Origin of the sequence: Nostoc sp., from assembly GCF_036917375.1 — a bacterium.
Classification (GTDB): Bacteria; Cyanobacteriota; Cyanobacteriia; order Cyanobacteriales; family Nostocaceae; genus Nostoc.
In genome coordinates, this window is sequence record NZ_JBALDN010000028.1 from 57672 (window position 1) to 115342 (window position 57671).

Below are 57671 nucleotides of genomic sequence, written 5' to 3' on the forward strand. Positions count from 1 at the left end.
GAAAATGATCTTGATCGGGTGCCCATTCGTAACTGTAGCCGGGAGAAATCATCATCCCGTCAGTATTTAGTGTTTCCAGAAAGTTAAAGAACTCTTGCATATCTTTAGGTTCAGTACCTTCAAAGATAGTGGTGTTAGTTGTAACACGAAAGCCTTTAGCTTTAGCGGCGCGAATGGCTTTGACAGCAATATCAAAAACACCTTTACGATCTACGCAGCGATCGTGTAATTCTCGCATTCCATCTAAATGCACGCTGAAAGTGAGGTAAGGGGAAGGTTGAAACTTATCCAGGCTCTTTTCTAATAACAAACCATTGGTACACAAGTAAATATATTTCTTGCGTTCAATTAATCCCTGGACAATCTCATCAATTTGAGGGTGTAGCAGAGGTTCTCCCCCAGGAATTGAGACAACTGGTGCGCCACACTCTTCCACAGCAGCAAAACACTGTTCTGGGGTGAGATTTTGCTTTAATATTTCCTTTGGATGTTGGATTTTACCACAACCAGTACAAGCGAGATTACACCGAAAAAGAGGTTCCAACATCAACACTAAGGGGAAGCGTTTGCGTCCTTTCAAACGCTGTGTAACAAGATACTTCCCAATATCCATAGCTTGTTGTAGATTAACTGCCATTGTTGCGATCGCTCCTCTTTTAAAGATAAATACACCACTGGAAAACATAAAACCTTTGTAGGGGTGCAAGGTCTTGCGCCCCTACTGTCTATTGCATCCACACGTAAATAGCTATATTTTTCATTTGACATATCCCTGAGCAACAAACCAATCCACAGCATCTTTGAGTGCGGCGTTCAGCGAAGATTGGGGTAGATCCAATTCTCGTACAGCCTTTGAAGCATTGTAATACATAGGTTGTTTCGCCATCCGAACGCCATCCAATGGTACTGAGGGCGATTTACCCAATGGTGCGAGAATCTTTTCATCAACCCAGGCAACACTTAGGGGCAACCAAGCGGGTACAGTTTGTTGAGGTGCGCTCAGACCAGTGATATCGGCGAGTTGTTCGAGTAGTTGCTTGAGACTGAGGTTTTGATGGCCTAAGATATAGCGATCGCCAGATTTACCTCGCTGCAAAGCCAGTAAATGCCCCCATGCCACATCCCGCACATCGATAAAATTTAGACCAGTATCCAAGTAAAAGGGCATTTGCCGTCGCAAAAACCGCAAGATTATATCACCTGTCGGGGTAGGTTTGATATCCAACGAGCCAATGGGACTGCTGGGATTGACAATAACTACCTCCTGACCTGTAGCAACGGCTTGCATAGCTTCTTGTTCAGCCAGAAACTTAGACTTTTTGTAGTCACCCACCAACTTTTCTAAAGGACTCTGATGTGTTTCATCCACAACTTCCCCTGACGCTCCTACCCCAATCGCTGCTACTGAACTTGTGTAGACAGTGCGTTCAATGTTAGCCTTGCGAGCTGCTGCCAACACATTGCGCGTACCCAGGACATTGTAACGGTGGAGTAATTCTCGGTCTGTCTGCCAGAGGGAATAATGAGCTGCTACATGAAATAGGTATTGACAACCTGCCATCTGTTGCCAGAGATTTGGATCGTTCAAATCGCCTTTGACAATTTCCACCTCTAAACCGCGTAGATTCTCCAAATTGCTGCTATGGCGTACCAGTGCTTTGACGGCATATCCTTGTTGCAGCAACAACCGTACCAAATGAGCGCCAATAAAACCCGTACCCCCCGTGACAAAAACCTGCATCAACTTCCCCCCTGCTCCCCTGCTCCCCGGTCACTGAGCGAAGCCGAAGTGCTGCTCCCCCTCTTCTTAAACCGGGGAAACCAATCATCCAAAATGGTGTAGACTACTGGCACAACAATCAAACTGAGAATAGTTGAAGTTACTAATCCACCTGCGATCGCTACAGCCATCGGCGATCGCAATTCGGAACCAGCACCCAAACCTAATGCGATCGGCAGCATCCCTAAAATAGTAGAGGCCGTGGTCATCATAATTGGTCTGAGGCGCACTAGTCCAGTCTTGAGGATCGCCTCGGTACGGTCTAAGCCAGCGTTACGTAACTGGTTGATGTAATCCACAAGCAAAATGGCATTTTTGTTTGCCAGCCCCAGCAAAAAGACGAAACCGATCAGTGAGATCATGCCAAAGTCGCTCTTGGTAATTAGTAGCGCTAACATCGCCCCCACTAGTGCTAAAGGTAAAGATACACCAATAACTAGAGGATCTACCCAGGTTTTGAATAACAAAATTAGTACTATGACAATGCACAAGGCAGATAGAGCCAGAGTAGTGCCGAAACTGCTAAACACTTCATTTTGATGAGCAGAGTCTCCCCCTAAATTTAAAGAAACATTAGAGGGTAACACTGCGTTTGCTTCAGCTACCACTTTGTCAGTGGCATCACCCAAAGACAGATCCTTGCCAAGATTAGCACTGATGTAGGCTACGCGCTGATTATTTAAACGCTCGATCTGAAAAACTGTGCCCTGCGGATTCGTTTCGCCTGTAACTGTGACATCAACAAATCCCGGTAGCCTCTGAATCCTTTCTTTAATTGCTTTGACTGCTTTGCTCAAAGCTTGGAGATTATCACCTTGTAATGCTATTTGCAGGGGTTTTTGACCGCCAGAATCGACAAATTGAATATCTTCAACACTAGTAGTCACCCCAGAAAGAACAGGTAATGAGGAGCGCAACTGGTCTTGTAATTCCGCAGTTGTGATTGTGCGATCGCCCTTTAACTTTACATATAGTATCCCTTTATTTGGTTCACCCTCACGAGAACCAACAGTCGTAAATACCGTTTCAACTGCCGGTGATTTTCTGACTACATTTTCTAGTTTTTTCGCAACCTCTAGAGAATCGTTCAAGGGATTGGGAATTTGAGACTGGAGACTAGGATTTATCCCCTGCTCCCCTGCTCCTCTGCTCCCCTGCCCCTCTGCCCCCCTGCCCCCCTGCCCCTCTCCTCCACTAGGAATACTCGGCAAAGGAGCCGTATAAGCAATATTAAATTCGCCGCGATCGAGTTTGGGAATAAATCCTTTGGGAATTAGTGGAATCAGTGCTATACCTGCGATGAAACTGAGTGCAGCTAACCCGATAACTATTTTCCGATGATTCAAAGACCAACTCAGCAAGTTTCTGTAAAATTGGGTAAACGCCACCCAGATTTTTGCTTCTCGACGCGGGGAGAGTGAGGATTTAGGTTTGAGCCAGTATATAGCCAGAACTGGAGATAAAGTCCGAGCAACTAGCATAGAAGCAAGCATCGCGGCTGAAACAGTGATGCCGAAAGGCTTGAAGAACTGACCGATGACGCCACCCATCAAACCTATGGGTAGAAAAACTGCTACTGCTGTTAAAGTGGCGGCGGTAACTGTCAACCCGATCTCATTTGTCGCTAAAAGCGCTGCTTGGCGAGGAGTTTCCCCATCTTCAACGTGTCGCATGATGTTTTCCACATCTACGATCGCATCATCAACAATGCTACCAATCACCAAAGCTAAAGCCAGCAGGGTGATTGTTTCCAGGTTGAAGCCGAAAATCGCCATGACGATAAACGTCGCCAACAAAGATGTAGGAATTGCCAAGGCAGAGATCAGAGTTGCCCGCCAATTCCATAAAAAAGGAAAAATTACTACGATAGACAATAAGACTGCTTCCAGCAAAGCATCGATTGTTGACTGGGTAGCTTGGCGGATGTATTCTGCTTGGGTGGCAGCTAAGGTGAGGTTAACATTCTTAAGAGTAGAGCGCAGCCTTTGAACTTCTTTCTCAACCTGACTCACAACTTCCAAGGTATTAGCACTACCGCGTTTAATTACCTGAAATGCGAGTGCATCTTGACCGTTAAACCTGACTAATGTCGCCCCACCTTGGGGAACCGTTGCACTTGCATTCGCTGGATTTACCGGAGGAGTTGCACTCGCAGCGCCTAGTAGTGAGACTTTTAATACTCCTGGTAATTTAGCGATCGCACTGACAATCTCATCTTGCGCCAACTTCGTCAAATCTTTGAGATTCCGTGTTGGACTCTCTATGGCATAACTAATGGCGGCTGACTCGTTTAGATTCAGGGGAATAATTTTAGAAGTCGCTCCTTGAGGTAGAGTCACCTGCTTGAGGGCAGTTTCAACCTTTTTGGTCGATGTTTCTAAATTCGTCCCAACGGCAAAAGAAAGGGCAACAGCTGCTTGACTAGGATAAGTTGATGAGCGAATATTCTCCAGTCCTTCTAGGGAGCGGAGGCGTTCTTCTACGGGTTTAGTGAGCTTCGCTTCTGTATCCAGGGCAGTTGTTAGGGGGGCTGTAGCATTTACAACCACCACTGGAAAGGTAATATCTGGAAACAAGGCATACTTAAGGGAACTGAAAGCCAGAATGCCAGCTACCGTTACGGCAATCCAAAAACTCACCGTCAGCCACGAAAATTGAATCGCCAATTTGGAAATATTGAAGAGTTCTCGTGCGGATTTGGAGTTATGAAGCTTTACCATCTTGGAAAATTATCGTGTGGATGACACAATTATTTAGTCATGCTACAGCAATCATCTTCGGTTTGCGAATTTTGGTTACTACTAAACGGCAATATTACTTCTTGTCACTCAGATATGACCCAATCTTTACTGCAAGCAGTAGTTAGTGGTTATGCAGCGAAGGTGAGCGATCCTATACCAACTGCGCAGGCGTAGCCCGCACTTCGGCTGCGCTCAGTGACCGTCGTAAACATCGCTCTCCAAGGTAAAGCAGAATCGCGCCACGCCCGCTACTCTAAACATGAATCGACCGTTAAAACTTCAAACTATCAAGACTAGTGCCTAATTTTTTGCCCATCAACACAATTTTGGTACCTCAAGGAGCAGAATATAAAGCTGTGTGTCGCGGATTAAGCGGCATTACTATCTCCATCCCAACAATAGTAGCCATACCTGTTGGGATGAAGCCTTTACTCAAATACCTGCAACAAGCACAATTTCTGACTCCAAAATCCAGAGTGCTAGTTATGGGTATATGCGGCAGCTTGAGCGATCGCTATACAGTTGGCGATATTGTGCTGTATCAAGATTGTATTTATCAGGAGAAGCAGCAAGAATGCGATCGCACTTTTACAGCACAATTGCACTCAGCACTCAGCACTCAGCACTCAGCACTAAATTTAGTCAACTCACTGACAAGCGATCGCGTGATTTGGTCTGCTGCCGAAAAACGCCATTTGGGTAAGACTTTGGCGGCTGATGTTGTTGATATGGAAGGATTTACCGCTTTAGAATTTTTTAATGCGGCTGAGGTGTCTGTGGCAATGCTGCGAATAGTCAGCGACGATTGTCAGCATAATATCCCCGATCTCACACCAGCAATTAACTCTGATGGCTCTCTAAACCCTTTTCCGTTAGCGATCGCAATGCTTCGACAACCTTTTGCCGCTACTCGGTTGATTCGAGGTTCATTAATAGCATTAAAGGTGTTAGAGCAAGTTACAAATCGGCTCTTTTCTGGCAATAGGCTGGAATAATTTGTTGCAGAATTGATGGCACACAGTTATTTGAGTTGAGCATTCAGCAAACTAGAAACAGCCTGTCTTTTTCGTTGCTGACCGCTTTAGGGACGCTTCAAATCTGCGCCATGCCCCCATCAACGAAGAGTTCGATGCCGTTGACAAAGCTGCTGTCATCGGATGCAAGGAAGACAACAGCTTTAGCAATCTCGTCTGGCGTACCCACCCGTCCAAGGGGGATATTGTCAGCCTGACTTGCGACAAATTCCTGCACCTGCTCCTCCGTCAGTCCCAGAAGATTGTAGGCAGGAGTAGGCACGACACCAGGGCTGATGGCATTGACACGAATCTTCCGCTCTTTGAGGTCGAGTGTCCAGTTGCGTGCAAACGAGCGCACAGCGGCTTTGGTAGCGCTGTAAACGCTGAACGCTGGAGTGCCTGTGATAGAAGTAATCGAAGCATTGAGGATAATTGAAGCTCCCTCTGGCAACAAAGGCAATGCCTTCTGCACAGTGAAAAGCAGACCTTTGACGTTGGTGTTAAAGGTTTTGTCAAAGTGTTCCTCAGTAATCGATCCGAGCGGGGCAAATTCCCCACCTCCAGCATTGGCGAAAATGATATCAAGGCGACCTTTTTCTTGCTCAATCGTGGTGTAAAGGCGATCGAGGTCTGCAAGAAGAGAGACATCGCTCTGAACGCCAGTGACGTTTTTACCGATCTCTTTGACGGCGGCATCAAGTTCATGCTGACGACGACCCGTGATGAAAACATATGCACCTTCGGCAACGAATCGCTTGGCTGTAGCAAGACCAATGCCGCTGGTGCCACCTGTAATGAGCGCAACTTTTTCTGAGAGCTTCTGTGACATAACGATGTTCTTTTGAATAAGGTTTAGTGATTGCGAGTCTGATTACATATCGTTCAAGCTGTAAAGCCACCATCAATCAAATGGCTGGCATCAGGTGCTTTACTGGGCATACTAGTTACCAAACAATGTTTATTTACCAATCGATACAAAAAGTATCCCTTGATTAAGTCTTGGTGTCAAGGAAGTTTTATACTTATAGGTATGAAAGTGGAAAAATCTAATTAAGTCGCAAGGACTTCCTCGCGCTTTCGATATTGACGAAGCCTTAGAGCAAGCTTTGCACATATTTTGGCGCACGGCCTATCTGGAAGCATCTTTTATGGAGCTAACTGAAAGGAAACCTTATTCCGCTTCTCTGATTTACTAAAATCTTCGTTGAGTGTCTTTCTAGTTTCGCATTTTTCGATTGTATTTATAACACTAATTGCATTGATAAATCGAATAAAATGTACTAACGCAAACACCAAAAAATTTAAATATTTATTATTTTCCCGCGTCTAAAATGAGAGAAAAACGAGATTCATAATTAGCTCAATAGAATTAATTTAAATAAAATTTAGCGCATCCTCTCAAATAAATCGTATTAGAAAGCCTTTTTCTTACAGCTTCATATTAAATTGATATAACTACTGACAGTGTAACAATCAAGAAAACTCTGATTGTGAAATTGCTTGTGGAATAAGTTTTACAGAAACTTTATCGTCATGCATATTAAGTAGAAGCCTATATTGGGAAACATAATATATAACCTTGTCAGGGTTAGATTCCATCAGAGCTAATTCTACTGGAATGTGAATTAAAAATACTTTTTGTCAGAATAGCTCGGAACTAATTTACCAACTATCAAACAGAATCTATGAAGCTCAATCACAAGCTCAATCTATACTCGTTCCTAGATAGTTTTCCATTACTCAAAAAAAGTTATACCTCTAAAATCATGTTGGTGGCATTTTTGGGTACTCACATACCACTTTTAAGCTTACTCTTGAGTTTCGTTATCTCAAACTCCTATTCTTTGGAGATGGCGATTCGAGTTATGCTTATTGCTCTGTTGGCTACCTTAGCGGGTACAGCCGCCACCCTTTATGCACTACACCACCTGCTCAAACCGGTTATTTTGACATCTGCAACATTGCAAAATTATCTAAACACCAAAACTTTACCTGAATTGCCCACAGATTTTGCTGATGAAGCCGGCACATTGATGGCGGATACCTCACAAACTCTTTACAAATTAGATGAATTAATTCATTACATCAGTAATTATGACGATCTAACTGGATTGCCCAATCGCGATTTATTTCGCGATCGCCTCCATCAGACTTTATCTCAACCTGAAAATAACCAGCGTTTTGTAGCTGTCTTTTTACTGGGTATTGATGATTTCACTGCTATGAGTCATGGTTTGGAGCATGAAACAACAAATTTGTTGTTAAGAGCAATTGCTCAGAGGTTATCACTCTGCATGACACAAACAGATATTGTTGCCCATTTGAGTGGAGATGAATTTGCCATTGCCCGCATAGACATTGTTTCTTTTGAAAGTGTGATTAAGCTATCTCAGATGCTTTTAAGTACCCTGAGCAAACCCTTTTCTATAGAAGGTAACTTGATTCATATCACCGCCAGTATCGGCATTACAATTAATGGAATAAATGAGCGTAATAGCGTAGATCAACTTTTGCAACAGGCTCATATCGCACTGTACCAGGCGAAGGAGCAAGGGCGTAGCAAATACCAATTCTATTCGCCGGAAATTAATGCTCAGTTGCAGGAGCGAATAAGTTTAGAAAATGAATTACGTGGAGCGCTTGAGCGCAATGAAATGCTGGTTTATTATCAACCTCTGATTGATTTACACAGCGGACAAATTACAGCTATGGAAGCGTTGGTTCGCTGGCAGCATCCTACATTAGGTTTGGTTTCTCCAGTAAAGTTTATTCCCATTGCTGAAGCCAATGGTTTGATTCTACCAATTGGTGAATGGGTCTTGCGAACTGCTTGTGCTCAAAACCGCGCTTGGCAGCTTGCTGGATTTAACCCAATTCGGATATCTGTAAATCTGTCAGCTCGACAGTTTGAACTACCGAATCTAGTTGAGATCGTCAGTCAAATTCTTGAGGAAACTGGACTCCAAGTATCTTACCTGGAATTGGAAGTGACAGAAAGCTTCTTGATGGCTGATATGGAGCGATCGATTAAAACCTTAAAACAATTACGAGAACTGGGTATATGCTTGGCTCTAGATGACTTCGGTACTGGTTATTCCTCCCTTAACTACTTGAAGCGTTTTCCTGTGAATATGCTCAAGATCGATCGCTCATTTGTACAGGATGTCACATCTAATCCTGATAGTGCCGCTGTCACTAATGCGATTATTGCCCTGGCAAAAAGCCTGCGGTTGAACATCACAGCAGAGGGTGTGGAAACCCAAGAACAGCTTGAATACCTGAAAATGCAGGGATGTGATGAAGGTCAGGGTTACTATTTCAGTTGTCCTGTGCCCGCTGATATAATTACCCCGATGTTACAGAAAACTTTTCAGCCGATGGAGAAAATTCCAGCATAAGTGGATGCCTAAGCCAGAAAATACACCCCTGATAACGTTTCACTTAAATTTTGCTAGAAATGCTTATCAGGGGGCAAGTTAAGGAGGCGGCTATGCTGAAGGAATCCCCATAAATAAATTTAGGCTTCCACCGTGAGCCTCAGCCGAACGTAGATTTTACAAGGACGCTGTATTTCTTGCGCCTACTTAATAAAATACATATTGTTTTGTTTTTCATAAATAAATTTAGTTGCTCTCAGACCATTTTGCCTCCAGAGAAAATTCTTTTCTAAAACCTCCTGCCTCCTGCCTTTCTCTGGTGACATAAGCAGAGAAATCCAGGATTAATGAGGCTAATAAAAGGTTATTTATTTTGAAGCTGTGGAAAGCTTTGCAACCATGTGAGCACGAGATGAAACCTCAAGCTTGCGAAACATCCTTTTTAAAGCTTGCTTGACAGAGTTTTCAGTAATCCAAAGTTCAGCACTAATTTCTGCATTGGTTTGTCCTTGAGCCACCAAGGAAGCAATTTGCATTTCACGAGGCGTTAAACGGTTTGTTTGTAATAGTGGTTGTTGCAATCGCGCCATTGCCACCCAAGTAGAAATGTGCAGACAAAGCGCACTCAAATCTGTAAGATTTTGTGAATCAAATGCAGGCATTCCTTGCTGACGTGTCAAACCTACCACACCCACTAATTCACCATTGCTGACAATTGGCCCTGCCATCACGTGCCAGTGATCGGCACGAGGACAAATCAACTTCCATGTCTTAGGTTCTACTACCAAAGCTTCATGAACAGGGGCATGGCGTTCTAGTAAGTAGCGGGCAACTGGATTGTGTTGAGGTGATAATGCAATTTGCAGTGCTTTTTGAATCTTGCTGTCAACTAAAGAAATTTGGGCAAAGAAAAACAGCCCACATCGTGTAGCTGAAAAATATTCACTCATTTCTGCGGATATGTGCGATCGCAAAGTCTGTTCATCTTCAGCTTGAGCAATTCCATGAAAGAGAGCTTGTAAGGCAACCATGATTTGCAAAGTGTACTCGTTCGAGGTCTAGGCGCAGTATCGCAACCAGACTTATCTTAGCTTTAGTCACACCAAACCGCTTCGCAAAGTCATTAGTTATTAGTCCTTAGTCCTTAGTTTTTTCGCCCACTCTATTGCAAGGTATGTACCAAAAAACTCTTTATTAATGACTAATGACTAATACTTTGACTACGCTCAGTACAAGTGACCAATGACTAATTTGTTTGGTTTTTGGGATTACTTTACCATGACTGTAAATTCTGGCATTGATGACACACAGATATCTGGGCGCTGGATTCAAATCAGTTTTTTGATCGCCACAGTGGTTTTCAATCTCTGTTTAATAATCCAAATATTCAGTGTTGGATTGGCTTACTTTTACAATTCTGATTGGTGGAACTTGCATATTTGGCTCGTGCGAGGATATGGCGGACTCTCACTAATTTTGTTGATATGGGTGTTTTTAATTCCCTTTCCTCGAAGAGTCCGAAACCTTACGGCAAGTATGCCAGTACTGCTAGGACTGCAATTTCTCACAATTCACTTGCATTATTTGCCTCTAGCAGTATTCCACCCACTCATCGGCTTTTCTTTATTCTCTATTTCCACAACCCTAGTGCATCGGACATCGCACATCGTATTTCCCAACCACAACCAAGACTAAATCGTTGAGGAAACACAACTTTCAATTCTTTTCGTGCTATTACAGGAAAAATACAAGTGTCTCAATACGCCGATCCATCTGTTCTCGTTGATACCCAATGGCTTGCAAATCATCTTAACGATCCAAACATCCGTATTATTGAAGTGGATATGAGTCCAGAGCCGTACAAAAATGCTCACATCCCTGGTGCTGTCTTCTGGAACATCTTTACAGACTTACTCTTGCCCGATTTGAAAATAAATCTGGATGCGATCGCTTTTGAAAAGCTGATGGCACGTTCAGGCATCACCAATGACACCACAGTAATTGCTTATGGCAGTTATCCGGGAACGGGAGCCTGGATTTTCTGGTTGTTGAAAGTCTTTGGACATGAGAATGTACGAGTTCTCAATGGCGGCTATCAAAAATGGAAATCAGAAGGTCGTCCACTAGCAACTCAATTATCTACGTTTGCTTCTACTGATTACCGTGCCAGAGGTATTGATGCTGATGTGCGAGTATTACATAATGAAGTTCAGGCATCGATAGGTAGAAGCAATCGCGTGTTGTTGGATGTCCGAACACTGCAAGAATACTCTGGTGAGTGGTTTTTTGATCGGCCACCAAAAGCAGACCAACCGACTGGACATATTCCCGGTGCAGTGCATCTGGAGCATATCTCAACTCTTAATGAGGATGGGACTTTTAAATCATTCAACGATTTGAAAAATCTTTATCACAGTAAGGGCATTACAGCTGATAAGGAAGTGTTTCCCTACTGTGCAATCGGTGGGCGTTCTGGATATACCTGGTTTGTCTTGAAGTATTTATTAGGCTATCCGAATGTTCGGAATTACGATGGCTCTTGGAATGAGTGGAGTCGCCTGCCTGATGTAGCGATCGAGAGGTAGTAAGGAGGCAGGGGGAAAGGAAAAAGGGGAAAGGGAAAAGGTTAAAGGGGAAAAACCTTATATACCGAGCTTTCTACTCCTTTTACCCTTATCCTTTTCCCTTTAACCGATTAGGGGTACAAGGTCTTGCGCCCCTACCGCGTGGTCTCTTTACTTGAAAATAGCTGTAAGCGTGGGTTTCTCCTGCCTCCTGAATTGAGATGTTCCTAATATCCCCAATAACCGCACCTTTACAGACGGACACCACTACCGCCATCAAGATTAAAATCTCTTAACCTTTCGTTACACTAGAGACATCGAGAAGGACGAAAGCAAACCTCTCGAAGCTGAAATCAAAGGTGAACGACATGAATGGCACAATTCGCGTTGGTAATCTCTTCGGAATTCCCTTCTATATCCATCCGTCATGGTTTTTAGTTCTAGGTTTAGTAACTTGGAGCTATAGCAGTGGACTGGCGGCGCAATTTCCTCAATTGTCTGCGGGATTAGCTTTGCTACTAGGATTGATGACAGCGCTAATGTTATTTGCCTCTGTCGTCGCCCATGAATTAGGCCACAGTTTTGTTGCGATTCGTCAGGGAATTGATGTCAAATCCATCACGCTGTTTATATTTGGCGGTTTGGCTAGCTTAGAAAAAGAGTCGAAAACCCCAAGTGAAGCTTTTTGGGTAGCGATCGCCGGGCCAATGGTAAGCTTACTATTGTGCGGTATCGTTACAGCTATTGGTGTTACTACTGCTGCATCAGGGCCGTTAGCTGCAATTCTTGGTGTTCTAGCTTCTGTTAACTTGGCATTAGCGCTATTTAACCTGATTCCTGGCTTACCCTTAGATGGCGGAAATATACTGAAAGCAATTGTTTGGAAAATTACAGGTAATCCTTATAAAGGTGTAACCTTTGCGAGTCGAGTTGGACAAATCTTTGGTTGGGTAGCAATTCTTTCTGGTGTAGTTCCCCTACTATTATTTGGCAACGGCGGTAACTTCTGGAACTTGTTAATTGGCTTCTTCTTATTGCAAAATGCTGGTAATTCGGCTCAATTTGCTAGAGTCCAAGAAAAACTCACAGGTTTGACAGCCGAAGATGCTGTAACTCATGACAGCCCGATTGTATCTGCTAATCTGACTCTGAGAGAGTTTGCTGATGAGCGAGTCATAAGTGGGCAAAACTGGCATCGGTTTTTAGTGACTGATGATGATGGACAATTAGTAGGTGCGATCGCAGTTGATAATTTAAGAACCATCCCTACAGGACTCTGGTCAGAAACTCAAGTTAAAGAAGTCATGCGACCAATTACCGAATCTACCACAGTCCAATCAGATCAACCTCTGCTGGAAGTCATGCAGTTACTCGAACAACAAAAGCTATCTGTGCTTCCCGTGATTCGCAAGAATGGCGTCCTAGTTGGAATCTTAGAAAAAGCTGCAATTATACAGCTACTTCAACACCGAACCCAACCTAACCCTGCATAAAGACGCAATTCATCGCGTCTATCAAAAAACGCTAAACCCTTGTAGAGACGCGACAAATCGTGTCTCTACATTTTTTTATCACCCAAATTTTTGATTGCGTGAAAAAACTCCGTACAACTTAAAGAGCTTTGTTTCCAGTTACCTCTTGCCTGTCCACGTAAATAAGTTCAAAAATCAAATCGGATTGTTATGTAGCACTCCTATTTAATTTTTGAATAAAACTCAGTATATATCTATTTTCTATTCCCTGTATTTTTTTTCCAAGAATTTTTACGAGATATCAGGTATATTCCTAGCAAGGATATACCCAACACTGGCGCAGGTTCGGGTATAGTTTTGATTTTGGCATAAATAGCTGTTGTAGTTGTAGCTTCTTCAAGAGCCTTAATACTTATCTGGCGACTGTCTGGATTAAAACCGGTTAACTCAAGGGTATATTTATTACTTCCAAAGGTGAAACTGCGATTACTCAAATTTGTGTCTAAAAATACTAAGTCTGCACTCTTTTCAGGATCTTTTGAGTCGTTAGGTGTATTTACTAAACGCAAGTTGAAATCAAAAACTTGACTGATTCCCACAGGAGGGCTGAAGGATACATTGAGATTTAAAGGTACAAATTCAATGCCTGTATCGGGGACTATCTTTCCATTGAAGTAAGTTAAATCAGCTATTTTGAATACAGAGTTAATGTCCGCAGAAAATGAAGTTCCATTAGAGGTTAGTTTATTTGGAAGTCCTGGCGACGAATTAGCTTGACCCCAAGTAAATGTGTTGCTTCCCACACCGGTATATATGGGATTTTTATCGGTGCTTCCTGGAGTAGGATTTCCCCATATCGCATTAGATATGCCAGAAAAAGTTAGAGCTTGTGCTTGACCAGAGAAACTAAATCCCGTAGTCAAACTCACAAAAAAACTAGATATAGCAGTAGCGAAAACAAAACTAAGTTTCATAATTCTAGGTTTTAATTAGCATTCTGGAGCTTCTTGCAAGTAGGTATTCAGTCTACCTTAGTAAATCTACGGAAAATCCGCCAGCGTCTTATTGTATTTTTTATAAAATATTTATGTGTATTTCAAAATAATTTAATGAATACTTTATATTTATTAAGTTAAGATTATGAATTGTGAAAATATATTTCACTAGTTTGTAATTAGTAAAACAGTAAACCTATTGCAAAATTTCCCTAACACGCTACCTCTCAGCAAGAGTGGAGACTTTGATGTAAGTCAAAGGTGGAGTAGGGTTTTTTTTGATTTATGCAAGAAGTTCAGTAATTACGTAGGCGTAGCCCGTCGTAAACATCGCTACCTTACTTGACTTCCCAATAAATTGTCAAGCTGATATGAAGTTACAATTTTTTGACATTTCCCGCGCTATGGGGAGGAATGGGATTCACAATTTTGACAAAATCTCTGGTAACAACTGGCTTGGAACTTTAGATAAAGCCAGATTTTGTCCCTGTATCCCTAACTCATTATGAAAAGCACGAATAGTTTTCACCACATAAGCGAAGGTTGTTTGATAAGCCTCTGGTTGTTTACTTAATCCGTTTAAGGCTTGCAAATGGTTATCTAATGCTACTTCTAAGTGTTGAGAGCGTGTCGCTTTGTCGCCATTAAAAGACTTATCTATTACTAGCTGATAATGTGCTAGTCCCAAGTTATTGTGAGAGGCAAGCAAATCAAAACTTAAAGAAGTACCGCTAAGTGAGTGAGCCAAAGCTATAGCTTCTTCGTAAGCGCTGATACATAGTTGCAGATATTTTTGCCGTGCCTCTTTAGTAGTCTCAGATAGGTTTGCTAGATGCCAGTAAGCAGTACCCAGATTATTTTGTGTAGCGGCGCAGGCACTGGGAACATTAGCTGGAGTGCGATACTTGAGAGCTTCGCTATAAACATCTATGGCTAGCTGGAGGTTTTGAGCAGGTTGTTCGTATTGTGCCAGATTCCAAAACGCAGTACCGATATTGTTTTGAATCATGCCATACTTCAGTGGTTCCTCTTCAGGGTTGTAGTGTGCAAGTGCTTCATTGTAAGCTGCGATCGCTTTCTTTAAATGCACAATCGGTTGATTATATTGCCCTAAATGCCAGTAGGCAGTACCTAAATTATTTTGGCAGGCCGCATATTTTAATGAATCCATTTCAGCTGTACGGTAGCTGAGTGCTTCACTGTAAGCCAAAATTGCTTGCTGCCAATTTTCAGATGGATGAGAGAAACGAGCTAAATCACCATAGGCTGTTCCCAAATTATTTTGTACGCGAGCGTAAGTTTCCAAATGTGTCTGGGGCGAAATTATCTTTAATGCCAACTGATAAAATTCTATTGCCTGCTCTATATAAGTTTGTCCCTCCTCAGAATTGGGTGGTGTGCGGTATAGCATCCAGTAGAGTGTACCCAAATCATTCAAGATATCTGGGAGTTGCGGTGAGCTTTCGTCATAGCTAATTGCCTCCTGATAGGCAATAATTGCCACCATCAGGTTTTCTAAAGTTGCCTCTCCTTGCTCAATGCGAAGACGGTATAAAGTACCCAAGCGATGATAAGCCTCTGCCAGTATCTCCTCTGAAACAAGATTTTCGTGTAGTTCTTCAATCTCCAATAAAATCTGCTGTGGTTGTAAGGAATCCTCTGTATTTTGAGCAATACTTGTATTTATTGTTGCTGTTACTAGCTCCCTTAACTCACTGCTAATGTAAGATAAAGATGACAGTGATTGATTATTACTTCCACTACCAGACCGATTCGTAGATTCCTGTTGTTGTGGTGTAACCTTCAATAAATCTGCTGTTGATGATGGAACTTCCTCAGTTTTGTGTACGCGATTCCCTTGTATCTCAACTGGGAAATCAGAATTATTCTCAAACTTGAACTCAGTGCCTGCGGTTCTGAGTTCTGCTTGGTTAGCTGATTCATCTAGAATCGACTGCTCAATATTATCTAAATCCAAGCTTCCTGAACGTGAAAAACGTTCTGGATAGGCCAAATTCTGAGTTGTTGGTGTGGGTTCTCCAGCAAACACAAATACGCCAGTACGACAACGCCAAAACTGTGGTGCTGATTGCTTAATAGCCGATAACCAGGGACGTGGTATCCACAAAAGTAAATTGGATTCTAAGAATCGGCTAGATTCTTGTGTAGAGAAGTATTGTTCGCTTAAGCGGAGATAGTGCAAAAATAAACGCTGTGTTGCAACTGGTTGCTTAGTAAGATGTTCCACACCGACAATCTGAAATGCTGGTACTGGAAAAGGTCTTCCAGGAGTATCTTTTGATGCCCCAACAATTGGCGGTGGGTAATTAGTCAACCATTGATTAATCTGGATTATGGGATTAGGATCGTTTAAATTCAAACGCAACGTGACTAATCGCGGATAAGCTGGAGTGCTATTTTCTTGAGCATTTGATGATTGATATAGCACCTGTCCAACAGGATAAGCCAATGTAGAATGCAAACGGGCTGCTACCTGATTTCTTAAGTATAAATCATCACAAACTGCCAAAAGAATTTGTCGTCGTAAGCCAAGACTTAAGGCAAGTTTCAGGCGATGGTATACTTGCCGATTCCAAGTAGAATTATTGTTGGGTGCAGTATCATTCACGCTCATAGCGGCTAAAAAGCCAAAACATAGTACACATCACCTTTCTGGGTGCATTCAAGTGGCCTAAAGTCATAATAAAAATGATTTTTAATAAGTAGATGTTGTGCTGCTGTGGATATATTGAGCCTTCAATTCAAGTAGGAACAATAAAGTATAATTATATACTTTGATTCCTAATTCAATTTTAACAAAAAATAAAAAAGCAGGCCCCTCTTAAAATCGGAACCTGAAAAACTATAAAAAAGATGAAGTTTTCTTAAAATGTTTTAGGATCAGCTGCTCTTAGAAACAAAGAAGGCGACTAGAATCAAGCCGGCAACCAAAGCTGTAGCGGCAATTCCTAGTAAGAGATAAGTTCGCTTTTGCCCTTCCGTAGGAGGTTCTGCTTGATAAACCTTTGGTTCCCGGGCAAAATTATTCAGAAGACCGCCTTCTTCATTGGTATAGGGCATGAATGAATTCCTTTATCTTTATCGTTAATTTAATGTTACATAAATGCTAAATCTGGTCTTAAACTGCTAGATAAATCGTTACATTTTAGATTGGGGACAAGAGGCAGAGGGGAAAGACTTACTGCAACTTCTACCCTACTCAAGACTTGTCGGGTTTTGGGGAAAAGGGAAAAGGTTAAAGGGAAAAAACCTTATATATCCAACCTTCCAATCCTTTTCCCCTTACCCTTTTCCCTTTAACCGAGCAGTATTGCTTCCCTGCCTCCCCAGTCCCCATTCTTTAACTAGTAATCGTCCCAGTTAGAGGTGAACTAGGACTGGCGTAATCTTTAATAGGCATTCTGCCAGCAAGGTATGCTAGACGACCGGCGACTGCTGCCAAATTCATGGCACGAGCCATTGCTGCTGGTTTTGGAGAAAGAGCGATCGCACTATTAATCAACAAAGCATCTGCTCCCAATTCCATTGCCTGGGCGGCTTCTGAGGGTGAACCAATACCAGCATCTACCACCACTGGCACACCTGCATTTTCGATGATTATTTGGATATTGGCAGTTGTTTTCAGTCCTTGTCCAGAACCAATTGGTGATGCCAAAGGCATGACTGTAGCACAGCCTACTTCTTCTAAACGCTTGGCTAACATGGGGTCAGCATTGATATAGGGCAATACTGCAAAGCCTTCTTTAACTAGTTGTTCTGCTGCTTGCAATGTTCCAATCGGGTCTGGAAGTAAATACTTAAGGTCTGGTATTACTTCTAACTTTACAAAGTTATTATCTTCCTGTCCCAATAATTTCGCCATTTCTCGCCCTAAACGCGCCACCCGAATCGCCTCTTCGGCAGTTTGACAACCTGCGGTATTGGGTAACATCCAGATTTTCGTCCAATCCAAGGCTTCAGCTAAACCTTCATGTCCAGGAGCTTTGGTTTGTACCCGTCGTACTGCCACAGTGACAATTTGGCAATCGCTGGCGGCGACGCTTTGCTGCATTTCTTCAATACTGCGATACTTACCAGTTCCCGTCATCAAGCGGGATTGGAAGGTTTTGCCAGCGATAATTAGTGGGGAGTCTTGAGTGGGGAGTGGGGATATAGCAGAGTGATGTCCGTTGGAGAAATTGGCAGAGTGAGTCAGCATTGGGGTGGAGGTAGATGACTTGGACTGGAAGCGCGAATAGTGAAAATCAGCAAGTAGGGGGTCAGACTTTTGTTCTAAGATTAAATCGGCAATCAAAGCGGCGGTTACGGGCGCGAGTAGAATTCCATTGCGGTAATGACCCGTAGCAAAGGTTAAATTTTGACAGTGACTAGTGCCAAGAATGGGTAATTCGTCAGGGGTGGTTGGACGAAATCCCCACCAAAATTCCTGGATGGGATAATGCTTTAATTGGGGATACAGGCGGATGGCAGCTTGTAGTAATTTTTGAATACCTTCTGGAGTATTGTTGGGCATAAAGCCAACGTCTTCACTGGTTGCGCCAATAACCAGGCGATCGCATCTTGGTACGATGTAAATATCCTGTCCAAACAAAACCCGCTTTAAGGGCAATTCCGGCGAAACTTCTGGTATCCGCACACTCAGCATTTGTCCTTTTCTAGGTAGCACGGGTAGCGGTAACAATTCATTTGACCAAGCACCTGAAGCTAAAACATAGTGCGCGGCGCGAATTATTCCAGCATTAGTTTGCACGCCAACCACTTGTCCCTGCTGCTGTAAAAATGCTTCTACTGTAATACCGTCTTTAAGTTCAACACCAACAGACTCAGCGGCCGTCCGCAATACCTGAGCTAAAGCTTTATTATCAACTTGGGCGTCTTCAGGATACCACCAACCACCAACTACCTCGGCTCCCAATCCTGGCTGATATTGATGAATTGCCTCTTTGTTTAACCAGTAAGCCGGGGATGAGGAGGAAAGACCTTCCCCTCTGCTCCCCTGCTCCCCGGTCACTGAGCGTAGCCGAAGTGCTGCTCCCCTGCCCCCCTGCCCCTCTGCCTCTTCAAAAACAGGTGCAAGGATACCACAGGGACGGTAGCCAGTATTTAAGCCGGTCAGTTCTTCTAATTTGCGCGTCCAGTCGGGATATAAGGCACGCGATCGCCAACACAAGGAACGCATTGCCTTATTAGCAATGTTTTCCGCATCTGGTGCCAACATCCCGGCGGCGGCGTGGGTAGCGGCAGCCTGGAAGTCACGACAAAGCACGGTGACGTTTGTCCCGCGCAATTTTAGTTCAATGGCGATCGCTAAACCAATAACGCCGCCACCAATAATCACAGTCTCACTAATCATTAGTCATTAGTCATTAGTCATCCATCATTAGCCATTTATCATTAGTACATAACTAATAACTCATAACTAATAACTCATTAACTTATAACTTATAACTTGTAACTAAAGACGGATCTATCTTTACCACAAGGCACGAATTGGTTCATTGCCTTGATTTGGATCGCTAGATGGTGTGCTTGTTTGTGAAGAATCTGTATTGTTGTCTGTTGTACTGTCAGCAGGTGATGTTGAGTCATCGTTAGAATTTTGGGCAACGTTACTCCTGTTGTCAGGTCTTGGAGCTACAATACTACGCCTGTTTTCGTTTGTTTCAGTTGTTTCGTTTCCTTCTGTTGCAGTTTCTTCATTCTTACTGCCAGCACTGCTATTAACATTGATATTAGCTGGCAAGACTTCTGATTTCTTGTCACTGGGAGCGTTAGCAGTTTGTACCCCCATCGGAAAGTTGATGCCCAGTAATGTACCAAGCAGAATGGCTAAACCTCCAGCCATTAAAATTAAGGGTGTCCATCTACCCATCTTGTCTTAACTCCTTTTTAACCTTTTGGTGTCCACACTATTCGAGAACCTTGTCCCCAAAATCCATCAAACTTTGTCACTTTCACGTCACCTAAAACCTGAGTTTGACAGGCTAAACGCAAGTCTGTTGTAGGAGAATGGGGAGGAAGCGAACGCCGTGCTCGATCGCGCCAGTTCGCTGCTGAGACTTTGCCCTCTACCTTAACCGCGCAGGTACCGCAACTGCCAATGCCCCGACAGTTTATTACCTTAGCACCGTCATTGTAGAGGTCAATACCATTTTGCAGCAAAATCTTGCGGAGATTGCTTCCATGCTCGCAATTAATTGCAATTAATTGTTTTACCTTCTGCTAGTACTTTAGGCATTTTTAAATTGCCAAACTGCCTTTTTGTTGTATATTGACACATTGCCTCGAAAGTTGTCTCGTCGGTCCCAGTTTTATGACCACAAATTCCTCACCTCAACTTTGGCTCTATGACACTACATTACGGGATGGCACTCAGCGCGAGGGGCTATCTGTATCGATAGAAGATAAGTTACGCATTGCCCGTAGACTCGATCAACTGGGTATTCCCTTTATTGAAGGTGGTTGGCCTGGTGCCAATCCCAAGGATGTACAATTTTTCTGGCAACTTCAAGAAGATCCGCTCAAACAAGCTGAAATTGTCGCTTTTTGTTCGACTCGACGCCCCAACTCTACTGCCGCCACCGAACCGATGCTACAGGATATTTTGGCGGCGGGAACTCGTTGGGTAACAATTTTTGGCAAGTCTTGGGATTTACACGTGACAACAGGACTCAAGACGACACTAGAAGAAAATTTGGCGATGATTCGCGACACCATTGAGTACCTCCGTTCTCAAGGTCGTCGCATTATCTACGATGCCGAACATTGGTTTGATGGCTATAAGCACAATCGAGATTATGCTTTACAGACATTAGAGGCTGCGATCGCCTCTGGTGCGGAATGGCTAGTCCTTTGTGATACCAATGGTGGCACTTTACCCCACGAAATTAGCCAAATTGTTCAAGATGTCATTAGTCATTTGTCATTAGTGAGCCAGTGCGTTGCGGAGGTTCCCTCCGTTGAAGCAACTGGCGTCACTTGTCAAGAAACAATGACTGAGGACATAGACGCGCCAGCGGCTACTCTTCTCCTGACGGAGACGCTGCGCGAACGAGAACGCCAAGGGCGAACCCGCAGGGTAGGACAAAGGACAATGCCCCAAATTGGAATTCATACTCACAACGATTCGGAAATGGCGGTTGCTAACGCAATAGCCGCCGTCATGGCAGGGGCAAAGATGGTACAGGGCACAATTAATGGTTACGGTGAACGTTGCGGTAATGCTAACCTCTGTTCGTTAATTCCTAATTTACAACTGAAGGCGGGTTACAGTTGTATCACAGAAGACCAGCTCACACAACTTACAGAAGCTAGTCGTTTTGTGAGTGAGGTCGTCAACCTGGCGCCAGATGAACACGCTCCCTTTGTGGGACGTTCGGCTTTTGCCCATAAGGGCGGTATTCATGTATCAGCAGTGGAACGTAATCCCCTGACTTACGAACACATTCAGCCGGAACAAGTCGGGAATCGTCGCCGCATCGTGATTTCGGAACAGTCTGGACTGAGCAATGTTTTAGCCAAAGCCCGCAGTTTTGGCATTGAATTGGATCAACAAAAAGCAGAGGCTAGAGAAATTCTCCAGCGCCTCAAAGATTTGGAGAGTGAAGGATTTCAATTTGAAGCAGCAGAGGCCAGTTTTGTGCTGTTGATGCACGAAGCTTTGGGAGGTCGCCAAAAGTTTTTTGAAGTCAAAGGTTTTCAAGTCCACTGCGACTTGATTGAGGGGAAAGAAACTAGCAATGCCTTAGCTACAGTCAAAGTCGCTGTTGACGGGAAAAATATTTTGGAGGCGGCGGAAGGTAACGGGCCCGTTGCAGCTTTAGATGCAGCTTTACGCAAGGCTTTGGTGAACTTTTATCCCCAAATTGCAACTTTTGATTTGACAGATTACAAAGTGCGGATTCTCAACGGACATACGGGCACTGCGGCAAAAACTCGTGTGTTGGTAGAATCAGGCAATGGTCGTCAACGCTGGACGACGGTAGGGGTTTCCACCAATATTTTGGCGGCTTCCTATCAAGCGGTGGTAGAGGGCTTGGAATACGGTTTGTTGCTACATTCCCAAGCAGAAGCGGCGGTGAAAGCTTCTAGTTGACAAAAGGGATCTGTAGTGTGACTACGGTTGGGGGAAAGGGGAAAGGGCAAAGGTAAAGGGGGAAAAGAAACCTTTAACCCAAACCCACTAAACCTTTTCCCTAAAGGTAATTCTGAGTTCAAAATATTTATCCGAACTGTATTAGACCTCTTGCAAAAGTGCTTTTTGCAAGAGGGGGAAAAGGGTAAAGGTTAAAGGGGAAAGGGACTTTTGCAGAACCTTTTCCCCTTCCCCTTTCCCCTTTTCCCGACTTATGCAAGAAGTCTATTGTATGTAGTCTAGGGGAAGTTTGCATTTTTGGATGAAAAGGAGAAGCGATCGCACTTTGGCGATCGCTTCTTACTATCTATTAACAATTTTGTGCTTATGTAGCGAAAAAACGGTTGTAAATAGAAGCTCTACCAATTGCGCCATCCACCTTTGGGTGCAACTTTATTATTAGTAGATTTCAGTCCGTGACTATGCAACAGAGTTTGATATTCAGTGCTGCTTGCCCAACGGTCAATTTCTCGCGCCCGTAGCACTGGCACTGGATGGGTTAATTGGGCTGTACGGGCAGCTTTGACCATTTCACCCAATTCTGTCTTGCTAATATCATCGTAAGCGCGGGCTTGGGCAACAAAGGCATCGAGATTCAGTTGGGGCGCTAAGGTGGGAGAACCACCAGCCAACTTCATCAACACGGACATGACCACTTTCGGGTCTTGGGTTGCTAGTAATGCGGCGCGATCGCAGGTAAACTCAGCACAACGTACCCATTCCAAAAGTTGCGCCTGTATGGCTTGGGCAACGATAGTACCGACATTGGGCACAATCGCCGCAGCTAATATTAATAAATTTACAGGTGTCAAGTAAACGCTATGGTCACACTTGAGATGTCCCAACTCGTGGGCGATTACTGCCTGTATTTCTTCTGGTGTGAGAATATCAATCAGCGAAGTGTGTAGCACAACAAAAGGCTGCTTACCCCGCACAGCAAAAGTATAGGCGTTGGGAGCCGGATGTTGCCGGACGTACAACTGGGGAGGATCTATATCCAGGATTTTACAGGCATCTAACAATAGCTTGTATAAATCGGGTAGTTGCTTTTCACCCACCAAAATGCTAGAGGCAATATTTTCCACATAAAAAACTTGCTCTGCCATTGGCCCAAGCCAATTTCGCACCAACATATCTATGCCTGGTATCTGCTTGAGCGCTCTGGTAGCTTCCAGGTCTAATGGGTGACGAAATGAGTCAGCTTTTAAACCAATCAGCGGGGTTTTGAAGAAAGACATAGTGCAACAAGCTATAAAAAAATACAACTATGGAATCTGGCTGGATAGATAAACAGCCTCCCACAGTTAGTATAACGATTTCAGTTGGGGGTTTCCTTTCTTGCATACTCGTAACTGTCGGTATCACTGCTCAATTCACCCCTTTGCTGCATACGCCTACCGAGTAAATCCTCTCCTTTAGTGTCAGTTGCAGTTAATCTTGATTGGACACACTAATTTACGCTCGGAGAATTGAATGCGCTTTGGTTTTTTTACTTTATGTGTTCTGGCACTAGCAACAACTTCTGGACACGCCTCTGAGTCTCCCAAGATCCCAGCACTGGTAATGACCAGCCCAAATTCAGCTGAGGCCAACTACGAAGATAAATGCAGCAACGGCAGCAACCTTGACCAGTTTAATCGCGATCGCTTTCTTAAACTTATGCTTGCTGATAAAAAATCAAAGCTATCTCAACTGAAAGTAGCTCTCCTCAATGAAATTAAACAAAGTGGTGATGAGCCACGAGGCGAGGGTGTCCATATTGGTGAATGGAATCAAACCTTCCATGACCGAAGTGGTTGTGGCACAAACACTAACAGTTACTCAGCATTTGTTGTCACCGTGACTGGTGGAAATGCAAACCATACGGTCGTAAAATACCTGGTAACAATTGATGACGACGATAACGCAGGCAAAAGAACCCTCAAAATCCGCGACATCCGTCCAATTAACCTACGAAATGAGAACTGATACCAATTCAATTAATGATTGCAATACATCTTTGGGTAAAGACGCGATGAATCGCGTCTCTACAAATGGTCTATTTGTCGTTGTTAATGCGTTCCCCTGAATTAAAAACGCTATGCTTTTACGCAAAACTGTACTAAGCATGAAGCTACAACTAGTGGCACGATCAAAGGAAATCGTCTTTTTCTGTTGTCACTATGAAGATATTGGTACTGAATGCCGGATCGAGTAGCCAAAAGAGTTGTCTGTATGAAATTGCAGATAAAACTCTTCCCAGTCAAGCACCCCAACCCCTTTGGGAAGGAAAAATCAACTGGACTCAAAATCGGGGTGTGGCAGAAATTGAGGTGAAAACTGCTACGGGTGGAACGCTACAAAAATCAATCTCTGGTGATTCTCCACAGGCGCACCTTATTTATATGCTCAATACACTCGATCGTGATGCAACCAAGGTAATCGATCGCTTGTCAGAAATCGATGTGGTGGGGCATCGGATAGTACATGGTGGAGAGGATTATCGAGATAGTGTGGTAATTACGGAGGATGTCAAAAAGGCGATCGCTGGTCTGTCTAACCTTGCTCCCGAACATAATCCAGTCGCTGTGGAAGGCATAGAAGCAATTGAAAACATCTTAAAAGATGTCACTCAAGTAGCAGTCTTTGATACCGGATTTAATGCCACTTTACCCGATGCAGCAGCAATCTATCCCGGCCCATATCAGTGGGTAGAGCAAGGTATCCGTCGCTATGGGTTTCATGGCATTAGTCACCAATACTGTTCTGAACGTGCTGTCCAAATTCTCGGTCGAGATGTCGCATCTGAGCGGTTAATTATCTGCCATCTGGGTAATGGTTGCTCTTTAGCAGCAATTAAAAACGGTCGCAGTATTGATACCACTATGGGATTCACACCCCTAGACGGATTAATGATGGGTAGCCGTTCTGGTTCAGTCGATCCGGGGATTTTGATTTACCTGTTGCGGCACTGCAATTACTCTGTAGAAAAGTTGGATGAGGTATTAAATAAAGCTTCTGGCTTAAAGGGAATTTCGGGGGTATCTAGTGATATGCGTGAAGTGAGAGAAGCGATGTCTCAAGGTAATTCCCGCGCTCTACTGGCATGGGATATCTACGTGCATCGCTTGCGTTCTGGTATCGGCGCAATGCTTGCTAGTTTGGGGGGATTAGATGCTTTAGTTTTTACAGCAGGTGTGGGCGAACACTCTCCAGAAATTCGCCAAGCCGCCTGTGAAGCCTTTGGATTTATCGGACTAAAACTCGACCTTGAGAAAAATCAACAGCAACCTGTAGATGAGGATATTGCTACACCCGATTCAGTAGTACGGGTATTAGTTATTCATACTCAAGAAGATTGGGCGATCGCCGGACAGTGTTGGCAGTTGCTAAAACGTAATTAGAAAGTCTGATTTAATTTAGGTAATATTGTTTGAATATTTCAGCTACCATAATCTTTTTCTTAAAACAGTCTTTCATGACAACATATTTTTTTCAATGCCTCACACCCGATTTTTAAGCTAATAACCAACGCATAAAGCCTTTACCAATTTGCCCTATAATAAAACTAAAAACCCATTGTAATAATGGCCCACTTATTGACAACAATAGCAAAAAAAATAAATCTGTGGGAGTAAAAAGAAAAACACTAGAAGTGATACAAGTTAGTCCCCACGCCAGCCAATTGCGATATTGAGAACTAATATAAGTCCATTTTGAAAGCTGATTAACCAGACAATAGCGAATAGTAGCAAATACAAAAGATGTTACTAACCCAGCAACTATTGATAATGAAAATGCTAAGTTTAATCTACATATAAAAAAAGTAGCAGGGAATAACGAAGCTAGTTCCCAAGAAAATAAATTTAATTTAGTCCGAAGACAGCTTAGTATTTGTTCAATAAGCCAATAATGCAAACAAACAATATTTAAGCAATCAGTATTTTTGATAAAATCACTCTTTATTTTGTGAATTATGTCACCATAAAATAAAACATTACTTTGTAAAACAATATCTTGTTCTTTCGATAGATATAAATCTGGTGTATCTTCTCTATAATAAGAATTAAAAGTAAGTCCATACTGTAACGTTGATTTTTTTTGTAATGATTTACTCCAGAATAACTTGATAAAACTTACTATAAAAGTATTGTCAAATATTTTAAAGTTTTTTTTAGTAATTACTAATTTCTTGTATGGCATAGTGTTCTCATGAAAGCAAATCTGATTGCTAAAACAGTTGTAGTACCAAATATAAGCTAGTGATTTTGGCGGAATGTATAAAGAACAGCCTATTCCTCGCGCTTCCTCAATTTGTTTTAAAATAGTCTTATTTAGATAAAAAGTATACTGTCCTGACTCAACCTTAATTTGAAGCTCAATAGGAGTGCCTTGAGGTATTTGCACAAAGAAAGAGAGTTGAGCATCAGCCTCACGATCTGTGTGTGTTTTATCAGCTTTCATTGTCGGGATAATTTTGCGATATTTTGTACAATACCAATCAGAAAATTTAGTGTTCCACGCCACTGTTTCTCTCCAGCAACTACCCCTTCATTATGTATTTTGAGGATTAAATCTCTATCTCCTTCAGGTAATTGAAATAGCTTTTTATGGTAACGACTAATAATATCCCCATCTAATTGCATAACAGTTTGAGCATAAATAATATCAATATCTACGGTAGTAATATTGCCACTATTCAGTGCCGCTTTTAGCTCAGACATTTTCCGCAAGGTACGAATAAATTTATCATTATTTAAAAGTTCTTCAATCTCTTTCCACCTTTGCTGTAAACTTTTTAGATTATTTTCTTCTCGATCTGTAACAGGAGTGGGAGCAGGTAATATTGGCCGAGCTAACTTTATGTATACCTCGTCAGTTGGAAGAATATTCGCTTTATGTTCCACCTGATATTTAAGACGTTCTTGATATTGAGTTATTCTGGAGTCTGGCTCACTACTTTCATTACTTTTTTCAAGTAGAATAAAAAAATATTCTCTTTCAAGTTGCGAAAATAGACTTGTATAACGCTTGCGTAATTCTTTAGCTTGAGTTTTTTCTGGTTCTGATAAATCGTCTGGGTTGGGAATTCCTTTGACATCAAAGTAGTCTTTATCATTTATTGAATAAATTTCTTCATACGCTTGCCAAGCATTAAACTTTGCGCCAGTAATTTGCTCCACAACCATTGTGTTTATTTCTAAAGCTGTAATATCATCAACTAATTCATGTACAGATGAGACTACTTTCTCTAGCAAATCTTTGGCTTGTTCTTGAATTTTGTTAGGCATAGTCATAATTTCCTTGATTTCTTTAAAGCAATTAACCTACAGGTTTGGATAAATTCCTATTCTGTAGGTATTTTAGGCTTACTAGCTATTAATTAATATCAATAATTACTGTGGACGAGACAGCGATTGTTGTGAAGTTTTACGAGATTTCATAATTTCTATAAAAAATCCATACAACTTATGCAAACTTTCTATATTTTTTTGCATAATTTCCCGACTTTCTTTGATTTGAGTTAGATGAAATTCGCGAAGTTCTGTATATGGACCACTCCCAATAAATTGACTACCAACTTCATTAGTTATATCGCCATCAATTAGATTGATTGTAGTGTGTATTCGATTACCTGTTTGAGCAATTTGCTGCCCTTTTAGTTCTTCTAAGTGGGTAGATGATTCTGGAACCCAAGTGGTAATTTCTAGCTCGATAACTTCAACTATTGCTGTTTGAATAGCATCAATAATTTCATCAATATTGAATCCTTCTCCCTTACTATTCAGCTTCTTAACTTTGATTTTAAATTCACTACTTGGTTTGCTAGATTGACTATTGCTTTCCCAATTGTCTATGGCTTGACCATTAGTTTCTGTGTTTTGATTAAAAGTATTATTCACCATGATGTTTTTGAGGTTACAAACAGATTTAAATATAAACAAGACACAACTATAGGTTATGTCAAAAGTTTTCAGGGTTTTACTAAAAAAAAGTAATTAAAGTCAAAAAAACTTAATATTCTAAGAAATTTTTACTAAAAAAAGTTATGCTTTTGAAGATCCAAATTTATTCTAGAAAAAGAATAATGCCATTTTAGATTTTAGAAGAACTGCGTTCTAGTGATTCCAGCACTACTGTAGGGTTTCCCCATTGTCCTAAGTAGCTTGATTCTGAATTAATTTTTTAATTAGTTTTTGGGCGTTTCCTTGCACTCGCTATAAATTAGATATTGCTTTTATACAAAGAATATCTAAGCATATCTCAAAGCCAAGATAAGCTTAAGGTATTAATAAGCACTAAATAATAAAATTAATTTATTTAAGTCAACTTTTTTATCTTACGTAGCAAAGCTTAGACGCACAAGTAGACCTGACTTTTCGTATACCACTATGTATACAATGATATGACTGCGATCGCAAAGCCAAGGAAAATATGTTGTTATCTCGTCAAGCTTTTGCTACACCTTTTATAATTTCTATGTGTATATTAGGAGTTGGGTTGATTCAATTGCCCCAATTGCAAAAACTAATAAATAGAAAACAATCTGCCTCTTTAGAAAGTTTAAAAAAAGAAATAAAAGCTGAAAATATCCGTCTGAATTTTCTTAAAAAAACGCCTAGTTTTGGTTATGATAACTTTATTGCAGATTTGGTATATCTCAATTTTCTCCAATATTTTGGAGATGATGAAATTCGGGATAAAACAGGTTACAGTTTAAGTCCAGAATATTTTGAAGTTATTCTAGAACGTGACCCGCGATTTTTAGCAGCGTATCACAGTCTTTCGATCAGTACTTCATTATATGCTGGTATGCCAGAACGTGCGATCGCACTAGCAGAGAAAGGCTTAAAATCAATATCTCCCTCAGTTCCCAAAAAATCTTATTATGTTTGGCGTTATAAAGGAGTTGATGAGTTATTATTTTTAGGCAATGCAAAAGCTGCCCAACAGTCTTTTGCAACGGCGGCAAACTGGGCAAGTAAATTTTCAGATGCAGAGAGTCAGCTTATAACTAATACTTCCCAAAGAACTGCTGAATTTCTGAGTCGAAATCCTAACAGTAAATATGCTCAAATTTCTACATGGGCAATGGTTTTAAATAATCATGCTGATGAAAGAACTCAGAAACGCGCAATTAGAGAAATCGAAGCTTTGGGAGGAAAAATAGTTACAACTCCTGAAGGTACGAATAAAATTATATTTCCACCTAAAGATTAAATTATTGCAAGTGTAATCGAAGATTATATTCACTCAATTAATTTCAATTTCCTCATACATGATTGAGTAAGGTAATACCCATGTCAATACAATTGGCAGAATCTGACTTTCAAATATTAGGGTGTTTTCCTGTTATTTCTCAGTTGCGCCCTCACCTTGAACAGACTAAGTTTGTAGAACAAGTTCGATATCAAATCAAAGAAGGATATCAACTTGCATTCTTGGAGGTAGAAAAGCAAGCTGTAGCAGTAGCGGGATTTCGCATTGCTAATTGTCTAGCATTGGGAAAATTTTTATATATTGATGATTTAGTTGTTGATGAGTTGAAACGGTCACACAGCTATGGCCAACAGTTATTTCAGTGGCTAATTGAATATGCCAGAAATCATGGGTGTAAACACCTGAGTCTTGATTCTGGCGTTCAACGATTTGCAGCCCACAGATTTTATCTCATGCAGCGTATGAACATTACAAGTCATCACTTTTCAATGGAGTTGTAGCAATAAGCAATTTGATTGTGACAAATAATATTTTTTGGTATGACGGTAAATTAATTCACTCTCAAACTCTAGAATTAAACATTAACGATCCGGGTTTACTTTATGGGGCAACTGTTTTTACAACATTGCGCGTTTATGAGAACTCCCTAGATAGTAATTTAACTAATTGGCAAGCACATTGCGATCGCTTACTCTTCTCACTACAAACTTTTGGTTGGCAGCAACCCGATTGGAACCGTCTGCGTCAAGGCGCTCAAATTCTTCTCGCACACTTTCCCGTTCTCAGGATTACCCTTTTTCCCGATGGACGGGAATGGATAACTGGTAGATCATTACCACAAAATTTGACAGAAAAACAAAAGAATGGTATTTTATGCGCTGTTGCCAATTCAGAATTTTCTCGCTCTCTCCCCTCTCATAAAACTGGAAATTATTTGAGTGCTTGGTTGGCAAAAACTAGCTCAGATGCTCAAGAAGCAATATTAGTCGATGCTCAAGGAAATTGGCTAGAAACCAGTACAGGCAACCTTTGGGGATGGTGCGATCGCAGTTGGTACACGCCGCCAATGAAGGCCGGAATTTTGCCGGGAATAGTGCGATCGCAACTTGTAAACTGGTTGCAAAACCACCACCAGCCAGCACGAGAAGAAACTTGGAGTGCCGAGTTAGTCCAGAGATTTGAAGCGATCGCCTACACTAATAGTGTGGTGGAAATTATTCCCATTCATACAGTTCATCTGCCTTCAGGGTCGCTACAATGTAATCCCTACCATGATAGTTTTCAGCTAATGAGGGAGCTTTTTTTAGCATGACAGCCACGCCAAATTTGTTATATCTTAAGATAAGTTAACATAATTCTTAATAATCACCTTTCCGAGCAGAGAAGCTAGGCGATTGCGCGAAAAATACCGGAGGATAGACCTTAGTGAATAAAAGATGGAGAAATGCAGGGCTGTACGCGCTGCTGTTTATTGTCGTAATTGCGCTGGGAACAGCATTTTTTGACAAACAACCCCAAAGCAGAGAGACATGGCGATACAGTCGCTTTATTCAAGAAGTTCAGCAAGGCAGAGTAGAAAAAGTCAGTTTGAGTGCAGACCGCTCCACAGCACTGGTTACACCCAAATATGACCCAGCTAAACGGATTGTTACCTTAGTCAACGATCCAGACTTGATTAATACTCTGACTTCTAAAGGCGTTGATATTTCTGTTTTGCCCCAAACCGACGAAGGATTTTGGTTTAAGGCATTGAGCAGCTTATTTTTCCCTGTATTGCTTTTGGTTGGCTTATTCTTCTTACTACGTCGCGCTCAAAGTGGCCCAGGTAGCCAAGCGATGAACTTTGGCAAATCTAAAGCCAGAGTGCAAATGGAACCACAAACTCAGGTGACATTTGGCGATGTCGCTGGTATTGACCAAGCCAAGTTGGAATTAAACGAAGTCGTAGACTTCCTGAAAAACGCCGATCGCTTTACCGCCGTTGGTGCAAAAATTCCTAAAGGTGTGCTGTTAGTTGGCCCTCCTGGTACAGGTAAAACCCTCCTAGCTCGTGCCGTAGCTGGTGAAGCAGGTGTACCCTTCTTCTCAATCTCCGGTTCGGAATTTGTGGAAATGTTCGTCGGTGTGGGTGCATCCCGCGTCCGCGATTTGTTTGAACAAGCTAAAACCAATGCTCCTTGTATCGTCTTCATCGATGAAATTGACGCCGTAGGTCGTCAACGGGGTGCCGGTTTAGGTGGTGGTAACGATGAGCGGGAACAAACCCTCAACCAGTTGCTCACCGAAATGGACGGCTTTGAAGGTAACACAGGTATCATCATTATTGCCGCTACCAACCGTCCTGATGTTCTAGATGCAGCACTGTTGCGTCCTGGTCGCTTTGACCGTCAAGTTGTGGTTGACCGTCCCGACTACGCCGGACGTAGCGAAATTCTCAAGGTACACGCCCGTGGCAAAACCTTGGCGAAAGATGTGGATTTGGATAAAATCGCCCGTCGTACCCCTGGATTTACTGGCGCAGATTTATCCAACCTGTTGAATGAAGCCGCAATTCTGGCAGCACGCCGGAATTTGACTGAAATTTCAATGGATGAAATCAACGACGCGATCGACCGTGTATTAGCTGGGCCAGAGAAGAAAGACCGGGTAATGAGCGAGAAGCGCAAAACTTTGGTAGCTTATCACGAAGCTGGTCACGCTTTAGTTGGTGCTTTAATGCCCGACTATGACCCAGTACAAAAAATTAGCATCATCCCTCGCGGTCGCGCAGGTGGTTTAACTTGGTTTACCCCCAGCGAAGACCGGATGGACACTGGTTTGTACAGCCGCGCTTATCTGGAAAATCAGATGGCTGTGGCTTTGGGTGGTCGGATTGCTGAAGAATTAATCTTTGGTGAAGAAGAAGTTACCACTGGTGCTTCTAATGACTTGCAGCAAGTAGCACGGGTTGCGCGTCAGATGATTACCCGATTTGGGATGAGCGATCGCTTAGGCCCTGTTGCCCTTGGTCGTCAACAAGGTAACATGTTCCTCGGACGGGATATCATGTCAGAGCGCGATTTTTCGGAAGAAACCGCTGCTGCCATTGATGAAGAAGTCCGCAAACTTGTAGATGTAGCCTATACACGTGCGAAAGAAGTGTTAGTGGGCAATCGCCACATTCTAGATCAGCTAGCGCAAATGCTGGTTGATAAAGAAACAGTAGACGCTGAAGAGTTGCAAGAAATTCTGTCGAACAACGATGTGACAACCGCAGCGTTTGCCTAATTTAATGAGTAGTTAGGAGTAGAGACGCGTGAATCGCGTCTTTACAAGAGTTAGGAGTTAATGGCAAAAGCCCGGTCTTGATGACCGGGCTTTTAATCCGTAATGGGGTTATATTCCCCGAAGGTTCGTTATAGAGTTTCAGTATAAATCGCTAATCTGATGATAAAGACTACCACGTGAGCATAATCAGTTCCGGAAAATTAGAAAAATTTTTTTAGATACACCAAAATCAAAAGAGCTATAACTTTGACTTCACAAGGGAAAACATACAATCTAGCTACAATTTAAGAAGTCTGGATTGTGAAAAAATCCCCGAACCCATCATGTTAGAGTACAATCCATTAGCTTGCTTGCCCTCCTCTGAGGAACTGCCCGACTCTGACGATACCCCTGTGGATAATGAACTACAAGACTTAATTCCTAGTTTACTTAAAGCCGTACTGGCGATGGCATGGGCAGATCGAATGGACTGGTTTTTCGGGGCTGATATGGCTGTTTACTATGACCCCAATCTACCAGCAATCGTGCCAGATGGATTTTTAAGCCTGGGAGTCGAGCGATTTTTTGATGAAAACCTCCGTCTAAGTTATGCAATTTGGGAAGAAGAAAAAGTTCCTATATTGGTACTGGAAGTAGTATCTCAGACTTATCGCGGGGAATACACTACCAAAAAAAACGAGTACGCAAAGCTTAAAGTCTTGTACTATGTCGTTTATAATCCTACTCGCCGCCGCAAGCAACACTTAGAGGTCTATAAATTAGTCAATAACGAGTATCAATTGCTGTCAGGAAATCCTGTTTGGCTACCAGAGGTAGGTTTGGGAATTGGCATAGAACGAGGAATATATCACGGTATCACGCGAGAGTGGCTGTACTGGTATAACGACCAAGAACGACGTTTACTAACGCCAGAAGAACGTGCCCAAATGTTGGCACAGAAGTTACGCGAACTTGGTATCGATCCTGATTCTCTCCCGTAATAACTCGAAATCAGGGTAACTCGGAGATTTTACGAATTACCTTGATTGCGATCTATGCAAAATAATTTATGCATTCTGCCGCACACCCCTTATGGCATCAAATAGATAACTTTCTAAATCTCGATCGGACTAACGTCAAGAGTAACTGGATACTAATCAGTTGGTTAACTTACACTCTGGATGTCGGTTTCAAAAATAGCCATGCCACAAAGAATGTAGCCGCCGTAAATAGTTGCGTCAAATCCAAAGCAGATAGATAGCCATCTGCAAATGAAGCAATACTGCGATCGGTAATGCCAAATACCCAGGATGACAGGCCAAATAGCCAAATCCCATTCTTGAGATTTCCGACGAATTCTTTAGAGTCCGATCGTTTTTGATCTTTCATAATCTTCTGTCCGTTGGTAAACAATCTAGTGATTGATGCTAAATACCTGCCATAAGGAATTTTTTCGGATTCCTGACGCTGAATTTACATTTACTATCTATTAACAATATTAATAAATATTTCACCTACTTGACATCCCTACCCAAAGGTACATCTCCTAATGATGACATTCCTCTTTTGGTTCTGTTACCTCCGATAGACGGCAATACGTTGAGTTCTCAGCTTTACAGCGTCAGGTTTGAATACTGAAATCACATGATTTTTAAATAACCATATAAATATTTATTTATGCTTTGCATAAAATACTTCATAGGATAGATGCGTTTCCAAAATATTTTTATACTTAAATTGTGTAGAGACTTCGTAGAGGCGCACAGCTTGCTATGCGCCCCACAAGGAAATGAAATACTTATTTTGGAGTAGATTAATTCCTTACTCTTGACTCTTGACTCTTGACTCAGCACTCAGCACTCAGCACTCATCATCTCACCAACTGCGCGGCGGAATTAAAAAATTGACGACACAACCCCTTCGTGACTAAAACTGTTGTCAACAAGTTAGCAAAAGCAACCATAAACATAATCAAAATTTCGTAGGAGACAGCATCTAGAGGTTTGACACCAGCTAATAACTGTCCGGTGGTAATTCCTGGTATTGCGACCATACCTATGAGTATCATTTGATTGAGAGTAGGAATTAATCCGGCTTTGATGGCGTCTTTGCGATACTGGCTAACTGCTTGCTCTGGAGTTGCACCTAAACTTAAATGGGTTTCTATTTCGAGATGGCTGGAGTTAATGGTGCTGACAAGACGATCGCCTGCGATCGCAGCTGCATTGGTAGCGTTACCTAAGACTATCCCTGCTAGGGGAATTATATACTGTGGTTCGTACCATCTCTCTGGTTGAACGATTAAGAAGTTGATGTAAAACACTGTCACGGCGGTACTAATTAAAATTGCACCCCACACCAAAGGCAACACATGAGGAATTTTTTGGCTGATGCGATTTCGTGCGACAATCGCCGTAATTGTCAGCATTATTGCTAATAGCGCCAAAACTGCCCAAGGATTGTCTAAAGCCAAGATGAAATCTAAAATGTATCCCAATACAAGAAGTTGTAAGATGGTTCTCCCAGTAGCAAGGGCTAGGTTCAACTCTAATCCTAATTTTTCCCAGGCAGATAAACCAATGGCGATCGCCATCAATCCCACAGCTATAGCTAAATCCACGAAATCCAGCTCGATCAGATCCTGCATGGGTTCTCTATTTCCTAATATTTTCTTCTCAAAGCAGTCCACACAAAAGGAACTTTGATCCGATGTGTTGGATCTTGGTTGATATATATCACTTTCATCAATTCAAAATTCCAAATGGTACGACCTTAACATGGCAAACACCTAGTATGCCTACTATCTGTAAATTAAATGTGCAGTGGTTTCCCGCGCCACAATTTAAGTAAAAACCCTAATAGATGCGTATCTTGGGCGATAGTCTTTTAGTAGCTCCTCTTTGATTAACAATTCAATCAGCAAAAATTGACTGTCGAAGTGCATCCTTTGTATCTCCCGATAAAATGAGAACTCATGATCCAAAGTGTAAATCCCATCCCTGTCTTTGATATCAAGCAGCAATACACCACCATCGAAGCAGAAGTAAGTGCAGCCGTCTTAGAGGTTTTAGCTTCTGGCCGCTATATTGGCGGCCCCTTAGTCGAAGGCTTTGAACAACAGTTTGCCGCTTATAATACTGTTACTGAATGTGTGGCTTGTAATTCTGGTACTGATGCGCTCTACTTAGCGTTACGAGTCTTGGACATTGGTGCAGGCGATGAAGTGATTACAACGCCTTTTACCTTTATTGCGACATCTGAAGTAATTAGCGCCGTCGGTGCAAAGCCTGTTTTCGTCGATATTGACGCGACTACGTTTAATTTAGATGTGGAGCAAGTCGCGGCGGCGATTACATCTAAAACTAAAGCGATAATCCCGGTTCACCTATTTGGACAACCCGTGGATATGACATCATTGATGGCGATCGCTCAGTCTCACAATTTGTCGATAATTGAAGATTGCGCTCAGTCTACAGGAGCGATTTGGGCTGGTGAAAAAGTCGGAAGTATTGGACATATTGGTTGCTTTAGTTTCTACCCTACCAAAAATCTTGGTGGTTGCGGCGATGGTGGAGCAATAACGACTAATGACCCTGCGATCGCCACTAAATTGCGAATCCTACGAGATCATGGTAGTAAGATTCGATATTTACATGAGGAAATAGGTGTAAATAGTCGATTAGATGCTCTCCAAGCAGCCATTTTGCAGATTAAGCTGCGTTATTTAGATATTTGGAATTCTCGAAGACGAGATATCGCCAATTATTACTACCAATTTCTTAGCCAAGTTCCGGGGATTGTCCCGCCCCAAGAATTACCTGGGGGTATCGGGGTATGGAATCAATACACTATTCGCATATCTGGCGAAGGGCGAAATGGTTCTAGCGCCAAATATCGAGATTGGGTGCGTAGTCAATTGCAAGAACAGGGCGTGAGTTCAATGATTTACTACCCCTACCCTTTACACTTGCAGCCAGTTTATCAAAGTCTGGGCTATGAAACTGGGGATTTACCAATAGCAGAGCAAGCTTGCCATGAGGTCATATCCTTGCCTATGTTCCCAGAACTGACACAACAGCAGCAAGACCAGGTGATTTATGCGTTGAAGGATTGTTTGGGGTGAGGGAGTGGAGGCAGAGGGAGCAGAGGGGCAGGGGAGCAGGGGAGAATAATGAATAATTAATAACTAATGCCCCACGCCCCATGCCTAATGCCCTACTTCTCAGTCAACACTCTTGCAGTTGCTAAGGCTTCTACCAAGCCACGCACGGCGGCAATCATCGCGACTTCGCTATTGAGTTGATTTATGGCGGAACCAACACCAACACCAGCAGCACCAGCCGCGATCGCTAATGGTGCGGTAACGTTAGAAATGCCGGAAGCACATAATACTGGCACTGAAACTACACGGGAAATCTCAAAAGCTGCTGCCAAGGTGGGAGCAGCTTTTTCAATTAATCCTAGAGTTCCGGGGTGAACTGGGTTACTGCTAGTACCGCCTTCGGTTTGGATAATGTCCGCTCCAGCTTTCACCAGTTCTTCTGCTAACTGTACCTGTCGATCTAGTTCCAAAATGTGGGGAACGGTGACAGATAAAGTGATTTCCGGGAGGAGAGCGCGAGTTTGCTTAGTCAGCGCTAGCACTTCTGGAGCTTCAAAGCGGCGTCCTTGAGCATAGAAGGAATCGAAATTTCCGATTTCAATTAAATCAGCACCAGCTGCCACAGCTTGCACAAATTTCTCTGGTTCTACTGCTGATACACAAATTGGTAAATTTGTCAAACTTTTAGCTAGTTTGACTAAAGCTGGATCGGCGGCAATATCGACAAAAGTAGCACTGCCAAATTCAGCAGCTTTGACTGTAGCAGCGACGCTAGCGGCGTCGAAGTTATTTAAACCGCTAATCACTTTGAGAACGCGGCGGTTAGTAAATGCACGTTGGAGTGTGGAATGCATCGTCATAGTTTGGCTTTTGAAGCTACGAAAATTAGGTATATTCTACCGTCCCTCAGTTGATGAGAGACTAAATCACTATAGTAGTTGCCAAAATATTGATAATTTTATCCTTATTGCCACTAATCAAAGTTTTGCTATCTGTACTAAAAGCGATCGCATAAACTTCTAATTCCATCCATTTAAGTCTGTAGGGTCTTTTATCGCTATCCTAGTCAAACTCTGGAGGCCATAAATCTGCAATTGGTACTTCCCATCCTGGGAGCAGTTCGGGAACTGTTAAAATATCGCCATCACGAAGTATTATTGCTTCTTGTCCAAAGTTGTAAACTTCAACAATCCGCTCATCTGGATTGAGCAAAATTCCTACCTTAGTTCCCAAACTCAAAAATTCTTGAATTTTGGCTTTCAGATCCTCTAAATTATCGCTAGGGGACTTTACCTCTACAGTCAAATCGGGAGCTAATTGAGCAAAAGACTTCGGACTGCGACGCAAGCGTTCGGCTAAAACAAATGAAGCGTCCGGTGCGCGCAAATCGGAATTAGGCAATCTAAAACCGGCGCTAGAAGCTGCTGTTCGTCCCAGTTTGCGCGGTCTAACCCAGTTACGTAACTCGGTAATAATGGCAGCTGCGACTTCATCTGATTCGTATCCTGATGGACTCGAAACAATAATATTACCCTTGACCAGTTCCATACGAAAGTCAGGGTACTGTTGCTGCATTTTTTCCAAGTCTTCAAGGGTTAGGGACATAAAACCTCTAGTTACACGTCTCTATATTAATTATGGAGACAACAGACCTTCCCAGGTGCGATCGCCCCAAAAATTCCCCTGATTTTTACGGAATGTGGAAAAGGGAGATTGGTTTTACTAAATGAATTCTCCTAATTACTTTCTGCGTTTTCGATCGAACTTTATTTTTTAGCATTATGATTTCAGATACCAAACCCATTTTTGATACTCTGGCTGATGAAATATCTGTCATCGACTGGAACAGACTACTAGCCGAAATCCTGGGCGCTTTCGACTGCTCTACAGGTACGATTCACACTATAGATCGGGACAGCCATTTATTGCACTTAAAAGCTTACCAAGGTATTCCAGAATTCCTGTTGCCTAAAATGACAGTAATTCCCATTGGTAAAGGGATGGCCGGTGTAGCCGCCGAACGCAAGCAACCCGTACAGATTTGCAACCTGCAAACCGACGAATCGGGGGTGTCTAGACCCTCGGCAAAAGAAACCAAGGTAGAAGGTTCCATCGCAGTGCCGCTGATGCTAAATGGCCAACTGTATGGTACCTTGGGCATTGCCAAGCCCATTACCTACGAATTTACTCCCGAAGAAGAACAGAGACTGATGGAGATTGGAAAGGCTATTAGCCGGAAAATCGTCAGTTAAAATCAATTAGCGACTAAATCTTTTAACTCTTTTTCTTTAACAAATCTCTACAGTTTTCTTGCCAATAGGTATATAACTAGTAAAATTTGTCAATATTGCTCCTCTAAGAATTTCTTGTCTTCCTCATTCCCCTAACTTTCCCCTCGCATCTAAAAACTTCAACTGGTGGTATAAACAGCTAATTTGCACTAAATTCACACTTACTGCTTGGGCTTTCCGTAATGGGTTGCCAAAAATTGCTTCTACTTCCAACGGGCGATGTTCGTCGTAGTCAATTTTCATACTAGGACGGTAAGGCGTCATTTTGACAGTATAATCGAGCATTGTTTGAATGAAGCGATCGCTAATAATCCGCCCATAACTTTTTGCCCCCGCCGCTACTTCATACATCAGTTGTTCGACTAACTCGCGGGTGTACTCATACGTCATTAATTCATCAGTTCTAGCGTTGAGAATCACAGAAAGCCCATTGTAGGGGATATTCCACACCAACTTTTTCCAGCGTGCTAGTAGTAAATCTTCGGCTAATTCAATTGAGATACCAGCGCTTTCAAAGTCATCAGCAATTTGCTGCATCCTCTCAGTTATCCCACTAGGCTGATAGTTAGGGGTATATTCACTGAAGGTAATTTGCCCATAGTCTAAATGGTGTATATGCCCTGGCCCAACTTTGTTAGAACACAAAAAGCACAATCCACCGATAACCGTGACATTACCAATAATTTCAGCGACTTCCTCTTCTACACCAAGTCCATTCTGTAATACCAACACCACCCCATTATTTTTAACTACAGGTGGCAACATCTTTGGTAGTAAATAATTTTGCGTCGTCTTCAGTGCCACCACCACCACATCGCATTGTGGCATCTTTTCTACGTCATTGTAGGCGTGGACTTCAGGAAGGGTAAAGTCACCGTCTTTGGACTCTACCACTAAACCATATTTCTTTACCTGTTCGTAATCACTCTTAAGCAAAAAGTGGACATCCAACCCAGCTTTTTGCAGTCTGGCACCATAGAATCCACCTAATGCTCCAGTTCCCAGAATGGCATACGTGCGATCGGACATTTCTTTATATAACGGAATTTTCCTAGAAACATCATAAAGCGATGTCTGACGGGAGTAAGCATCTAGGTGTAGTTTATTCAGCGCCTGACTTTAAATTTATTTTGTTTAATAAAACTTAAAAGAGGTTTATTATCCTTTAAAATCTTTTGCAGAGATTTAGGTAAGATATATGGCTGATATTGTTGATATTGCAGTTACGTCTGAGTCCTTTAAAACACTGGTGGCGGCAGTACAAGCTGCTGGTTTAGTAGAAACATTAAAAAGTCCTGGCCCGTTCACTGTCTTTGCACCAAATGATGATGCTTTTGCCAAGTTACCAGCGGGAACTATCCAAACTCTGTTACAAAACATTCCCCAGCTAACGCGGATTTTAAAGTATCATGTCGTTTCAGGAAAGCTGCTAAAGGCTGATTTAGCACAACTCGGTACGGTTAATTCTGTGGAAGGTTCACCCATTAAAATTCATTCTTCCGATGGTTTTGAAGTTAAAAATGCCACAGTCTTAGCAGCAGATATCGAAGCTGATAATGGTGTGGTACACGTTATCGATACGGTAATTTTACCAGGTTAATTCAGCTAGGGTGGAAAATATCCACCCTACTTATTTAAAATCTTTATAATTAACTAACTATTGGTAGTATCAAAAGGCAACTCAATAGTTTAAATTATGTTATATTTGCAATGTGATTACTCACTCATAGCTTAATATATATTTCTTTATTTTAAAATAAATTAAATTCTTAAAAAGCCAACATCTATCCCAACAAAATTAATGCTCGATTTTAATACCTTAGCTGAGTTCTCTCGTGGCAACTGCATAAGTATTTGTGCATTTCTTGTACCCGCGAACTTGCTTGTCACAATTTTAACGATGAGCCTGGTGGCGTTACGCCGCCCATCGCATCAAGTGTGGCAATCTGCTGGAATTGCCAGTTTTTTCGCTTCTGTAATGATACTGCATGTATATACTTGGTTCCAGATTGGCGTGGTAATGGCTCCTACTTATATCTTGCTGTGGCTAGCAATTACTTGTTTAGTGACTAATTTGGCAGCAATTCTTTTTCAAAGACGCTACAGTAACAGTCCTAGTCTTTCCAACTGAAGTCTATAGGTGATATTTTAGACCTCTCCATTCATGCTCAAGGATGGCATATAGCCAAGAGTCTCGCCATTCTCCCTTAATCCAATGGTGTTCTCGCAAATACCCTTCCTGCTGCATTCCGATTTTTTGCATAACTCTTGCTGAGGCAATGTTTTCTGGGTGACAAGTGGCAAAGATGCGATGTAAGCCTAACTCCTGAAAACCAAATGATACAACTGCTTTTACAGCTTCAGTTGCATATCCTTGTCCCCAAAATTCCTTAGTGAAAGAGTATCCAATAGAGCCTATTTTGTTGTCAGCATCCTGAACAGATATGCGACAGATACCAATTAATTGCTTTCGGGGTTTCAAAGTCACCGCTAAGGCAAAATGCTGACGTGGTTCTTCCCCTTGTAATAAAATCTCTCTTTGCAAAAAGTTTTTGGTATCTTCTTCGCTATTCGGGCCAAAGGTCAAATAACGCACAACTTCACGATCGCTAGCGTATTGATGAACCCCTGGCCAATCTGATTCTACAAAGTCTCGTAGTATGAGACGTTGGGTTTCTAGTGGTATCATTTGGGAAATTCTGCACGTAATTGATTGACTACCCGATCTAGTCCCACAGAATGGGCAGCTTTGAACAATAAACGATCGCCTGCTTGCACAAATGTCTTCAACCTAGCCACCAACTCGGCATGAGTTGCAAAACACTCCGATGCAATACCCTCGGCACTAAGAGCGATCGCTTCGGCATCTTGTCCATCTACCAAAACCAACAAGCCATCTAAATTCAAGTTACGTACTGTTTCTCCCACTCGCTGGTGTAACTGCTGCGATCGCTCTCCCAATTCTTTCATTGCACCCAATACGGCAATTTTCCGCTTTCCGGGTGTATCTGCCAATAATTGCAACGCTGCAATCATAGCTTCTGGTGCAGCATTATAAGTTTCATCTAAGATTACCACATCGTTGGGTAAGGTAAATCGCTGCGATCGTCCTGTGGGCATATCCACGCTCACACCTGATTTGAGGGTTGCCCAATCGATCCCTAAAACCTTTGCCACCGCTAAAGCTGCCAAGAAATTAGTCGCATTATGACGACCAGCTAAAGGTAAAGGTAGTTGGATGCCTGCGACTTCCACAGTCTCGTTATCAATTAATTGCCCTTGAATATCCCCACCAGAAAAGCCGTAAGTCAAAACTTCTCCCTGCCAAAATTTCGCTGCCGTGGCCATTAATAAAGGATTGTCGTGGTTGAGAATTGCCACACTATCAGCAGACATTTCAGCTAACAACTCACATTTTGCCTCAGCGATCGCTTCTTCGGAACCGAGTAACTCAATATGCGCCGTCCCTACATTAGTAATCACTCCAATTGTTGGCCGCGCTATTTGCGTCAGTTCGGCAATTTGTCCTCTACCCCGCATCGCCATTTCAATCACGGCGTAGTCATGTTCTGTACCAAGTTCTAAAAGAGTTTTCGGAACACCGATTTCGTTGTTGTAATTTCCATAAGTTTTGTGAACTCGTCCCTTTGTTCCTAAAACTGCGGCGATCAATTCTTTAGTTGTAGTTTTACCCACCGAACCGGTTACACCAATTACAGGAATATTAAAGCGATCGCGCCACCATTGGCCAATTTGTTGATATGCCTTGAGAGTATCTTTTACCTGCAATACAGGAAATTCCGGATTTTCGTATTCAAAATCTACGATTGCAGCTATTGCCCCCTTTGCGATCGCAGTTGGCACAAATTCATGTCCATCAAACTTATCGCCTCGGAAAGCGACAAATACTTCACCCGGTTTCAAGGTACGGCTATCTGTTTGGATACCGCTAGTTACTTGTGTTAAAGCAGCTTCAGATAAGTTTACAGAATGGGCCAAAATAACTTCAACCAGTTGGGTTAGGGTGGCAGAACAACGCATAAGCAATTGATAATTTATTTAAAGTTCAAAATCATAAAAGCAAAAAATAGTGGCAAAGAAGCTTAACTTCCGTGCCACGCTTTATTTATAAGCTACTTATACAGTTTAATCAAGTAAGGACAATGGGCATAACAAGTTATGTTCGATCGCCCTATGCACGATTTTTAATCAAGATTACTTCTACAATTTGTATTGCTATCTCACTCGAAACCCCTAAAGCTTGATATAAATCATTTAAGAAGTTTTTTTCTTCTTCAGGTATAATACCTTCAGCTAGGACTAAATCGGTGGCTACTGCAAAGGCTGCTTCCCGCAACTCTTGAGATAGAGAATCTTTGGCTGCATTAAACAAAGCATTAAAGCCATCGCCTTGAAGAATGCCCAAAATTTTGTCAAACAGCCTGTTCATCATTTCATTGGGATAACTTTTAAAAAGTTTTGTCCGAGACAGCACAGAAATGATAGAATTTGCTTGCTCAACAGAAAGATAACCGTCTGAAGCAGTTGCCGTCAATATAATGACAGCAAAAGCTTCCGCTGGATTGAGTGCTGCTTGGGTTTGGCTATCTGTACCCAACACAGCGTCGAATAGACCCATTGTAGTAGCTCCTTGGTTAGAGTCCCAATAGCGTTACCGTTACCTGTATGTTTGGTAGATTTACAGGTAAAACTATAACGCTATAAGACTTTCATCCTTTAGTGTTCCCAGGATTGATTCACGGCGAACACTTGTATCCCAAGGTTTTTGGCAGGAACTACATTGCCATTCGTAAACTTAGCGTTCTCCTGTCTTTTCTATTGTCTCAATTACCGCCAGACCTATACCAGAAGCTGCCATTAACAGTACTACTGAGATCAAATAGGCGTTGGTCAGCATTCGTAGGGCTTCGTCGAAAAAAATATAGGTGGTCATTGCTTCACCTTTTGGAATTTGTGCTGCTTGTGCTTTTTATTTCTCCACACCCCGATAGGTGAATTTCGCTGAGAAACTGCTAGCAATTGCATCTTAACAAAACTTTAGCTCTTTCAGAACCCCGCTGAAAATTTTTCTTTCTGAAGATTCTATGAAGTTTATAAAAAAGGGAATGGGGAATGGGGCATCCCTTCTTCTCTACGAGATGCACTCGCGTTCGCTCAGGGTAAGTGGGATTGGGCAAAACAACTTTCTCGCTGCAATTTCCCTTGCTCCCACCGCGATCTGCTTCAACTAATGACACGCACTAGGTGGAATCACACCATATCTTGCCACGATTTTTTTCTATGACTATTTTGTAGCTGATGGATAAGCCCATACCAGTACCTTTGCCGATAGGTGTCGTGGTGAAAAAAGGATCGAAAATGCGCGATCGCACTGTTTCAGGTATCACACAACCATCGTTGGCGATCGCAACCGCACCAACTACAATCCTTAATAAGGAAACACCAACAAAGCTTGCAACCAGTTTGTGAGAAATTTTCATAACTGTATGTCAGCTATAACCGCGTCAGTATACAGTGTTCCCAAATTTTTGCAAAGAATTTAGGTTATTATCCTCGGTAACTGCGATCGTCGGTATATATCAGTATTTCGTGAAATTGGGATAAACAAGACAAGCTTAAAGTAAACAGCGTTCAATCGTTGCTACAACTGATTGAGAAAGAGTATCAAAGTCGTAACCACCTTCTAAGCCAAACAGAATTTTACGAGTTAGCCCCAAACAATAATCAGTAAATAAAGCGTAGTCTTCTGGTTGCAAATTGATACTTGCTAAAGGATCTTCTGCATTGGCATCGTAACCAGCACTCACAATTAGTAAATCTGGCTGGAAGTTAGCTAAAAATGGTACTACCTGTTTTTCAAATAGTTGCTGATATATGGCAATATCACTACCAGGGGGTACTGGTAAATTTAATACGTTATTGTGAAAACCTCGTTCTGTCGATCTTCCCGTACCGGGATAGCATGGGTACTGATGTAGAGAACAATAGGCGATGCGTGCTTCCGTTTCCACGATCGCCTGAGTACCATTACCATGATGTACATCCCAATCAAGGATGGCAACGCGGTTAATTCCAGGTTGTTCTAAAGCAAATAAAGCGGCGATCGCGGCATTAGAAAATAGACAAAAGCCCATCCCTGCATCACTTTCAGCATGATGTCCTGGGGGACGCGCTAGTACAAAAGCAGGATTAGCCGACCCTAACACAACCTCAACTCCATCCAACCATGCACTGACTGCCAACAATGCCACATCATAACTGCGTGGAGAAACTGGAGTATCTCCATCCAAAGGGCCGCCGCCACTAGAAGCGATTTGCCACAGTTTTTTGATGTAGGCTGGGCTATGTGCTTTAACCAACGAGGACATCAGCGATGGTTGCTCAGATGCTGGTGTAGGCAAGTGCCAGGTGATTTGATCGGCGAATGTAGCTGCTTTTAGAGCATTTGCGATCGCACTTAAACGTTCTGGTTTTTCGGGATGGTATTTTCCAGTCTTGTGATCTAAAAATTCGTCGGAATATATGACTGGTAGCATAAGACGAAAAAGGTCGGCAGCAGGACGATGAATTTTATTGTATCCTCACTGGTACAAACAGTTTTCCCTCGTACTAGATCGTTGGTCGTTTACTTTCGAGGACTTCTGTTGCTTTCTGTTCAGTAAGTGGGCGGTAGAATAAAAAGCCCTGTACCTCCTCGCAGTTGATAGATTTCAAGAATTCCAATTCCTCTTCCTTTTCTACCCCTTCGGCTGTTAACTTTAATCCTAAACTGTGTCCCAAGGTAACTATGGCCTGGATAATATGAGCTACTTTGGCATCCTGCGTCAAATATTGAATGAAAGATTTATCTATTTTCAGATTGTGGAGTGGCAAAAGCTGTAGGCGCGAGAGCGAGGAATGACCTGTACCAAAGTCATCGATGGAGATATAAACACCCATCTGCTGTAGCTCCTCTAAGACCCTTCTAGTAAAACCCAAGTCCTCAATCGCTGTGGTTTCCATAATTTCTAATTCTAAAAATTGCGGCTCCAGACCCGTTTGTTCTAAAACCTTAGCTATAGTCTCTACCAATTTGGGTTGGCGGAATTGCTTCAGAGAAAGATTGACAGCGATCTTAATCGGTGGCAATCCAGCATCTTGCCATGCTTTATTTTGGCTACAGGCCGTCTGTAGAGTCCATTCGCCGATGGGGACAATTAATCCACTTTCTTCGACCAAGGGAATGAATACACTGGGAGCAACCAATCCCATCTCTGGGTGCTGCCAACGCAACAGAGCCTCCATACTAGTAATTTCTCCTGTGGCAATGTTCACACGAGGCTGATAGTAAAGCTTAAATTCATTGCGTTCTAGGGCATAGCGCAAGCTCTTTTCTAAAGTCAAGAGTTCAGGATTTTTAGCACTCAGAGAAACACTATAAAATTGGTAGTTATTCCGCCCTTTGTCCTTGGCATAGTACAGAGCAGCATCTGCGTGCTGAATTAGTGTTTCGGTGTCAGGGCTGTTGCTATCAAGTAAGGCAATACCGAGGCTAGCAGTTACATAAAGTTCATGCTCTTGGAGATGAAAAGCATCCTCTAAGGCTTGTAATATTCTCTGCGCCACCAAAGTTACCTCTTCAATATCATTGATTCGTGGGAGTAAAATAGTAAATTCATCGCCTCCCCAACGGGCTACAGTGTCTCCACCTCTGAGTGAGTCTTTTAATCTTTGAGAGACGCTTTGTAATAATTGGTCTCCCAGAGTGTGACCCAGAGTATCATTAATAACCTTGAAGCGATCCAAATCGAGGAAAATCACAGCTAAACTTTCGCCATTGCGAGTGGCGTTGGGCAGAGTTTTACTGAGCAGCTCATTAAATAGTAGACGATTGGGCAACCCTGTCAGCAAGTCATGGAGGGCTTGATAGCGAATCTTTTCTTCTACTTGCTGACGCTGCCGCGCACCAATAATACTGGCGGCCATGGTCAAAAGAGTAGATTCTTCATGCTTTGACCAATGACGTTCAAAGGTGCAGTCTGCCAAGCCAAGATACCCCCAGAAATCATTATCCAAGCGAAGAGGTACCAAAAGAAGGGATTTAATGCCATCTCGAATCAAGAATTCTTGTTCGGCGACAGGAAATTTTTGAGTGATGCCGCTAATCGACTGGCCGCTAGAGAGAACTGTGTACCAACGGGCTAATTCAGGAGCTTGATAAAGCTGATTCTGCCAATGGTGATGGGTAGATTCAATCCCAGATTGTGTCCATTCAAACCGTAGGCTGACTGCCATTTCCTCTGTAACAGGATGGAGATGGTTCTGAAAGAGATAGGCACGATCTGCCTTGGCAGCTTCACCCACTACAGCTAGAGCTAGATCGATACCAGTTTCGTAATTCATTTCTCCTAGCAAATAATTGGCAGCTTCTGCAACTGCTTGTAGCAAGCGATCGCGCTGGCGCAGTTCGGCTGTAGCTTGCTTTTGCTCTGTAATATCTCTAATAATAAAAGTTCTAATTAAATCACTTTCAGGAAGATAGAGTACGGATTGTTCAAAAACTTCTGTACCTACTTCCACCTCACGCACAAAAGAATTGTTTTCGAGATTTTTGACTCCAATCAACAGTCCCGTTAAAATTGGGTGTTCTGTCCCAATTTCCCTAAGATTGGGAAACTTGATCGCTGCGGCTGGATTGAGATAGGTAATTCTTCCCTCGAAATCCATCTCAATAATTGGATTGGGAATGAGTTCAGGAAAGGATGCTAGGCGAGCTAGAGCAGACTCACTAGCTGCTTCAAAACTGGGATCGATCGCTAAGGTTTGAAACGGATTGGCAGGACTGGCTTGCTCTGATAAAAAACCAGATAAGTCTTCAACATCAAAAGATTCAGAAAATGCTTGTTCGGAAATGTTGGAAATAGCATAATATTTAGCCTGAGCTTTATTACTGCCAAAAGCAATGACATCTCCATGCCTAAGATTATGAGAAAAGCATTTAGTGCCATTTACAAATAAGCCATTAGTACTTCCTTTACCTTTATAGTTACCATCAATAATCTGGAAGCCGTATTGGTCAGTTTCTGGAACAGTGACTCGCAATAAAATTGCATGTTGCATTGATACTGACCGGGAAGCCAAGACAATAGTGTTTGCAGGATGCCGCCCCAGAGAATAAGTAGTCTCTCGCAAGGGGACAGTTCGCCGCCCTTCTAGGTCTTGGATGACCAACAGATGGCGTATTTTTTCCCGCTCATTTCCTTGCATGGCTGTTCCTCAAATTTCTCATATAATTAATATTTATGTCTTATTTATGTTTTAGTCTGAAAAAGACTGCTTCTATAAGTCCAGAATTTCAGGCTACACTTATGGAAAAACTTGCTCAATCAAAGTTCTCACCATCTGCGTAGGCGAGCATTTAGCGCAGGCATCGCAAAATTGGTATGAGGGTGTAGACGAGCTTTTACCTTCATGATTGACGTAACTCAGCACTCTTCTTTTTATAGAATGAGTTGGCTAATTGTTCAATCAGTTTTTGTAGTAGAAATTATAGTTTTTTCTTTACTCATAGATAAGTTATAAACTTTGTTCCTTCGTCTATATCATCTAACCTTGTCTTTCTTAGGATACCCAGATTCACAATTCAAAATTAAAATTTTAAAATTGTACCCTTACAAGGAAGCAAGCTAGGCTTAAGATGATGTTGCGGCAGCCTCTTGTAGAGAAGAAAGTTACATAAGAATATTTCAAAGCCGACTAAAACTGAACAAAGTCGAAGCCAATGTGCCTCCGATGTAAGTGTAGATTTTGACCTTAGTCTCTCTTTGCAGCTATCCATTAGTCACATCTTTCTTAAGATTTATAAAATACCTAATCTCTGACCTCATAAACTTAGAGACTTTTTATGTCTTATATATAGATTATTAGTCCAAGAACTTAGGGATATAAGATAGAGAGGTATGTTTAACTTTTCTTCTCCTGATAATCGGGTTGAAAAAGGAGCATTAGTTAAGCATGGTTAATGAGTACGAATTCATACCTATTATTCACAATCGAATGCTGAAAGTAAGTGTTTTGAGCATTGGATGAGCATTTTAGAAAGAGTGAAGGCTGAAGCGTTGATATTATGTCGGTTTATCGTAATCTGCAAGAAACTCACTTAAATCGTGCCCGCGCCAGTCTCAGACAAGCGCTTTCTTGGTATGGATATCTTCGCAAGTCAGGACAGCTTTCATCTAACCCAGAATTAGTAGGTTTGATGAAACCAGAATTGGAAGCTTTGAATGCCACACTCAACAAGCTAGATTCAAACGTCATTAGAATTGCTGTCTTTGGTTTGGTAAGTCGGGGAAAGTCAGCAGTTCTAAATGCCTTGTTGGGAGACAAGATTTTGCAAACTGGGCCCCTGAATGGTGTCACCCAATGGCCCCGTTCCGTGCGCTGGCAGCCTAGTGATAAGGTGCTAGTAGAGTTAATTGATACCCCTGGATTAGACGAAATTGAGGGGGAGTCACGGGCGGATATGGCACGAGAAGTAGTACATCAGGCGGATTTAATTTTGTTTGTCGTGTCTGGTGATATCACTCGTACTGAGTATCAAGCGCTGCTGCAATTAAGGCGATCGCAAAAACCCCTGATTTTAGTGTTTAACAAAATAGACCTTTACCCAGATACAGACCAAGGAGCAATTTACCAAAATTTACAACAACTGGGTGCAGGGCATCCTGAAGCAAAGCCTCTACTACCTGATGAAATTGTCATGGTGGCAGCAGAACCAGCAGCGATGGAAGTGCGGGTTGAATGGCCTGATGGGCGTGTCACTTATGAATGGGAAACACCACCACCACAAGTAGACGAACTCAAAGAGATAATTCTAAATATTCTGAATCGGGAAGGGCGATCGCTTCTGGCTTTAAATGCACTGATCCAAGCACGGGATGCAGAAGCCGCGATCGCCCAAAAAACTATCGATTTACGCGAAAAGGAAGCCGAAGAAATTATTTGGCAATTTACCAAATACAAAGCTTTGGCAGTAATGCTCAATCCCATCGCCTTTTTAGATATCCTTGGCGGAACTGTTGCTGATTTAGCTTTAATTCGCGCTCTCGCTAGATTGTATGGTTTGCCGATGACTAGCTATGAAGCCGCGAAAATTTTAAAAACGATTTTATTCAGTTCTGGCGGCTTGCTACTTGGAGAACTAGGTAGTAGTTTGCTTTTGGGTTTAGGTAAGAGTACGGCTGCAATCGCCAGTGGTGATAATCCCAGCAATATTACTGCTTTTGCTAGCAGTGCGATCGCTCAAGCTGGTATCGCCGGTTATGGCGCATATTCCGTTGGCAAAGCTGCCCAAGTCTATCTCGAAAAAGGCTGTACTTGGGGACAATTAGGCGCTAGCAGCGTCATTCAAGAAATTCTCTCTCAAGTTGACCAAAATACAATTCTGTATCGTTTGCGACAAGAATTAAACATAAAGTATTGAGAATAATTAAAAACTGCTATCTTTTTGTTACCGTTTATAAGTGTTTATCAACTTCTATCAAAGTCTTCTGACAATTAACTGACATTCTCAATTTGGGATGCAAGATTGAAAACATGACCGCCTCTGCTTGCGATCGCAACTAGTAGAATTCTCGTACCTTTTTGAATCTAAAAATGACAAGAGGGTAATCCCACTCAATTTTGCGAAAAAGATGGCGGTGTTTACCACTACTTTTTGTGGGAAGCCTATCTAAACTAGAAATGCGAGCTGACTTAGGTCATTAAGAGCTTGCAGCTAATAACTCTGTCTGTAAATTAAAGGTGAAAGTATCATGACAACTACCCTAAAATTTGAAATTGCTGGGGCAGAAACTCTAGAAGAAGCCATTACTAATGCTATTGCTGAAGCCCGGACAACTTGCGATCTAGATGGCAGCAATTCTGCTGGCTGTGCCGTAGCCTGGGACATTGTAGAAGAATTGCAAGCCGAAAAATCTCACCAACACCAAGCAAAATCCAAAAAAACTTCTTTGGAAAATTACTGCGATCGCCATCCAGATTCCGTAGAATGTCTAATCTACGACCTTTAATTCTTCCGTAAATCAGTTGTTGCTGATTGCGTTATTTGCTTAATTGCCTCTAAATCAAGTGGTGGTGTTTCACTTTCCATTGCCAACCACAAAAGATATTCGATATTCCCAGCAGGGCCAACGATCGGCGACCAAGTTAAGCCTTTGTATTTCCATCCTAATTCGTGGGCAGCTTGCAACACCTGGAAAATGGCATCAGCTTGGTCGTTCGGATCGCGCACAACACCTTTTTTACCCACACGGGATCTGCCGACTTCAAACTGTGGCTTGACTAACAATACAGCTTCTCGGTTAGCTTGAGTTAGTTGCCACAAAGCAGGCAGAATCTTAGTTAAAGAAATAAACGAGACATCAACCACTGCCAAATCAGGAATCGGGTCATTTTCACCATATAACTCATCCGGTCGTAGTTGCCGTAAATTTGTGCGTTCCCGCAAAATCACCCGCGGATCGTTTCGCAACCGCCAGTCAACTTGTCCGTAACCGACATCAATACCGTAAACTTGTTTTGCTCCAGCTTGCAAGAGACAATCAGTAAAACCACCAGTAGAAATCCCGCCATCTATACAAATGCGCTCTGCTACAGGAATGGCAAATACTGATAAAGCTTTGGAGAGTTTTTCACCGCCTCTAGAAACAAAAGGCGATCGCTCTTTAATATTTATTTGAGCCGAAATATCAACTTCAGTACCAGGTTTATCAACCAACTGCTGATTAACAGTCACTTCACCCGCCTGAATTAGCCGTTGTGCTAAAGCGCGAGAAGCACATAAATTTAACTCTACTAATAGTGTGTCGAGTCGCTGTTTAGCCAATTAATTAGACTCTCCTGGTAAGATTAAAGCCAAAGCACGATTGATAATTTCTTCCCGGTTAACCAGCTTTTCTAATTCTTGGACTTCATAACGACCTTCCTCTACTTCTAGAGAAGCCCGATCGATGGCATTTAAATAGGCTTCTGCTAAGATTTCCAACAATTCTTCTGGCGTGAGATAATAGCCCCCAGCTTTGCGCCGCTTATTTTCCCGCTGAATTTCCCGAACCGAATTCCGAATTGAAACTTCCCAAGAGCGAGTCGTGCGATTTTCAGCTTGTTGTTTAATCAGATGCAACAATAAAATCACTGCATAGCCACGAATCGTCTTGATTATGTCATTTCGGCTCATTTCCTCTAATTCTTCAACTATAATCAATGCTCCTTGAACATCGCCCTTAACAAGCAAGTCTTTTAGGGTTAATAATTCTTCCATAATCAGCGCCTCAAAGCTCGGCAACTTCTATTGTGGCTTATGACGGTTCTAGTTCAGATAACAGAAGCTAATGCGTTTAATCTATGAGCGATCGCTACTTAAATGTATTATTCTTTGCAAATAGATAATTAAGATACAGCAAAACCCGTGTATTGCTGTAGTTCAGCAGGATGGAAACCCAAGACAAAAGCTTGAATAAAGCCCTTCTCAACGTCTAGAGTTCACAAAAAAGCGATCGCTCCATTAAACCAAAGTGCGATCGCTATTTAAGTTTATGTCGGGGCAGACATCTTGCCCACCTAAAATCTAAATATCTATCTCGCTCAACTCGCGTGTGATGTGATCGAATGGTTCATCTACAAAAGCAGTATTAACCACACCTGCTGCTGCTACTTGCTCCTTAATTAGATCCTTGAGAATCTGGATACCGCGAACTGTAGGCCCAATAGGCACTCCTAAAGAATTGTAAGTTTCCCGCAGCCCTTGTAGCACTCGTTCATCCAATACATTGGTGTTCCCAGCAACCAGCGCATAAGTCGCGTAGCGCAGATAGTAGTCCATATCGCGCAGACAAGCTGCATAACGACGAGTTGTATAAGCATTTCCACCAGGGCGAATCAATTCTGGCAGTTCTTCAAATAACTTCAAACCAGCTTGTTTGACAAGTGCAGCCGCATTAGAATTAATTGCCGCCGCCGCTTGTACTCTTGCTGTACCACTATCAAAGTAAGACTTTAGGCTATCGATCGCATTCCGGTCAAAATACCGACCAGCTAAGTCATAATTCTTAATTAAACTTGTTACCGCATCGCGCATTCCTTCTTCTCCCAATCTTTGCTATTTATGGTTTGATATTTATTTGGCTGCACTTATGCACCAGTAAAGTTTTGTGCTATTAAAAATAGATTCGGCACAAAAACAATCTATCCACTATCTATGGATTCTATGCCAAAGTTGACCCCTATATGATGAACTTTCCAGTTTTGTACAGATGATCGCCGAAAGGTTAATATAACCTGATAATCCAGATATCTGTAGCACAAACTACAAAATCAGCTAATGTCTAGTATTTAAGATATTTCTGGTGTGTCACGGCCTGATTGAGATCGGCAGGGTTAGGATGCAATGTAATATTCTGGTTTACTTTAGGAAATTGGTAGAGAAGGAGTAACAATGACAACACCACAAGAAGTCTTGAAATTGATCCAAGACCAAAAAATTCAGCTGATCGATCTCAAATTCATCGATACAGTAGGGACTTGGCAGCACCTCACACTGTACCAGAACCAAATCGATGAGACTGCATTCACTGATGGCGTACCGTTTGACGGTTCCAGCATCCGGGGTTGGAAAGCGATCAACGAATCGGACATGACGATGGTACTCGACCCCAACACTGCTTGGATCGACCCCTTCATGGAAGTGCCAACACTAAGTATAATTTGTAGTATCAAAGAACCCCGCACGGGTGAATGGTACAACCGTTGCCCACGCGTTATTGCCCAAAAAGCTATAGATTACCTGGTTTCTACTGGTCTTGGTGATACAGCCTTCTTTGGCCCTGAAGCTGAGTTCTTCATCTTTGACAGTGCTAGATTTGCCCAAACCGCCAACGAAGGCTACTACTTCTTAGACTCCGAAGAAGGTGCTTGGAATTCCGGTAAAGCTGGTACAGATAACAAACCCAACTTGGGTTACAAACCACGCTTCAAAGAAGGTTACTTCCCAGTTTCACCGACGGATTCTTTCCAAGATATCCGTACAGAGATGCTGTTGACGATGGCACAATTAGGTGTGCCCATTGAAAAGCATCACCACGAAGTTGCTACTGGTGGTCAGTGCGAACTAGGTTTCCGTTTTGGTAAGTTGATCGAAGCGGCTGACTGGTTGATGATTTACAAATATGTCATCAAGAACGTTGCCAAGAAATACGGCAAAACCGTTACCTTCATGCCAAAACCAATTTTTGGCGATAACGGTTCGGGAATGCACTGTCACCAATCCATCTGGAAAGATGGCCAACCTCTGTTTGCAGGTGATAAGTATGCTGGTTTGAGCGATATGGGCTTGTACTACATTGGTGGTCTTCTCAAACACGCACCAGCCCTGTTGGCAATTACCAATCCTAGCACCAACTCATACAAGCGCCTAGTACCTGGTTATGAAGCTCCTGTTAACTTGGCTTACTCCCAAGGGAACCGTTCTGCTTCTATCCGTATTCCTTTATCTGGTACTAACCCCAAAGCCAAACGTTTGGAATTCCGTTGTCCAGATGCCACTTCTAACCCCTATTTGGCATTTGCTGCAATGCTTTGTGCTGGTCTCGATGGCATTAAGAACAAAATCCATCCTGGTGAACCCTTAGATAAGAATATCTATGAACTCTCTCCAGAAGAACTAGCAAAAGTTCCTTCAACTCCAGGTTCTTTAGAACTGGCGTTGCAAGCACTGGAAAAAGATCACGCCTTTTTGACCGAATCAGGCGTCTTCACGGAAGACTTTATCGAAAATTGGATTGACTACAAGCTAGGTAACGAAGTCAAACAGTTGCAGCTGCGTCCTCATCCTTACGAGTTTTACCTCTACTACGATGCTTAATGAAGAGTCGTATTTAACTAAAAAGTAATAAGTTTTGCCACCCTAAAGTAGAGGGTGGCTTTTTTTTCCAGACTTGTCAGTTGAGACATTCAATCAAAAAATCCAACTTATGACCCCTGAAACTTAGCTCATGGAAGCATGGCTGGGGCCATAAATCATCCGACTGCCAGCATCTATTTTCCCTTGAATCGGGTTCCAGTAGTGAGAGACTTCTTCAGGAAGACCAAGTTCTTGTGCCGCACGCATCAGCATTGATTGTTGGCGATTCTTGACTTGTTGGTGTTCACGCACCATTAATGCACGAGATTTATCTGCGATAGACATAATCATAGTCCTCTCTATTTTGTGAATATATAATTTTTGGCTTTTCTATAAACCACTATAACAAAAATTCTGTAACATAAGCTACTTTTTACATAAATTTATGTTTGCCTTTGCTGACAATAGTTGGATATTTTTCCTAAAGCTGGAAAAATCTCCCTAAGGCACCTTTGATGGCTAAAATCATCTGGCTTCAGGTTTGTCTCACCTGAAGAAACACAGCTCTCTCAAGACAGAACATTTATTGGTTACTTTTATTTACATTTAAAAGGTCTGACACTTAAGTTCAACTCAAATGACTATGTTTTATAACTTTTACCGTTTTTTTGGGTGAAGCGGCACAAATACAGCACTTGCAAAAATTAAGTTAGTATTAAATAAAGATTTACAAAAATTTACATAAATTATGACAGTTAGCTATCCGCGTAAATTTCAGAATGTTTTAAGTGCAAGAGATGTATTAAAACGGGTGGTATGCGATCGCGAAATCCATCTCATTACTCTCAACCGCTACCGTTACAGCGAACAACGTAGTTGCAAAGACCTAACTGAGGTAATTGAACAACTGAATGGACAGCCACGGGAACTGGTACGGGATTTGTCTCATCACATCTCAGATGAAGCTCGTCATGCCATGTGGTTAACTGATTTGTTGATTGATTTGGGAAGCGATATAGGAACTCCCCCCGGAACTTCCTATATTGATGAATTCGATCGGCTGCTCGACAAAGACACCTACGATCCAAAACACAACCTAGAGGACGGCATGATTGCTGCCTTGGCCGCAATTAACATTACCGAAAAACGGGGCTGTGAGTATTTCTCTGCCCACATTCACGCGCTTAAACAAGCACCGCAGACAGAAGAAAACATCAAAATTCGGGAAACGATTGAAAAAATTCTCCCAGAGGAAGCAGGACACGTCCGCTGGGGTAATCGTTGGTTAGGAGAAATTGCGCGTAAGAGTCCAGAACATCAGCAAAAAGTAGAGCAAGCCAAGCGAAAATATACCGCAATTGAACAAGCCGCATTTGAATCAGGGATGGATATCACCTTGGGTGCAGAACTACGGCGAGTTACCAATCTGGTGGAAGTCGCAAATACTATGCCGCTTTGGCAGCGTCCTCAATATTTGATGGAACGCTTACCTCAGACTTTGCTAGCGCCGGAGTTGCAATTTACTCGAATTCAGGCTGCACAAAAGGCTTGGCAGCGCGATCCACAGACGTTTATTGAAAAGTTTGTGCCAATGTTCCTCAACGGTATCCAGAAAAAGAACACAACGGTGTAAACGGTGTAAAAGGGCATTGGGCACAAGAGGCAGAGGGGCAGAGGGGCAGAGAGAAAAAACTTATTCGACTTCTCCCCTGCTCCCTAGTACCTTTTCTTTAAAAAAAATTCATCTAAAAAGGCCAAATGCAAATTTTTGCATCTGGCCTTGGGTGTAAAATAATTAAAAAGACTAAGATGATCTGGCAGATCCTTCTTAACACTTATTTCGTCGGGAGCCATCTACGAAGAGAACGAACCAAGGGGTAAAAGTAGGTCAAGAATAGTAAATTTGTTAGCAAGTGCAATAAACCTATACTACTTATGCAAATCCCTACCTAGATAAGCAAGAGATGAAACGAAAGGGATTTTATGCTTCGGCAAAAGACGCTAAACACATGTCAGAGCGAAGAGCGGTTACTTTCTTTTGTAGATAATCGGCTACTGGATGTATGAGAAGAAAATTTATTGGGGAATAAAGTGAAGTTGCCCTAAGGCTGTTTCTTCAACAAGCAAAATGTCTGAATTAGATGTGCTTTAGATTACTGATAGTCTAAGTAACATCTATTTCTAGAGCCGTTGAGGATTGAGATGCAAAGCTTTCCACCGAATATGAGCAACAGTTGTAGAGCTTTTGAAGAGTTGGTAATGCTATCAATCAAAGCACTTAATTTGATTTGCTTTTTGATCGGCAGGATTGAGACCAACTATATATACAAAGTTTGCAGTTGAAATACTAAGCGATCGCTGAAGACTTTCGTGTGTCAACTGTATATATCTCCGCCAGAAAAGCTGTGTAAAAGACGTTAACGCAACATCCTGTTTCCTGGTAATTCTGTTCCTTTGGGAAAAGAGGCATTACCCTACAGTAGTTAAACCACAGCATAGATATTTCGGACTTTTTGTGTCACTTCTCTGCGCCCACTACCGCGATGACGTGGCGCATCATCTGAAGCTTGTTCAGATGCCGCCGAGAGCCACTGTTCCGAAGTAGGCGTGGAAGGCAGCCCTGTTGATAAGTGATTGACCATTGCTTGGCAGTTAAAAGCTAAGGGGCCGAACACCAGACTCGAGACTAAAAGTGAAATGGCAGCACGCATAGCAAATGTCTATTTTGGAACTCTCCACTTCACTGATACTTAGCTTTTTGATTAATATCCGGACAATTCATCAAAAAGTATTCTGTTTTACTGAAAATAAACTCTTCTTATCCTCCGTTTAAA

General features: G+C 42.3%; 54 protein-coding genes and 1 pseudogene (2 of these 55 cut by a window edge). 22 read left to right on the top strand and 33 right to left on the bottom strand.

The genetic code is table 11. The features are described from left to right. The 3 genes from hpnH to V7K45_RS07305 all read right to left on the bottom strand — a co-directional run. Positions 1-637: the 5' portion of an adenosyl-hopene transferase HpnH gene (hpnH, locus tag V7K45_RS07295; RefSeq protein WP_335001978.1), read on the bottom strand. It extends 383 nt beyond the left edge of the window; only the first 637 of its 1020 coding nucleotides appear in the window; its start codon is at positions 635-637; its stop codon lies beyond the left edge, outside the window. 120 nt (positions 638-757) lie between these two features. Further along, positions 758-1741, bottom strand: a complete 984-nt coding sequence (hpnA, locus tag V7K45_RS07300; RefSeq protein WP_335001847.1) for a hopanoid-associated sugar epimerase — start codon at positions 1739-1741, stop codon at positions 758-760. Next, positions 1741-4500, bottom strand: coding sequence for an efflux RND transporter permease subunit (locus V7K45_RS07305; RefSeq protein ID WP_335001849.1), 2760 nt, complete (start codon positions 4498-4500; stop codon positions 1741-1743). Before V7K45_RS07305 ends, hpnA begins: the two co-directional genes overlap by 1 nt. A gap of 39 nt (positions 4501-4539) precedes the next feature. Here V7K45_RS07305 and V7K45_RS07310 point away from each other — a divergent pair, with 39 nt between their 5' ends. Both V7K45_RS07310 and V7K45_RS07315 read left to right on the top strand, forming a co-directional pair. Continuing rightward, on the top strand, positions 4540-4695 hold the full coding sequence (locus V7K45_RS07310) for a hypothetical protein (RefSeq protein WP_335001851.1): 156 nt from the start codon (positions 4540-4542) through the stop codon (positions 4693-4695). A gap of 122 nt (positions 4696-4817) precedes the next feature. After that, positions 4818-5516: a 5'-methylthioadenosine/S-adenosylhomocysteine nucleosidase family protein gene (locus V7K45_RS07315; protein ID WP_335001853.1), complete on the top strand. Its 699-nt coding sequence runs from the start codon at positions 4818-4820 to the stop codon at positions 5514-5516. Between the two features lie 97 nt (positions 5517-5613). Here V7K45_RS07315 and V7K45_RS07320 read toward each other — a convergent pair whose 3' ends face one another. Then, entirely contained in the window at positions 5614-6366 is a 753-nt protein-coding gene (locus V7K45_RS07320; RefSeq protein ID WP_335001857.1) for an SDR family oxidoreductase, read from the bottom strand. Positions 6367-7222: 856 nt separating this feature from the next. Here V7K45_RS07320 and V7K45_RS07325 point away from each other — a divergent pair. Further along, complete coding sequence (locus tag V7K45_RS07325) at positions 7223-8935, top strand: putative bifunctional diguanylate cyclase/phosphodiesterase (protein ID WP_335001859.1); 1713 nt, start codon at positions 7223-7225, stop codon at positions 8933-8935. Positions 8936-9282: 347 nt separating this feature from the next. Here V7K45_RS07325 and V7K45_RS07330 read toward each other — a convergent pair whose 3' ends face one another. After that, complete coding sequence (locus V7K45_RS07330; protein WP_335001861.1) at positions 9283-9945, bottom strand: LuxR C-terminal-related transcriptional regulator; 663 nt, start codon at positions 9943-9945, stop codon at positions 9283-9285. 211 nt (positions 9946-10156) lie between these two features. On the opposite strand from V7K45_RS07330, the gene V7K45_RS07335 reads away from it, so the two are divergent. From V7K45_RS07335 to V7K45_RS07345, 3 genes are all read left to right on the top strand, one after another. Beyond that, a complete protein-coding gene (locus V7K45_RS07335) occupies positions 10157-10609 on the top strand; it encodes a DUF6220 domain-containing protein (RefSeq protein WP_335001863.1) in 453 nt (150 codons plus the stop codon). A 56-nt stretch (positions 10610-10665) separates the two neighbouring features. Beyond that, on the top strand, positions 10666-11499 hold the full coding sequence (locus V7K45_RS07340; protein WP_335001865.1) for a sulfurtransferase: 834 nt from the start codon (positions 10666-10668) through the stop codon (positions 11497-11499). 347 nt (positions 11500-11846) lie between these two features. After that, entirely contained in the window at positions 11847-12971 is a 1125-nt protein-coding gene (locus tag V7K45_RS07345) for a site-2 protease family protein (RefSeq protein WP_335001867.1), read from the top strand. A gap of 233 nt (positions 12972-13204) precedes the next feature. On the opposite strand, the gene V7K45_RS07350 is transcribed toward V7K45_RS07345, so the two are convergent. The 6 genes and pseudogenes from V7K45_RS07350 to V7K45_RS07375 all read right to left on the bottom strand — a co-directional run bounded on the left by V7K45_RS07350 (position 13205) and on the right by V7K45_RS07375 (position 20204). Beyond that, positions 13205-13924, bottom strand: a complete 720-nt coding sequence (locus tag V7K45_RS07350) for a choice-of-anchor K domain-containing protein (RefSeq protein WP_335001869.1) — start codon at positions 13922-13924, stop codon at positions 13205-13207. 442 nt (positions 13925-14366) lie between these two features. After that, entirely contained in the window at positions 14367-16580 is a 2214-nt protein-coding gene (locus tag V7K45_RS07355) for a tetratricopeptide repeat protein (protein ID WP_335001871.1), read from the bottom strand. A gap of 266 nt (positions 16581-16846) precedes the next feature. After that, positions 16847-17026 carry a photosystem II assembly protein Psb34 gene (gene psb34 / locus V7K45_RS07360; protein WP_322659602.1) on the bottom strand — a complete coding sequence of 60 codons (180 nt, stop codon included), beginning with the start codon at positions 17024-17026 and terminating at the stop codon, positions 16847-16849. Positions 17027-17306: 280 nt separating this feature from the next. Next, complete coding sequence (gene thiO, locus V7K45_RS07365) at positions 17307-19319, bottom strand: glycine oxidase ThiO (RefSeq protein ID WP_335001873.1); 2013 nt, start codon at positions 19317-19319, stop codon at positions 17307-17309. Between the two features lie 120 nt (positions 19320-19439). Continuing rightward, complete coding sequence (locus V7K45_RS07370) at positions 19440-19838, bottom strand: hypothetical protein (RefSeq protein WP_335001875.1); 399 nt, start codon at positions 19836-19838, stop codon at positions 19440-19442. A gap of 17 nt (positions 19839-19855) precedes the next feature. Next, positions 19856-20204, bottom strand: a pseudogene (locus tag V7K45_RS07375) (2Fe-2S iron-sulfur cluster-binding protein). A gap of 75 nt (positions 20205-20279) precedes the next feature. Between V7K45_RS07375 and cimA the strand changes: the two are divergent. After that, entirely contained in the window at positions 20280-22061 is a 1782-nt protein-coding gene (gene cimA, locus V7K45_RS07380) for a citramalate synthase (RefSeq protein ID WP_335001877.1), read from the top strand. A 398-nt stretch (positions 22062-22459) separates the two neighbouring features. On the opposite strand, the gene V7K45_RS07385 is transcribed toward cimA, so the two are convergent. Further along, positions 22460-23338 (bottom strand): M48 family metallopeptidase, encoded by an 879-nt coding sequence (locus V7K45_RS07385; RefSeq protein ID WP_335001879.1) that lies wholly within the window; start codon positions 23336-23338, stop codon positions 22460-22462. A 235-nt stretch (positions 23339-23573) separates the two neighbouring features. Between V7K45_RS07385 and V7K45_RS07390 the strand changes: the two genes are divergently transcribed. Together V7K45_RS07390 and V7K45_RS07395 are read left to right on the top strand one after the other, a co-directional pair. After that, entirely contained in the window at positions 23574-24068 is a 495-nt protein-coding gene (locus V7K45_RS07390) for a hypothetical protein (protein ID WP_335001881.1), read from the top strand. Between the two features lie 194 nt (positions 24069-24262). Further along, a complete protein-coding gene (locus V7K45_RS07395) occupies positions 24263-25483 on the top strand; it encodes an acetate kinase (RefSeq protein ID WP_335001883.1) in 1221 nt (406 codons plus the stop codon). A 112-nt stretch (positions 25484-25595) separates the two neighbouring features. Here the strand turns inward: V7K45_RS07395 and V7K45_RS07400 are convergent, their stop codons facing one another. The 3 genes from V7K45_RS07400 to V7K45_RS07410 form a co-directional block, all read right to left on the bottom strand. Beyond that, positions 25596-26543, bottom strand: a complete 948-nt coding sequence (locus tag V7K45_RS07400) for a hypothetical protein (RefSeq protein WP_335001885.1) — start codon at positions 26541-26543, stop codon at positions 25596-25598. Next, on the bottom strand, positions 26540-27370 hold the full coding sequence (locus tag V7K45_RS07405) for a hypothetical protein (RefSeq protein WP_335001887.1): 831 nt from the start codon (positions 27368-27370) through the stop codon (positions 26540-26542). Before V7K45_RS07405 ends, V7K45_RS07400 begins: the two co-directional genes overlap by 4 nt. A 105-nt stretch (positions 27371-27475) precedes the next feature. Further along, positions 27476-27985 carry a hypothetical protein gene (locus V7K45_RS07410; protein ID WP_335001889.1) on the bottom strand — a complete coding sequence of 170 codons (510 nt, stop codon included), beginning with the start codon at positions 27983-27985 and terminating at the stop codon, positions 27476-27478. A gap of 529 nt (positions 27986-28514) precedes the next feature. On the opposite strand from V7K45_RS07410, the gene V7K45_RS07415 reads away from it, so the two are divergent. The 5 genes from V7K45_RS07415 (at position 28515) to V7K45_RS07435 (ending at position 33547) form a co-directional block, all read left to right on the top strand. After that, positions 28515-29300 (top strand): hypothetical protein, encoded by a 786-nt coding sequence (locus V7K45_RS07415; RefSeq protein WP_335001891.1) that lies wholly within the window; start codon positions 28515-28517, stop codon positions 29298-29300. An 80-nt stretch (positions 29301-29380) separates the two neighbouring features. Next, positions 29381-29800, top strand: coding sequence for a GNAT family N-acetyltransferase (locus V7K45_RS07420; protein WP_335001893.1), 420 nt, complete (start codon positions 29381-29383; stop codon positions 29798-29800). 17 nt (positions 29801-29817) lie between these two features. Continuing rightward, a complete protein-coding gene (locus V7K45_RS07425; RefSeq protein WP_335001895.1) occupies positions 29818-30612 on the top strand; it encodes an aminotransferase class IV in 795 nt (264 codons plus the stop codon). Positions 30613-30725: 113 nt separating this feature from the next. Then, positions 30726-32567 (top strand): ATP-dependent zinc metalloprotease FtsH3, encoded by a 1842-nt coding sequence (gene ftsH3, locus V7K45_RS07430; RefSeq protein WP_322659564.1) that lies wholly within the window; start codon positions 30726-30728, stop codon positions 32565-32567. Between the two features lie 323 nt (positions 32568-32890). Continuing rightward, positions 32891-33547, top strand: coding sequence for a Uma2 family endonuclease (locus V7K45_RS07435; protein ID WP_335001898.1), 657 nt, complete (start codon positions 32891-32893; stop codon positions 33545-33547). Between the two features lie 169 nt (positions 33548-33716). On the opposite strand, the gene V7K45_RS07440 is transcribed toward V7K45_RS07435, so the two are convergent. Next, positions 33717-33935, bottom strand: a complete 219-nt coding sequence (locus V7K45_RS07440) for a hypothetical protein (RefSeq protein WP_094350008.1) — start codon at positions 33933-33935, stop codon at positions 33717-33719. Positions 33936-34416: 481 nt separating this feature from the next. Continuing rightward, entirely contained in the window at positions 34417-35193 is a 777-nt protein-coding gene (locus tag V7K45_RS07445) for an ABC transporter permease (RefSeq protein WP_335001900.1), read from the bottom strand. Positions 35194-35520: 327 nt separating this feature from the next. Between V7K45_RS07445 and V7K45_RS07450 the strand changes: the two genes are divergently transcribed. Next, on the top strand, positions 35521-36669 hold the full coding sequence (locus tag V7K45_RS07450; protein ID WP_335001902.1) for a DegT/DnrJ/EryC1/StrS family aminotransferase: 1149 nt from the start codon (positions 35521-35523) through the stop codon (positions 36667-36669). Between the two features lie 92 nt (positions 36670-36761). Here the strand turns inward: V7K45_RS07450 and V7K45_RS07455 are convergent, their stop codons facing one another. After that, positions 36762-37508 (bottom strand): DUF561 domain-containing protein, encoded by a 747-nt coding sequence (locus V7K45_RS07455; protein WP_335001904.1) that lies wholly within the window; start codon positions 37506-37508, stop codon positions 36762-36764. Between the two features lie 202 nt (positions 37509-37710). Then, positions 37711-38253: a Uma2 family endonuclease gene (locus V7K45_RS07465; RefSeq protein ID WP_335001908.1), complete on the bottom strand. Its 543-nt coding sequence runs from the start codon at positions 38251-38253 to the stop codon at positions 37711-37713. A gap of 176 nt (positions 38254-38429) precedes the next feature. Here V7K45_RS07465 and V7K45_RS07470 point away from each other — a divergent pair, with 176 nt between their 5' ends. Next, positions 38430-38900: a GAF domain-containing protein gene (locus V7K45_RS07470; protein ID WP_335001911.1), complete on the top strand. Its 471-nt coding sequence runs from the start codon at positions 38430-38432 to the stop codon at positions 38898-38900. A gap of 123 nt (positions 38901-39023) precedes the next feature. Here V7K45_RS07470 and V7K45_RS07475 read toward each other — a convergent pair whose 3' ends face one another. Next, entirely contained in the window at positions 39024-39968 is a 945-nt protein-coding gene (locus tag V7K45_RS07475; protein ID WP_335001913.1) for a putative 2-dehydropantoate 2-reductase, read from the bottom strand. Positions 39969-40137: 169 nt separating this feature from the next. On the opposite strand from V7K45_RS07475, the gene V7K45_RS07480 reads away from it, so the two are divergent. Together V7K45_RS07480 and V7K45_RS07485 are read left to right on the top strand one after the other, a co-directional pair. Then, on the top strand, positions 40138-40539 hold the full coding sequence (locus V7K45_RS07480) for a fasciclin domain-containing protein (protein ID WP_335001915.1): 402 nt from the start codon (positions 40138-40140) through the stop codon (positions 40537-40539). Positions 40540-40740: 201 nt separating this feature from the next. Further along, the gene (locus V7K45_RS07485; protein WP_292746362.1) at positions 40741-41070 is read left to right on the top strand and encodes a hypothetical protein; all 330 of its coding nucleotides are present in this window, start codon (positions 40741-40743) and stop codon (positions 41068-41070) included. A gap of 3 nt (positions 41071-41073) precedes the next feature. Here the strand turns inward: V7K45_RS07485 and V7K45_RS07490 are convergent, their stop codons facing one another. From V7K45_RS07490 to V7K45_RS07520, 7 genes are all read right to left on the bottom strand, one after another. Then, complete coding sequence (locus V7K45_RS07490) at positions 41074-41628, bottom strand: GNAT family N-acetyltransferase (RefSeq protein ID WP_335001917.1); 555 nt, start codon at positions 41626-41628, stop codon at positions 41074-41076. After that, the gene (locus tag V7K45_RS07495) at positions 41625-42980 is read right to left on the bottom strand and encodes a UDP-N-acetylmuramoyl-tripeptide--D-alanyl-D-alanine ligase (protein ID WP_335001919.1); all 1356 of its coding nucleotides are present in this window, start codon (positions 42978-42980) and stop codon (positions 41625-41627) included. The genes V7K45_RS07490 and V7K45_RS07495 overlap by 4 nt, the downstream gene beginning before the upstream one ends. 151 nt (positions 42981-43131) lie before the next feature. Then, positions 43132-43578 carry a tellurite resistance TerB family protein gene (locus V7K45_RS07500; RefSeq protein WP_335001921.1) on the bottom strand — a complete coding sequence of 149 codons (447 nt, stop codon included), beginning with the start codon at positions 43576-43578 and terminating at the stop codon, positions 43132-43134. A gap of 177 nt (positions 43579-43755) precedes the next feature. Continuing rightward, the gene (locus V7K45_RS07505; RefSeq protein ID WP_190240853.1) at positions 43756-43893 is read right to left on the bottom strand and encodes a hypothetical protein; all 138 of its coding nucleotides are present in this window, start codon (positions 43891-43893) and stop codon (positions 43756-43758) included. Between the two features lie 307 nt (positions 43894-44200). Beyond that, entirely contained in the window at positions 44201-44440 is a 240-nt protein-coding gene (locus V7K45_RS07510) for an ATP-binding protein (protein WP_335001923.1), read from the bottom strand. A gap of 135 nt (positions 44441-44575) precedes the next feature. Next, positions 44576-45496, bottom strand: coding sequence for a histone deacetylase family protein (locus V7K45_RS07515; RefSeq protein ID WP_335001925.1), 921 nt, complete (start codon positions 45494-45496; stop codon positions 44576-44578). A gap of 73 nt (positions 45497-45569) precedes the next feature. Continuing rightward, positions 45570-48206 carry an EAL domain-containing protein gene (locus tag V7K45_RS07520; protein ID WP_335001927.1) on the bottom strand — a complete coding sequence of 879 codons (2637 nt, stop codon included), beginning with the start codon at positions 48204-48206 and terminating at the stop codon, positions 45570-45572. An 859-nt stretch (positions 48207-49065) separates the two neighbouring features. Here V7K45_RS07520 and V7K45_RS07525 point away from each other — a divergent pair. Both V7K45_RS07525 and V7K45_RS07530 read left to right on the top strand, forming a co-directional pair. Beyond that, positions 49066-50421, top strand: a complete 1356-nt coding sequence (locus V7K45_RS07525; protein ID WP_335001929.1) for a GTP-binding protein — start codon at positions 49066-49068, stop codon at positions 50419-50421. 331 nt (positions 50422-50752) lie between these two features. Next, positions 50753-51010: a Calvin cycle protein CP12 gene (locus V7K45_RS07530; protein WP_335001931.1), complete on the top strand. Its 258-nt coding sequence runs from the start codon at positions 50753-50755 to the stop codon at positions 51008-51010. Here V7K45_RS07530 and V7K45_RS07535 read toward each other — a convergent pair. From V7K45_RS07535 to apcB, 3 genes are all read right to left on the bottom strand, one after another. After that, on the bottom strand, positions 51007-51825 hold the full coding sequence (locus V7K45_RS07535) for a TlyA family RNA methyltransferase (protein WP_335001933.1): 819 nt from the start codon (positions 51823-51825) through the stop codon (positions 51007-51009). The genes V7K45_RS07530 and V7K45_RS07535 overlap by 4 nt on opposite strands. After that, the gene (locus tag V7K45_RS07540) at positions 51826-52260 is read right to left on the bottom strand and encodes a DUF29 family protein (protein ID WP_335001935.1); all 435 of its coding nucleotides are present in this window, start codon (positions 52258-52260) and stop codon (positions 51826-51828) included. It lies immediately after the preceding gene. A gap of 306 nt (positions 52261-52566) precedes the next feature. Beyond that, entirely contained in the window at positions 52567-53076 is a 510-nt protein-coding gene (gene apcB / locus V7K45_RS07545) for an allophycocyanin subunit beta (protein ID WP_322659524.1), read from the bottom strand. A gap of 357 nt (positions 53077-53433) precedes the next feature. Between apcB and glnA the strand changes: the two genes are divergently transcribed. Continuing rightward, positions 53434-54858, top strand: a complete 1425-nt coding sequence (gene glnA, locus V7K45_RS07550) for a type I glutamate--ammonia ligase (RefSeq protein ID WP_335001938.1) — start codon at positions 53434-53436, stop codon at positions 54856-54858. Between the two features lie 123 nt (positions 54859-54981). Here the strand turns inward: glnA and V7K45_RS07555 are convergent, their stop codons facing one another. Beyond that, the gene (locus V7K45_RS07555; protein WP_335001940.1) at positions 54982-55182 is read right to left on the bottom strand and encodes a hypothetical protein; all 201 of its coding nucleotides are present in this window, start codon (positions 55180-55182) and stop codon (positions 54982-54984) included. Positions 55183-55585: 403 nt separating this feature from the next. Between V7K45_RS07555 and V7K45_RS07560 the strand changes: the two genes are divergently transcribed. Continuing rightward, the gene (locus tag V7K45_RS07560) at positions 55586-56470 is read left to right on the top strand and encodes a ferritin-like domain-containing protein (RefSeq protein ID WP_335001942.1); all 885 of its coding nucleotides are present in this window, start codon (positions 55586-55588) and stop codon (positions 56468-56470) included. 850 nt (positions 56471-57320) lie between these two features. Here the strand turns inward: V7K45_RS07560 and patX are convergent. Further along, positions 57321-57548 (bottom strand): heterocyst-inhibiting protein PatX, encoded by a 228-nt coding sequence (gene patX, locus V7K45_RS07565; RefSeq protein ID WP_292733527.1) that lies wholly within the window; start codon positions 57546-57548, stop codon positions 57321-57323. 107 nt (positions 57549-57655) lie between these two features. Continuing rightward, positions 57656-57671 carry the 3' portion of an FAD-dependent oxidoreductase gene (locus V7K45_RS07570; RefSeq protein WP_335001944.1) on the bottom strand. It continues 1754 nt past the right edge of the window, so the window shows 16 of its 1770 coding nt (coding positions 1755-1770); the start codon falls outside the window, past its right edge — the gene reads right to left on this strand; the stop codon is at positions 57656-57658.

Coding starts and splice junctions, on each gene's coding strand:
- V7K45_RS07335 (WP_335001863.1), top strand. CDS start 10,157: ATGACTAATTTGTTTGGTTTTTGGGATTACTTTACCATGACTGTAAAT.
- V7K45_RS07500 (WP_335001921.1), bottom strand. CDS start 43,578: ATGGGTCTATTCGACGCTGTGTTGGGTACAGATAGCCAAACCCAAGCA.
- glnA (WP_335001938.1), top strand. CDS start 53,434: ATGACAACACCACAAGAAGTCTTGAAATTGATCCAAGACCAAAAAATT.
- V7K45_RS07530 (WP_335001931.1), top strand. CDS start 50,753: ATGACAACTACCCTAAAATTTGAAATTGCTGGGGCAGAAACTCTAGAA.
- V7K45_RS07490 (WP_335001917.1), bottom strand. CDS start 41,628: ATGATACCACTAGAAACCCAACGTCTCATACTACGAGACTTTGTAGAA.
- V7K45_RS07410 (WP_335001889.1), bottom strand. CDS start 27,985: ATGGTGAATAATACTTTTAATCAAAACACAGAAACTAATGGTCAAGCC.
- V7K45_RS07325 (WP_335001859.1), top strand. CDS start 7,223: ATGAAGCTCAATCACAAGCTCAATCTATACTCGTTCCTAGATAGTTTT.
- V7K45_RS07480 (WP_335001915.1), top strand. CDS start 40,138: ATGGCTGATATTGTTGATATTGCAGTTACGTCTGAGTCCTTTAAAACA.
- V7K45_RS07560 (WP_335001942.1), top strand. CDS start 55,586: ATGACAGTTAGCTATCCGCGTAAATTTCAGAATGTTTTAAGTGCAAGA.
- V7K45_RS07525 (WP_335001929.1), top strand. CDS start 49,066: ATGTCGGTTTATCGTAATCTGCAAGAAACTCACTTAAATCGTGCCCGC.
- V7K45_RS07475 (WP_335001913.1), bottom strand. CDS start 39,968: ATGTCCGATCGCACGTATGCCATTCTGGGAACTGGAGCATTAGGTGGA.
- V7K45_RS07495 (WP_335001919.1), bottom strand. CDS start 42,980: ATGCGTTGTTCTGCCACCCTAACCCAACTGGTTGAAGTTATTTTGGCC.
- V7K45_RS07355 (WP_335001871.1), bottom strand. CDS start 16,580: ATGAGCGTGAATGATACTGCACCCAACAATAATTCTACTTGGAATCGG.
- V7K45_RS07350 (WP_335001869.1), bottom strand. CDS start 13,924: ATGAAACTTAGTTTTGTTTTCGCTACTGCTATATCTAGTTTTTTTGTG.
- V7K45_RS07390 (WP_335001881.1), top strand. CDS start 23,574: ATGCGCTTTGGTTTTTTTACTTTATGTGTTCTGGCACTAGCAACAACT.
- V7K45_RS07450 (WP_335001902.1), top strand. CDS start 35,521: ATGATCCAAAGTGTAAATCCCATCCCTGTCTTTGATATCAAGCAGCAA.
- thiO (WP_335001873.1), bottom strand. CDS start 19,319: ATGATTAGTGAGACTGTGATTATTGGTGGCGGCGTTATTGGTTTAGCG.
- V7K45_RS07400 (WP_335001885.1), bottom strand. CDS start 26,543: ATGAAAGCTGATAAAACACACACAGATCGTGAGGCTGATGCTCAACTC.
- apcB (WP_322659524.1), bottom strand. CDS start 53,076: ATGCGCGATGCGGTAACAAGTTTAATTAAGAATTATGACTTAGCTGGT.
- V7K45_RS07310 (WP_335001851.1), top strand. CDS start 4,540: ATGCTACAGCAATCATCTTCGGTTTGCGAATTTTGGTTACTACTAAAC.
- V7K45_RS07320 (WP_335001857.1), bottom strand. CDS start 6,366: ATGTCACAGAAGCTCTCAGAAAAAGTTGCGCTCATTACAGGTGGCACC.
- cimA (WP_335001877.1), top strand. CDS start 20,280: ATGACCACAAATTCCTCACCTCAACTTTGGCTCTATGACACTACATTA.
- V7K45_RS07345 (WP_335001867.1), top strand. CDS start 11,847: ATGAATGGCACAATTCGCGTTGGTAATCTCTTCGGAATTCCCTTCTAT.
- V7K45_RS07370 (WP_335001875.1), bottom strand. CDS start 19,838: ATGGGTAGATGGACACCCTTAATTTTAATGGCTGGAGGTTTAGCCATT.
- V7K45_RS07305 (WP_335001849.1), bottom strand. CDS start 4,500: ATGGTAAAGCTTCATAACTCCAAATCCGCACGAGAACTCTTCAATATT.
- V7K45_RS07385 (WP_335001879.1), bottom strand. CDS start 23,338: ATGTCTTTCTTCAAAACCCCGCTGATTGGTTTAAAAGCTGACTCATTT.
- V7K45_RS07420 (WP_335001893.1), top strand. CDS start 29,381: ATGTCAATACAATTGGCAGAATCTGACTTTCAAATATTAGGGTGTTTT.
- V7K45_RS07555 (WP_335001940.1), bottom strand. CDS start 55,182: ATGTCTATCGCAGATAAATCTCGTGCATTAATGGTGCGTGAACACCAA.
- V7K45_RS07470 (WP_335001911.1), top strand. CDS start 38,430: ATGATTTCAGATACCAAACCCATTTTTGATACTCTGGCTGATGAAATA.
- V7K45_RS07440 (WP_094350008.1), bottom strand. CDS start 33,935: ATGAAAGATCAAAAACGATCGGACTCTAAAGAATTCGTCGGAAATCTC.
- patX (WP_292733527.1), bottom strand. CDS start 57,548: ATGCGTGCTGCCATTTCACTTTTAGTCTCGAGTCTGGTGTTCGGCCCC.
- V7K45_RS07405 (WP_335001887.1), bottom strand. CDS start 27,370: ATGCCTAACAAAATTCAAGAACAAGCCAAAGATTTGCTAGAGAAAGTA.
- V7K45_RS07465 (WP_335001908.1), bottom strand. CDS start 38,253: ATGTCCCTAACCCTTGAAGACTTGGAAAAAATGCAGCAACAGTACCCT.
- V7K45_RS07455 (WP_335001904.1), bottom strand. CDS start 37,508: ATGACGATGCATTCCACACTCCAACGTGCATTTACTAACCGCCGCGTT.
- hpnA (WP_335001847.1), bottom strand. CDS start 1,741: ATGCAGGTTTTTGTCACGGGGGGTACGGGTTTTATTGGCGCTCATTTG.
- V7K45_RS07540 (WP_335001935.1), bottom strand. CDS start 52,260: ATGGAAGAATTATTAACCCTAAAAGACTTGCTTGTTAAGGGCGATGTT.
- V7K45_RS07445 (WP_335001900.1), bottom strand. CDS start 35,193: ATGCAGGATCTGATCGAGCTGGATTTCGTGGATTTAGCTATAGCTGTG.
- V7K45_RS07510 (WP_335001923.1), bottom strand. CDS start 44,440: ATGAAAATTTCTCACAAACTGGTTGCAAGCTTTGTTGGTGTTTCCTTA.
- V7K45_RS07330 (WP_335001861.1), bottom strand. CDS start 9,945: ATGGTTGCCTTACAAGCTCTCTTTCATGGAATTGCTCAAGCTGAAGAT.
- V7K45_RS07515 (WP_335001925.1), bottom strand. CDS start 45,496: ATGCTACCAGTCATATATTCCGACGAATTTTTAGATCACAAGACTGGA.
- V7K45_RS07395 (WP_335001883.1), top strand. CDS start 24,263: ATGAAGATATTGGTACTGAATGCCGGATCGAGTAGCCAAAAGAGTTGT.
- V7K45_RS07505 (WP_190240853.1), bottom strand. CDS start 43,893: ATGACCACCTATATTTTTTTCGACGAAGCCCTACGAATGCTGACCAAC.
- V7K45_RS07435 (WP_335001898.1), top strand. CDS start 32,891: ATGTTAGAGTACAATCCATTAGCTTGCTTGCCCTCCTCTGAGGAACTG.
- psb34 (WP_322659602.1), bottom strand. CDS start 17,026: ATGCCCTATACCAATGAAGAAGGCGGTCTTCTGAATAATTTTGCCCGG.
- V7K45_RS07485 (WP_292746362.1), top strand. CDS start 40,741: ATGCTCGATTTTAATACCTTAGCTGAGTTCTCTCGTGGCAACTGCATA.
- V7K45_RS07415 (WP_335001891.1), top strand. CDS start 28,515: ATGTTGTTATCTCGTCAAGCTTTTGCTACACCTTTTATAATTTCTATG.
- V7K45_RS07520 (WP_335001927.1), bottom strand. CDS start 48,206: ATGCAAGGAAATGAGCGGGAAAAAATACGCCATCTGTTGGTCATCCAA.